The sequence below is a fragment of the Paenibacillus sp. SAFN-117 genome (assembly GCF_051966115.1).
Classification (GTDB): domain Bacteria; phylum Bacillota; class Bacilli; order Paenibacillales; family NBRC-103111; genus Paenibacillus_L; species Paenibacillus_L residui.
This window is the reverse complement of record NZ_JBQCLK010000014.1, coordinates 353-58,023: the sequence shown is the minus strand read 5'-3', so window position 1 is coordinate 58,023 and position 57,671 is coordinate 353. Positions and strand designations below refer to the sequence as shown.

At 50.2% G+C, this 57,671-nt stretch carries 48 protein-coding genes and 2 pseudogenes (1 of these 50 cut by a window edge); 11 read left to right on the top strand and 39 right to left on the bottom strand.

What is annotated here, in order from left to right; translation table 11 throughout:
- From ACTHRH_RS11225 to ACTHRH_RS11200, 6 genes are all read right to left on the bottom strand, one after another.
- A protein-coding gene (locus ACTHRH_RS11225) for a VWA domain-containing protein (RefSeq protein WP_440415568.1) crosses the window boundary here: on the bottom strand, positions 1-194 show its beginning. The gene continues 1,792 nt to the left of window position 1, outside the view; only the first 194 of its 1,986 coding nucleotides appear in the window; the start codon lies at positions 192-194; its stop codon lies off the left edge, out of view.
- Positions 184-1,122 carry an ATP-binding protein gene (locus ACTHRH_RS11220; RefSeq protein ID WP_213595444.1) on the bottom strand — a complete coding sequence of 313 codons (939 nt, stop codon included), beginning with the start codon at positions 1,120-1,122 and terminating at the stop codon, positions 184-186. The genes ACTHRH_RS11225 and ACTHRH_RS11220 overlap by 11 nt, the downstream gene beginning before the upstream one ends.
- A gap of 36 nt (positions 1,123-1,158) precedes the next feature.
- Entirely contained in the window at positions 1,159-1,986 is an 828-nt protein-coding gene (locus ACTHRH_RS11215) for an ABC transporter ATP-binding protein (RefSeq protein WP_213595442.1), read from the bottom strand.
- The gene (locus ACTHRH_RS11210) at positions 1,983-2,984 is read right to left on the bottom strand and encodes a FecCD family ABC transporter permease (RefSeq protein WP_341034373.1); all 1,002 of its coding nucleotides are present in this window, start codon (positions 2,982-2,984) and stop codon (positions 1,983-1,985) included. Before ACTHRH_RS11210 ends, ACTHRH_RS11215 begins: the two co-directional genes overlap by 4 nt.
- The gene (locus ACTHRH_RS11205) at positions 2,974-4,089 is read right to left on the bottom strand and encodes an ABC transporter substrate-binding protein (RefSeq protein ID WP_341034374.1); all 1,116 of its coding nucleotides are present in this window, start codon (positions 4,087-4,089) and stop codon (positions 2,974-2,976) included. Before ACTHRH_RS11205 ends, ACTHRH_RS11210 begins: the two co-directional genes overlap by 11 nt.
- Before the next feature lie 120 nt (positions 4,090-4,209).
- Positions 4,210-4,662, bottom strand: a complete 453-nt coding sequence (locus tag ACTHRH_RS11200; protein WP_074048690.1) for a site-specific integrase — start codon at positions 4,660-4,662, stop codon at positions 4,210-4,212.
- A gap of 77 nt (positions 4,663-4,739) precedes the next feature.
- On the opposite strand from ACTHRH_RS11200, the gene ACTHRH_RS11195 reads away from it, so the two are divergent.
- A complete protein-coding gene (locus ACTHRH_RS11195) occupies positions 4,740-5,105 on the top strand; it encodes a helix-turn-helix domain-containing protein (RefSeq protein ID WP_440415564.1) in 366 nt (121 codons plus the stop codon).
- Between the two features lie 132 nt (positions 5,106-5,237).
- On the opposite strand, the gene ACTHRH_RS11190 is transcribed toward ACTHRH_RS11195, so the two are convergent.
- From ACTHRH_RS11190 to ACTHRH_RS11170, 5 genes and pseudogenes are all read right to left on the bottom strand, one after another.
- Positions 5,238-5,720 (bottom strand): hypothetical protein, encoded by a 483-nt coding sequence (locus ACTHRH_RS11190; protein ID WP_095397593.1) that lies wholly within the window; start codon positions 5,718-5,720, stop codon positions 5,238-5,240.
- 131 nt (positions 5,721-5,851) lie between these two features.
- Positions 5,852-6,790, bottom strand: a complete 939-nt coding sequence (locus tag ACTHRH_RS11185; protein ID WP_213595439.1) for a VanZ family protein — start codon at positions 6,788-6,790, stop codon at positions 5,852-5,854.
- Between the two features lie 529 nt (positions 6,791-7,319).
- A pseudogene (locus ACTHRH_RS11180) lies at positions 7,320-7,608 on the bottom strand (transposase); the annotation flags it as partial.
- Between the two features lie 333 nt (positions 7,609-7,941).
- On the bottom strand, positions 7,942-11,136 hold the full coding sequence (locus ACTHRH_RS11175; RefSeq protein ID WP_283927157.1) for an FtsX-like permease family protein: 3,195 nt from the start codon (positions 11,134-11,136) through the stop codon (positions 7,942-7,944).
- The gene (locus tag ACTHRH_RS11170; protein ID WP_055109580.1) at positions 11,123-11,890 is read right to left on the bottom strand and encodes an ABC transporter ATP-binding protein; all 768 of its coding nucleotides are present in this window, start codon (positions 11,888-11,890) and stop codon (positions 11,123-11,125) included. Before ACTHRH_RS11170 ends, ACTHRH_RS11175 begins: the two co-directional genes overlap by 14 nt.
- Before the next feature lie 186 nt (positions 11,891-12,076).
- Here ACTHRH_RS11170 and ACTHRH_RS11165 point away from each other — a divergent pair, with 186 nt between their 5' ends.
- The 7 genes and pseudogenes from ACTHRH_RS11165 to ACTHRH_RS11135 form a co-directional block, all read left to right on the top strand.
- Positions 12,077-12,748 carry a response regulator transcription factor gene (locus ACTHRH_RS11165; protein WP_055110401.1) on the top strand — a complete coding sequence of 224 codons (672 nt, stop codon included), beginning with the start codon at positions 12,077-12,079 and terminating at the stop codon, positions 12,746-12,748.
- On the top strand, positions 12,745-13,770 hold the full coding sequence (locus tag ACTHRH_RS11160; RefSeq protein WP_440415561.1) for a sensor histidine kinase: 1,026 nt from the start codon (positions 12,745-12,747) through the stop codon (positions 13,768-13,770). The genes ACTHRH_RS11165 and ACTHRH_RS11160 overlap by 4 nt, the downstream gene beginning before the upstream one ends.
- A 1,686-nt stretch (positions 13,771-15,456) precedes the next feature.
- Positions 15,457-17,043: a restriction endonuclease subunit S gene (locus tag ACTHRH_RS11155; RefSeq protein WP_213595433.1), complete on the top strand. Its 1,587-nt coding sequence runs from the start codon at positions 15,457-15,459 to the stop codon at positions 17,041-17,043.
- Positions 17,044-17,059: 16 nt separating this feature from the next.
- Positions 17,060-18,583, top strand: a complete 1,524-nt coding sequence (locus tag ACTHRH_RS11150) for a type I restriction-modification system subunit M (RefSeq protein ID WP_440415559.1) — start codon at positions 17,060-17,062, stop codon at positions 18,581-18,583.
- Positions 18,573-19,874: a restriction endonuclease subunit S gene (locus ACTHRH_RS11145; RefSeq protein ID WP_440415557.1), complete on the top strand. Its 1,302-nt coding sequence runs from the start codon at positions 18,573-18,575 to the stop codon at positions 19,872-19,874. Before ACTHRH_RS11150 ends, ACTHRH_RS11145 begins: the two co-directional genes overlap by 11 nt.
- A gap of 17 nt (positions 19,875-19,891) precedes the next feature.
- Positions 19,892-23,029, top strand: a complete 3,138-nt coding sequence (locus tag ACTHRH_RS11140; RefSeq protein WP_440415555.1) for a type I restriction endonuclease subunit R — start codon at positions 19,892-19,894, stop codon at positions 23,027-23,029.
- Between the two features lie 66 nt (positions 23,030-23,095).
- Positions 23,096-23,413 (top strand): annotated as a pseudogene (locus ACTHRH_RS11135) (patatin-like phospholipase family protein); the annotation flags it as partial.
- On the opposite strand, the gene ACTHRH_RS11130 reads toward ACTHRH_RS11135, so the two are convergent.
- The 25 genes from ACTHRH_RS11130 to ACTHRH_RS11010 form a co-directional block, all read right to left on the bottom strand.
- Positions 23,395-24,195 carry a DUF3801 domain-containing protein gene (locus ACTHRH_RS11130; protein WP_440415553.1) on the bottom strand — a complete coding sequence of 267 codons (801 nt, stop codon included), beginning with the start codon at positions 24,193-24,195 and terminating at the stop codon, positions 23,395-23,397. The pseudogene ACTHRH_RS11135 and the gene ACTHRH_RS11130 overlap by 19 nt on opposite strands.
- Entirely contained in the window at positions 24,104-25,513 is a 1,410-nt protein-coding gene (locus ACTHRH_RS11125; protein WP_440415551.1) for a relaxase/mobilization nuclease domain-containing protein, read from the bottom strand. The genes ACTHRH_RS11130 and ACTHRH_RS11125 overlap by 92 nt, the downstream gene beginning before the upstream one ends.
- Before the next feature lie 13 nt (positions 25,514-25,526).
- Complete coding sequence (locus ACTHRH_RS11120) at positions 25,527-25,883, bottom strand: plasmid mobilization protein (RefSeq protein WP_440415549.1); 357 nt, start codon at positions 25,881-25,883, stop codon at positions 25,527-25,529.
- A 265-nt stretch (positions 25,884-26,148) separates the two neighbouring features.
- A complete protein-coding gene (locus ACTHRH_RS11115; RefSeq protein ID WP_007130979.1) occupies positions 26,149-26,466 on the bottom strand; it encodes a type II toxin-antitoxin system RelE/ParE family toxin in 318 nt (105 codons plus the stop codon).
- Positions 26,444-26,734: a type II toxin-antitoxin system Phd/YefM family antitoxin gene (locus ACTHRH_RS11110; protein WP_007130980.1), complete on the bottom strand. Its 291-nt coding sequence runs from the start codon at positions 26,732-26,734 to the stop codon at positions 26,444-26,446. The genes ACTHRH_RS11115 and ACTHRH_RS11110 overlap by 23 nt, the downstream gene beginning before the upstream one ends.
- 164 nt (positions 26,735-26,898) lie before the next feature.
- Positions 26,899-27,849, bottom strand: coding sequence for a DUF3991 domain-containing protein (locus ACTHRH_RS11105; protein ID WP_007130981.1), 951 nt, complete (start codon positions 27,847-27,849; stop codon positions 26,899-26,901).
- Between the two features lie 49 nt (positions 27,850-27,898).
- Positions 27,899-28,183 carry a hypothetical protein gene (locus tag ACTHRH_RS11100; protein ID WP_055109589.1) on the bottom strand — a complete coding sequence of 95 codons (285 nt, stop codon included), beginning with the start codon at positions 28,181-28,183 and terminating at the stop codon, positions 27,899-27,901.
- Positions 28,184-28,364: 181 nt separating this feature from the next.
- Positions 28,365-33,176 carry a DEAD/DEAH box helicase family protein gene (locus ACTHRH_RS11095; RefSeq protein WP_440415546.1) on the bottom strand — a complete coding sequence of 1,604 codons (4,812 nt, stop codon included), beginning with the start codon at positions 33,174-33,176 and terminating at the stop codon, positions 28,365-28,367.
- On the bottom strand, positions 33,173-34,150 hold the full coding sequence (locus ACTHRH_RS11090) for a hypothetical protein (RefSeq protein WP_440415544.1): 978 nt from the start codon (positions 34,148-34,150) through the stop codon (positions 33,173-33,175). Before ACTHRH_RS11090 ends, ACTHRH_RS11095 begins: the two co-directional genes overlap by 4 nt.
- Before the next feature lie 3 nt (positions 34,151-34,153).
- Positions 34,154-35,260: a copper amine oxidase N-terminal domain-containing protein gene (locus ACTHRH_RS11085; RefSeq protein WP_440415542.1), complete on the bottom strand. Its 1,107-nt coding sequence runs from the start codon at positions 35,258-35,260 to the stop codon at positions 34,154-34,156.
- Between the two features lie 87 nt (positions 35,261-35,347).
- Positions 35,348-36,325 carry a hypothetical protein gene (locus ACTHRH_RS11080; RefSeq protein ID WP_283927144.1) on the bottom strand — a complete coding sequence of 326 codons (978 nt, stop codon included), beginning with the start codon at positions 36,323-36,325 and terminating at the stop codon, positions 35,348-35,350.
- Positions 36,312-36,860 carry a hypothetical protein gene (locus ACTHRH_RS11075; protein ID WP_440415540.1) on the bottom strand — a complete coding sequence of 183 codons (549 nt, stop codon included), beginning with the start codon at positions 36,858-36,860 and terminating at the stop codon, positions 36,312-36,314. Before ACTHRH_RS11075 ends, ACTHRH_RS11080 begins: the two co-directional genes overlap by 14 nt.
- Positions 36,861-36,870: 10 nt before the next feature.
- On the bottom strand, positions 36,871-37,260 hold the full coding sequence (locus ACTHRH_RS11070) for a hypothetical protein (RefSeq protein WP_440415538.1): 390 nt from the start codon (positions 37,258-37,260) through the stop codon (positions 36,871-36,873).
- A gap of 72 nt (positions 37,261-37,332) precedes the next feature.
- Complete coding sequence (locus ACTHRH_RS11065) at positions 37,333-37,812, bottom strand: hypothetical protein (protein ID WP_007130992.1); 480 nt, start codon at positions 37,810-37,812, stop codon at positions 37,333-37,335.
- Positions 37,813-37,884: 72 nt separating this feature from the next.
- Entirely contained in the window at positions 37,885-39,948 is a 2,064-nt protein-coding gene (locus ACTHRH_RS11060) for a hypothetical protein (protein WP_440415536.1), read from the bottom strand.
- Positions 39,938-41,806 (bottom strand): pilus assembly protein CpaF, encoded by a 1,869-nt coding sequence (locus tag ACTHRH_RS11055; RefSeq protein ID WP_440415534.1) that lies wholly within the window; start codon positions 41,804-41,806, stop codon positions 39,938-39,940. The genes ACTHRH_RS11060 and ACTHRH_RS11055 overlap by 11 nt, the downstream gene beginning before the upstream one ends.
- On the bottom strand, positions 41,803-42,651 hold the full coding sequence (locus ACTHRH_RS11050) for a hypothetical protein (protein ID WP_283927141.1): 849 nt from the start codon (positions 42,649-42,651) through the stop codon (positions 41,803-41,805). The genes ACTHRH_RS11055 and ACTHRH_RS11050 overlap by 4 nt, the downstream gene beginning before the upstream one ends.
- A gap of 39 nt (positions 42,652-42,690) precedes the next feature.
- The gene (locus ACTHRH_RS11045) at positions 42,691-43,413 is read right to left on the bottom strand and encodes a hypothetical protein (RefSeq protein ID WP_440415532.1); all 723 of its coding nucleotides are present in this window, start codon (positions 43,411-43,413) and stop codon (positions 42,691-42,693) included.
- Positions 43,414-43,422: 9 nt separating this feature from the next.
- The gene (locus ACTHRH_RS11040; RefSeq protein ID WP_283927139.1) at positions 43,423-44,514 is read right to left on the bottom strand and encodes an SAF domain-containing protein; all 1,092 of its coding nucleotides are present in this window, start codon (positions 44,512-44,514) and stop codon (positions 43,423-43,425) included.
- Between the two features lie 31 nt (positions 44,515-44,545).
- On the bottom strand, positions 44,546-44,716 hold the full coding sequence (locus ACTHRH_RS11035) for a hypothetical protein (RefSeq protein ID WP_155609868.1): 171 nt from the start codon (positions 44,714-44,716) through the stop codon (positions 44,546-44,548).
- An 84-nt stretch (positions 44,717-44,800) separates the two neighbouring features.
- Positions 44,801-45,745: a ParB/RepB/Spo0J family partition protein gene (locus ACTHRH_RS11030; protein WP_379286648.1), complete on the bottom strand. Its 945-nt coding sequence runs from the start codon at positions 45,743-45,745 to the stop codon at positions 44,801-44,803.
- Positions 45,693-46,520, bottom strand: coding sequence for a ParA family protein (locus tag ACTHRH_RS11025; protein WP_341034387.1), 828 nt, complete (start codon positions 46,518-46,520; stop codon positions 45,693-45,695). Before ACTHRH_RS11025 ends, ACTHRH_RS11030 begins: the two co-directional genes overlap by 53 nt.
- Positions 46,521-46,788: 268 nt before the next feature.
- Entirely contained in the window at positions 46,789-48,387 is a 1,599-nt protein-coding gene (gene rlmD, locus ACTHRH_RS11020) for a 23S rRNA (uracil(1939)-C(5))-methyltransferase RlmD (protein WP_440415528.1), read from the bottom strand.
- 554 nt (positions 48,388-48,941) lie between these two features.
- Entirely contained in the window at positions 48,942-49,889 is a 948-nt protein-coding gene (locus ACTHRH_RS11015) for a diacylglycerol kinase (RefSeq protein WP_144940715.1), read from the bottom strand.
- A 384-nt stretch (positions 49,890-50,273) separates the two neighbouring features.
- On the bottom strand, positions 50,274-50,564 hold the full coding sequence (locus ACTHRH_RS11010) for a YerC/YecD family TrpR-related protein (RefSeq protein ID WP_144940717.1): 291 nt from the start codon (positions 50,562-50,564) through the stop codon (positions 50,274-50,276).
- A 393-nt stretch (positions 50,565-50,957) separates the two neighbouring features.
- On the opposite strand from ACTHRH_RS11010, the gene ACTHRH_RS11005 reads away from it, so the two are divergent.
- Positions 50,958-51,494 carry an aminotransferase gene (locus tag ACTHRH_RS11005; protein ID WP_144940719.1) on the top strand — a complete coding sequence of 179 codons (537 nt, stop codon included), beginning with the start codon at positions 50,958-50,960 and terminating at the stop codon, positions 51,492-51,494.
- A 118-nt stretch (positions 51,495-51,612) separates the two neighbouring features.
- Here the strand turns inward: ACTHRH_RS11005 and ACTHRH_RS11000 are convergent, their stop codons facing one another.
- Positions 51,613-52,710 carry a DUF3048 domain-containing protein gene (locus tag ACTHRH_RS11000; RefSeq protein WP_379285705.1) on the bottom strand — a complete coding sequence of 366 codons (1,098 nt, stop codon included), beginning with the start codon at positions 52,708-52,710 and terminating at the stop codon, positions 51,613-51,615.
- 148 nt (positions 52,711-52,858) lie between these two features.
- Here ACTHRH_RS11000 and ACTHRH_RS10995 point away from each other — a divergent pair, with 148 nt between their 5' ends.
- Positions 52,859-53,428: a hypothetical protein gene (locus tag ACTHRH_RS10995; RefSeq protein WP_144940723.1), complete on the top strand. Its 570-nt coding sequence runs from the start codon at positions 52,859-52,861 to the stop codon at positions 53,426-53,428.
- Between the two features lie 208 nt (positions 53,429-53,636).
- Here the strand turns inward: ACTHRH_RS10995 and ACTHRH_RS10990 are convergent, their stop codons facing one another.
- The gene (locus ACTHRH_RS10990; RefSeq protein WP_440415525.1) at positions 53,637-53,855 is read right to left on the bottom strand and encodes a hypothetical protein; all 219 of its coding nucleotides are present in this window, start codon (positions 53,853-53,855) and stop codon (positions 53,637-53,639) included.
- Positions 53,856-54,095: 240 nt separating this feature from the next.
- On the opposite strand from ACTHRH_RS10990, the gene ACTHRH_RS10985 reads away from it, so the two are divergent.
- Positions 54,096-55,133: a metallophosphoesterase family protein gene (locus ACTHRH_RS10985; protein WP_440415523.1), complete on the top strand. Its 1,038-nt coding sequence runs from the start codon at positions 54,096-54,098 to the stop codon at positions 55,131-55,133.
- 244 nt (positions 55,134-55,377) lie between these two features.
- Here the strand turns inward: ACTHRH_RS10985 and ACTHRH_RS10980 are convergent, their stop codons facing one another.
- On the bottom strand, positions 55,378-57,147 hold the full coding sequence (locus ACTHRH_RS10980; protein WP_440415521.1) for a Rieske (2Fe-2S) protein: 1,770 nt from the start codon (positions 57,145-57,147) through the stop codon (positions 55,378-55,380).
- Positions 57,148-57,671 lie beyond the last annotated feature (524 nt).

The following is a 57,671-nucleotide window of genomic DNA, read 5'->3' as shown; positions in this document are numbered from 1 at the left end:
GGAATGTTAATGACGTTAAGTTCCGGCAGAAGCTCTGTAACACCATGGATGAGCGTGGACTTCGCCGTTCCTGGTGGGCCTGCCAGCAGCACCCCCTTTAATCCCGGATTTACAGCATGAAGCAGCAGCGCCTTTTGCGCACGTTCTTGACCGACTACAGCACAGAACGGATACAAGTGAGGCTTAACTTGCATGGGTGACCTCGGACAGAAGGTCGCCGAGCAGCTCGCGTATCGTCTCGTGGTCATATGCTCCCTCTTCGAACGGCCGCTTGCGCATGCGATGCGGCATCACCATCATCGCCGCTTCTACCATATCGTCTGCCGCGATCTGCGTTCTTCCCTGGAATGCAGCCATCGCCATGGCGGTTTTCATTAACATGATATCCGCACGATGTCCGTCTACCTTCAGCCGAATGCCGACTGCGGCGGTCCATTTCAGTAACTCCTCGGACGGTTTGATCTGCTCGAGCAGCTGACGCGCTCGTTCTATCCGTTCCCGAAGCTCTAGTTGTTGCGGCTCATAACGTCTTCGGAATTCGTCTGGATCTGCTTCGAATGCTAGGCGCCGGCGAATGACCTCCATTCGGCTCTCCACATCTCGTTCCCCATTCACCTCTACTGAAAGCGCGAAGCGATCCAGCAGCTGCGGCCGCAGCTCCCCTTCCTCCGGGTTCATCGTACCGATCAAGATAAAGCGGCTCGGATGCGAGTAGGAGACGCCTTCTCGCTCAACGGTGTTCACCCCCATGGCTGCTGCGTCGAGCAGCGCATCGACGATCGCATCATCGAGTAGATTGATTTCATCCACGTACAAAATATGTCCATGCGCCTTCGCTAACAGTCCCGGCTCGAACTTTTTCTCTCCTTCTCGAATCGCATGCTCGATATCCAATGTGCCGACGACGCGATCCTCCGTAGCATGTACGGGCAAATTCACGACGCTCAGCTCCGGCATTAAGTCCGCGATTGCGCGTACGGCCGTCGATTTGGCTGTGCCTTTCTCCCCGCGGATCAAGATGCCGCCGAGCTTCCGATTGACAAGATTAAGCAGCAGCCCTTTGCGCATCAAGTTCTGTCCGACGATTGCCGCGAATGGATATACGTCTGCTTTCCCCTCCATGTTGATCCTCTCCTTTGTAAATGTTTTAGACATTCGTTATTTGACTGCTGCGATTGCGGGTTGAGCTGAGAAATCCACCGCTTCAAGCAGCCCTTCGATATGGCAATGCATGCGACCGCTTCGATCATCCCTTCCCACGCTCGCTCTTACACCAAATACATCGCGCAACATGCGATCGGTGATGACTTGCTCCGGCGACCCGCTGGCATACATTCCGCCTGCACGCATCACCAACAATTCATCGGAGCAAGCTGCAGCATGGTTGAGGTCATGCAGGACCATGACGATCGTGATGCCATATTTGCGATTTAAGTTATGGACTAGCTCCATAACCTCCCACTGGTGATTGACATCGAGATAGGTCGTCGGTTCATCTAATAAGATGAGCCCCGATTGCTGTGCCAAGGTCATGGCAATCCATACGCGTTGCCGTTCTCCGCCGGATAAGTTAGACAGCTTTCGCTCCGCAAAGGGAAGCGTTCCGGTCTGAGCCATGGCCCATTCGACAATCTCCTCGTCTTCCTTGCGCTTTGCGCCCCATACAGGCTGATGAGGAAAACGTCCGTAACTGACCAGCGAACGCACGGACACGTCCGGCAGAGATGCCTGACTTTGCTGAAGCATTGCCATATGTCGTGCTAACTGCCGACGGGGATAACTATCGAGCAGTCTGCCTTGCAGAAGCACCTTTCCTTGCGCAGGCTTTAATTGTCCGGCGCAAGTTTTGAGCAAAGTGCTTTTGCCGCTGCCATTCGGACCGATAATGCTGTAAATTTTTCCGGCCTCCACCTGCCAATTCAGCGAATCCAGCACCGTACGGTTGTGAAGCCTCACGGACACGTCTTCCAAGCGTAACAACGTCATCGCGCTTCCCTCCTTAGCAAATATAGAAAGAACGGCGCACCCAAAGCTCCCATCATAATGCCGACCGGCAGCTCCAAAGGAGCAAACATCAAGCGGGCGAGTGTATCGCAAAAGGTCACGACGGCCGCTCCAAGCAGCACGGATGCAGGAAGTAAGAACCGATAATCACTGCCGATCAGCAAGCGGGCTGAATGCGGAACGATCAGACCGACGAAGCCGAGCAGGCCGACGACGCTGACCGCGCTTGCGGCAAGCAAGGTAGCGAGCGCCGTCAGGAAGAAGCGAGCTGCTTCCACCGACAAGCCGAGGCCGCGTGCATTGGAATCACCAAGGGCAAGTATATTCAAATGTGAACTGCCAATGAACGCCAGGCTCATGCCAATGAGCGAATAAGGCAGAATGATTTCAAGCTCTGGCCAGCTTTTGGCGGACAAGCCGCCAACCATAAACACGAGGGCACCGTTCACCCGATCGCTAAAGAAAATTAACAATGCGGAGATGCCGGAGCCGAGAAAGGCGGACACGGCCACGCCTGCAAGTATGAGGCGCACCGGCTGTACACCGTCCTTCCAGGCAAGCAAATAAATGATGGCAGCAGCTCCGGAAGCGCCAAGAAAAGCGATTGGTGTCAGCATCGACCATAGATGAGGAAATAAAATGAGAACGATGATGCCGAATAATCCTGCTCCAGATGACACGCCGATGATGTGCGGATCTGCCAGCGAGTTCCGCATCACGCCTTGCAAGAGCGCACCGGACAGTGCCAGATTAGCTCCAACGAGCATGCCCACTAACGTTCGAGGCAGCCGAATGTTCCACACAATTTCCTTCATTGGACCGTCATAACCGTGAAAGACATATAACCAAATCTCTGACAACGAAATGCGGACTGCTCCGGTACCGATGCTGAATCCAGTAGCGAGGATTGCCGCAGCCGTCAAAGCGACAATGACAAGAATGCCTTTGGACATCGGAATACGGAAAGCATTAATGACCATTCTCATATGTATCCGGATAAACAAGCTTAGCCAAATATTCGACTGATTCACTTAATCGAAATCCCGGGTTTGAGAGAAACCGATCAGACGGCAAGATGACCATACGGTTTTCCTTCACAGCACGCAGCGATGTCCATGCAGGTTGGCTGGCCAGATCGGATTGAATTTTCTTCTCCCCATCTTCTCGCGCCCCGTGGATCAGAATAAAAACATAATCCGGATTTAGCTCGACGATTTTTTCCAGACTAAATGGTGCAGTCGACGGACTGTCGCTTGCTGCTTCCCATGTTTCCGCCAAATTGTTCATATGCAGCATAGTTGCGACCTCGATTCCGACGGTATCTTGCCGCTGCACAGAAAGGCTGTTAGGGGTCACGTTCAGCATGATGAAAGTTGGTGCATCACTGGCCGGTACCCGGGCAGTCCATTCACGAATTTCCTGATCCAAATCGGCAAGTGCTTCCCTAGCTTTGTTTTCCGTCCCAGAGAGCTGACCGAACAACACCGCTTTTTGTTGCAAATCTGCATATGTACTCAGATTGAACAGGGCGAACGGCACGTTACTCGCATCCAAAATCGCCGTTAACTCACGGTGAAACACCACAGAGCCGATCACGAGATCAGGCTTTAAAGCAAGTAGCTTCTCCGTATTGACGGTCGTCATTCCCCCGACTTCTTCGATTCGCTCCGCCTCATCCGGCACCGTTCCACCCGGTGATGTGGCGTGGGCAATGGCGTGACCGTCAACCGAATAAAGCAAATCCAATAGCTGCGGCGATAGGACGATGATGCGCTGTGGTTGCTCAGGCAGCCGAATCTCCCTTCCAGTGTCGTCTTCGAACGTGAGAAACGACTCCCTTTCCTCCGCATCATGAACAGATACAGGTCTAGACTCCGCTGACGGCGATAACTCCAATGCATCACGATTATTGTCGCTCGCAGGATTGGACGGCGCTGCACAACCGGATACGAACATAACTCCTGCTAGCAGTCCTCCGCTCCATTGGCGAAGTAAATTTTGCCGCTTGTATGCATGCATCACTTTGAACCTCCTGTCTTTTGATTCATACAACACTTCACTCAAAATGATGTTAATCGTAATCATTACGATTAACTCATGCATATTGTAACAGCGACTACTTTTATATGTCAACCACTTCGTAATGTTTACTATTAATTTTTTGAAAATCAAAAGGACTTGACGGTTACAAAGGTTCCACAAGGTTTAGGTGGGAGGATGGCAAATATGCTGTAACGCCACCTCTATCGATGCCCCACCCTTTAATGCGTAGCTTGCAAATACATGACGGAATGTATGGCTAGTAAAATCAATTAATTCGTTGTTCTTATCTCGGATATTATGCTGTTTAATCCATGGTCGCAAATGATTCTTATTCCAATTTGAATGCGAAGCCAATCCAACCGGGTAGCCTTTTTTGCTTCTATTTCTTGACAGGAACAAATATGGAAGCCCTGATTCCTTTTGTAACGGCACTGCATATTCTTTGATTTTATCCAATGCGTATACTACTAGTTGATTCGCTGGCTTTGAAACCTCTACTGGTTCGGGACTCAACTTTCCAGTTGAATAAATTAGCATCGTATCGCCGCCTACTTGCTTGATTGAGGCGCTATAAATAGTGATCAACTCACTAATACGCAGTCCCAATTGAGTCAATATATTTAACTTATAATGTTATGTATTTTTCCGATTGAAACACTTACCCTTAGGATAAGCAGGGAGGTTGTAAATCGATGTCTGATTTAAAAAAACTGATCGGTGAAAAAATTCGTAGCATACGTAATAAAAAAAATCTGACCTTACTTCAATTAAGCCAAATAACAGGGCAACAAACCTCATATTTAACCGAAGTTGAACTTGGAAAAAGAAATCTATCCATTGATTCATTGGAAAAAATCATGGACGCTCTTAACATAAAGCCAGGAAATCTTTTAGATTTTCGAGAAATCGATCCAGATTCTCAGGAATTTGAGACCAGAACTGTCCTTGAGGTCCACTATCAATTTCTATTAGGGAAGAAGAGCGAAGATGTAAAGATGATCCATAAGATAACAACGGAGATTTTCAAATCAATAGATGCCGCAGCGAGGTCTGAATAGCCATTTTTTATCGCCATTAACACAAAAAGAGCGTTTTCTTTTTTACACGGGATTTCGCTCTTGTATTTTCTTTAACTGTACCTGCCAATAATCGCTTCAATAATTTGTAAGTTTTAAGAGCTGACAGTATCCCTATGCAACGCTTAGCCATGTTTTAATTTGGTCTAATGTTGCCTCACTTTTGGCTTGGTTGTAAATATATTCAATCATGTCGTGCTTTTTCTGGATACGGTAGTGATGTAACCCATCGTTTAAACTTCCTTGGCTGTCATACTGGTAATATAACGTAGAAAACATGAGCAGGGTCAAGTAACGATCAATCGCCTGAGTAGATCGAACCTGGTAACGATCCATGGCCGGTTGTACTTTCGCAGTTCGAAAATACGTTTCAATGTCCCAACGTTTGCTGTAATAGCATAGAATCTCTTCATTGCTCAGTGAAATATCCGTGCTCAGAAAGGCCTTCATCAGCTTAGATTCAAAGCCATCTCCCTCTTTCCAACATAGGAGCAGGGCGGCATTTTCCAAGAGATTGAGCTTCCCTTCATAGCGATATACTCGGTAAGCGGAGGAGCCGATCGTTCTCCAGACCTTCAGCTCCTTTAAAATACCCAATTGGACAACCAACCAGCCTAGGTTATAACCAGGTTTCTGAAAATCCCGATCTCAAAAGTAAAAAAAGCGCTTGAAAACCCAAACGCTAGGTGTTATTCATGATAAAATGGCGGCGAAATCCCTTTAAGCACTTAGTTCCAGAAATACTGCATCCGCGTATACCCGACATCCCATGCTTTCATGTCGCCCTTAATCGTGATCTTCAGCTCATCCCCCGGCTCAAGCGGAATCTTGAATAGCGAAGGGAACAGATCAGGATGAGTACGCTGAAGTTCTCCAGAATTGCTCATGATCTCCCTGTCATCCCGAGTAACACTGATACTACCGGAATAATCCGTTGGTTCGGGGCATCCGTAATCGAAGGAGAAAATCGTCTGTCCCTCAGACTTGTACGTGAACGTTCTGGAATCTCCGCCTTCAGCGCCATATAGGTTATAGCGGAGCGGTATCTTCTGTCCGTTGATTTGAATACTGTCCGGTTTGTCTCCGGTGGATGAATTGCCCGAGTTATCCGCCCATTCAGTGATCGCCACAAACGGACCCTCTACTTTAGTTGTTATTTTGTCTACCGCCGCCCCTAATCCCCATAAAGCTATAAAAAGAACCATACCCGATATAGCCGTTGCCACCAGATTGCGCCCGAGGCTCCGGTAACGGAAACCAAGCTTGTACGCCCCAAAACCGAGGGCTGCTCCCATCGAATTCTGAAGAGCGTCGTTGATATCGAAGCTGCCCAGGAATGTAAGGGCCTGGATCGTTTCCAGCACAAGAATCGCGATGAAGAATAAGATGATGAACCGGACAAAGCTGACCCGGTATAGCCATGGAATCAATATACCGAAAGGAATAAACGCAATAGTGTTCCCGAAAGCCACCATACTCATTAGGTTGGGATGCAGGAGATCAGCTGGAGACGGCAAACTAATAAAGTTCTCCGGCATGAAAATAAAGGTGTAGCTGGAAATTTGCTCCGAAGCCTCTCCTCTGCCGAAAGCGAAGAACATAAAATAAAGTACAATAATGGTATAGACAATAGTTGCGGTTAGTAAAATTTTGCGTTGTTTGACCATGCTTAACTCCTCCACTCTATTTTTCCACTTGTCACTATAACCTACTTACCTGTTTCATGAACCCCCCACCCCTTAGCTTGATTAACTTTACTTGCCCAAATTCAGTTCTATGAAATGTAAAAAGAGACTCCCTTGACTCTCTGCGTAAAATAGAAATAACACCAATCACTCCACGCAGAGGAGAAGATGATTTGTCTCATACGTTTATCACAACAAAATCATTGGAACAATCGGTCGGAACAATGGAAACTTCCGCTCCCCTGCATGATACACGCCGCTCATGCTTACTTGATGCATTGACCGGTGATCCGACTTATAGACGTCCGCATTACACATAAGAGCTAAGCATCGCAGGACATGTAGATTCCAAGGCAATATCTTCACCCAGCGATTGGTTTCTGAAGTATTTGGCGAGTCATGAATGTGATAGGTCAGTCTTCCGCAAATCATGTTCCAGATTTATTGTGTTATTCGCTTTTGCTTCATCCAGCAGGGCGGCCATTAGCTTCTAGTATTCTTGGTAAGTCTGACCGACCTCTCGGCTTACTTTCAGCAAATTTTGAAGCAAGAAACGCCGGAATCCCCGGTTGTTCTTCATTTCACCGAATTACACTTTCCACCTCGATCATGCGCCGGACAGAAAGTTCACGACCTTCCTCGCTCTGGAGTTTTTCGCGTGCTTTAGCCTTTTAGCCAAGATAAGTCATTTCTCACTTTAATCTCGCGATTCCCTTGCGCTTTGCTGCAACGCTCCTTAAGTGGGCAACCTTCGAGTCTGCACATCGGTAGTAACGCACTTGTATTCCATACACGCTTTCATTTTATTGTATGCTCTCGCTCAGAAATGAAGCGCGCATGGGCTTGATGGCGGTAGGCGGCTCATTCAGATTACAAAGGTGCAAGGGAGTGGGGTATGGGTGGAGGAGTTTACGTCCGCCCTTTGAACGTCGTGTTGTACTCTTCTAACCTTTTCCAAGAACACAACGTTCAAGAGCGGCCAGAACTCGTTCCCCCTCCCGACAACTGCAAGATTATAAAAGAGGGATCTGTCCCTAGTCATTTATGACTTTGAGACAGCCCCTTAAAATTAGAGTAGTAACCCGTAGTGCTTGATTTTACAACTTTTCCTCTAGATGGTTCAGTTATGACCGTTATTCCAACACCTCCACATTCGCATAAGGAGATTTTGATGACTCTAACAGGGGCTGCGACACCCCTTTCAGATGCATGTCGAAAAACGCGGTAATGTAATCGCGTTGTGCCGCAAGCGCCTGTTCCGGCTCGACGATTCCAACACTCCCCTGGACGACTTGAGGAGAAAGGCTCAGCTTACTGCTTATTTGCGGCAGCAGATATTGTTGATCGGTGAACGTATAATGCGCCCCGTTCGGTATCGCTACATCTAGTTTCCACCCGCTCGACTCGTTCCAGAACGATGCCCTATCCTCCGCCGTGAGATGGGAATCCACCTCTCCCTCGTCGGTAAAACCAGCATTCATTAGTAAAAACGGGCGGTCAAGTCCATGCTGAGCAACCGGAAGCAGGTGGTTGGGTAAATAGCCCATCGAGCCATCCATATCGATACCGGCGCCGATTCGCTCATCTTCATACATCGCTTGGGCAGCCGTTGCGCCGCCAGCAGAATGACCAAAAATGCCGATTCTAGATAAGTCCAGTGCAAGGTCCAACCCTTCAGGCAGCTCACGTTTCGCATGATCCGGATTGTTCCCTTCCTTGAGCGCCTCCAGTCGATCCAGTACAAACCGGACATCATCAACCCTGACGCTCATCATTTTCAGTACCGTATCCGCCCCGAAATCAGGCAATTGCTCGGTCTCTATTCTCCCTTCGGGAAACTCGACGACCGTTGTCTCATATGTGTGGTCAATGGTCACAACGACATAGCCATTACTGGCCAATTCCTGAACGTTAATCGTACCTAGACTTCTCGGAACAGATCCGCCCGGAGAATATATGATGACAGGCCAGCCCTTCTCTCCGTGCTCTGCGGGTGCGTTCAGCGAAGCATGAACGCCGATGTTGGATAGATCGATTCGGCCGGGCTCTACTCCGATTGTCGGCATGACGGTTTCGTCGTAAAATGCAGCTGCGTTTGGCGGTATATATTTGGCTTTCTGGCCAACCTCCCGGGTGGCCGGGTACCAGATGCTGATCATAAGCTCCCGCTTTCGATCCTTTACCCAAGGATCGGCTCGGTCGATATCTGTCAAGTGGAGCTCCGTCACGCCCACTGGCATCTCGCCAGTCGGCTCAGGTAACGTGATGTGAATCCGTTCACCGGTATGCGGTTCGTCGTATTGTACTGGCGGTTCCGCCAAGATGAACAGGCTAACGGCCGCAACCATTACGGCTGCTGAGGCGAACATGGCGAACCTAACCTTACGAGCAGACTCCCCGTTGATAAACTTTATGATAGAATTTACTGTGATCATGTAATATGTCATATAGATCACCATAAACAATCCAACGCAAACCAATATTGGAAGCAGGAGATTTATACCACCCATTCCTCCGAAGAGCTTCCGCAGCCAGTTAAAGATAATCAAATAATGACCGAGGCCGACCAACAGCGGCAACAAGAAGATCAGTGCGTTCTGTTTCAGGATCGTAGCGGCGATTTCCTTGTGGCTCACGCCGATTTTTTTCAATATCTCATAGCGAGAACGATCGTTCGTCGCCTCCGTCAACTGTTTAAAGTATAGGATACTGCCCGTTGCGAGAAGGAACATCACACCCAAAAACCCTAGAATGAAAACATTGAAAGCTGCATTCTCGATGCCGAGGCGATACACGGAATAATAGGTCGACAGCTTCATTTCTGATGTCTGTATAGCTGCAAGCGCATCAGCGGTCGCCTTCGTATTCTTCTGGTCCTGAACGATGTAACCAACATATTGCTCGGTAGGAACTTGCGCTTCCAGCATGCGAAATGTATCGTCCGCAACGACGACCATAATATCCGGATAATGCCAATTGAGAACACGTTCAATCGTCATGCCTGCAAATGCTAAATTAACGTTCCCATTAGGCAAATCCAGGGTGATGGTTTCTCCTGCATAATCCGCCCATTCGTAATCGGTATACATGGGGCGAATCGCGATCACTTGATCTGATTCGTTCAGCGTTAACCGGTCAAGACTCAGTGCCTCCGCTACGCGATTATATTCGCTGGCCGATATCACTTTCACCGGATGCTCGGCTGCCTTGCGCTCACGATCAGACAAGATTTCGTCACTTGACGCTTCGCCGCTCAGATGGATGACCGGAATCGACATCTTGGCTTTCACGGGATGTGCATTGTCGCCACGTATGATCTCCTCGATCTTTTGATCGACTTCGTCATCCTGCGCTATATGCATGTAACTGAAAGGTGCCGTTACACGTGCCGTGTGCTCGTAAGCGTAGTAAGTGCTGAAACCGAAACTGAAGGCGCATAATGCGATAGCGGACAAGATGGAAATGACGCTTAGCGTACGTGCATTCCCTTTCATTCGGTACACCAGGTTGGAAATCATGATTAGGTTCATGCCCTTGTAATAATGGGACTTCCGCCTCTTGGCGTATTTCAGCAGGTAAATAACGAGCGATGAAAAAAGCAAGAAAGTTCCTGCGATGATGCCGACGGTCATGACGCCCAGGTTCGTAAAGATCTGTTCATTATTTTCAAAATTCCGAAGTCCAAATCCGTAGCCGACGATGAGCAACGCGACCGCGGCGGCAGCGGGAACGATCGACGCCCTCGGTTCCTGCTCCCCTTCCTGCTCTGCGCGGAACAATTCGATAAGCTTGAATCGATAGACCAATCGATAAGCTTGTATAGAAGTTATTGTAATTAGTATAAGAAATATAACCACAGTGGTAAGCACCGCAGGAAGGGAGAACGTGATTCCGACATCGACAGCTACTCCCAATAAGCGCATTAAAATCATGGCAAACAGCTTCGACAATAGCGTACCGGCCACAATGCCGAGAACCAGGACGCCGGCTCCAATTATCATATTTTCATAGAACAGCATCCGGCCGATTGTTTTTTTTGGAAAACCTAATAAAGCATATAGCCCGGCTTCTTTTTTTCGTTTGTGGGTAAAAAATTGGCCAGAGTACATCATAAAGACGGATACAAACAATACCAGGATGATTGATCCAACCATGAACACAGATTGCATGCTATCTGAAGATTCGACAGCCTCGACTACCTGCGTACTATATTGTAGTGAAGCAAAGACATAAAATATGGCGACGCTTGCGAACATGGAAAATAAATATATGAAATAGTTGCGAAGATTACCTTTTATATTTTTCTTGGCCAACTCAAATAACGTCATCCGTACGCCCTCCAAGCACCGTCAACACATCCAGTATCTTTTTAAAGAATGCTTGTCGCGGTGTCGTTCCTTTGACGATCTCGGCAAAAATGACACCGTCTTTTAGAAAGAGAACTCGACTGCAGTAGCTTGCCGCTAATGCATCATGAGTCACCATCAGAATGGTCGCATGCTCTTGTTCGTTCAGTTCATTTAGCGCCTCTAGCAGGCTGGCCGCAGCTCTAGAATCCAGCGCTCCCGTCGGTTCGTCGGCCAGAATCAGTCGCGGACGCGTCACAATGGCACGGCAGGCAGCAGTTCGCTGTTTCTGACCTCCGGAGATTTGGTAAGGGTATTTTTCTAGAATATGCTTGATGTTAAATCGTTCCGCAATGGCAGACACTCTGTTCTCCAATTCGTCGACCGATATACCGGACAACGCGAGGGGGAGCAGAATGTTTTCCTTGACCGTCAACGTATCCAGCAAATTATAGTCTTGAAAAATGAATCCTAGCTTGGATCGCCGAAAAGCCGATAACTGCGCCTCGTTCATTTGAAGAACGTTTTCCCCGTCGATCACGATGCTGCCGGAGGTCGGTTCATCGATGGTGGCGGCCATATGAAGCAGTGTTGTCTTCCCGGAGCCCGATGGCCCCATAATGCCGACAAATTCTCCTTCGCCTATGCACATATCGATCCCGTGAAGCACCGGCACGACGTTCCCTTTATTCCCATAACTTTTCGTTAACGCTTTTATTTCAATAACCGTTTCCACTGTATCTTTCCTCCCTGCTTTCCCTTTTTCAATTTCCATCGTACCATGCCGGTGACTAGTTATCCTTACGCTGAACTTACGTTTTTCTACTGGCGAGCTTACATTTTTGTCACGGTACTAGTTGCAGTAGTGTTAGCCGAATTAAGATATAATAGGATTAAGGATATGGAGGCGTATGGAATGAAGATGAAGATAATGATCGTAGAAGACGACCCGACTATTCGGGGGTTAATCGGCGAGACCGTCGGGAAGTGGGGATACGAATCCGTATTGTGTGACGAGTTCAACAGGATTCAAGACATGTTCCTTCAGACCGAACCGCACCTCGTGTTAATGGATATTAATTTACCCATATTCGATGGATATTATTGGTGCAGCCGAATTCGGGAATTGTCTAACGTGCCGATTATTTTTCTCTCCTCACGGGATTCGCCGATGGATATGGTTATGGCGATGAATATGGGCGGTGACGATTATATCCAGAAGCCGTTCTACGACGAAGTACTTATCGCTAAGATTAAAGCATTGTTGCGTAGAACTTACTCTTATGCCGAAACGCCAGTCAACATAATCGAGCACGAAGGCGTCCTGCTGAACCTAGGTGATCGGAAGCTTACTTCCGGCGATCGATCGATTGAACTGACAAAGAACGAATTCGTCATCGTACGGCTATTGTTGCAGAATAAGGGCCATATCGTAAGCCGGGACAAAATCATGCGCTGCCTATGGGAGGACGAAAGTTTCGTCGACGACAATACGCTGACCGTGAACATGACCCGAATCCGAAAGAAATTGGATGAGATTGGACGTTATGGGTTCATTACGACGATCAAGGGAGAAGGTTATATAATCAAATGAGCTTTCTACATTATTTGGACGATAAACGTTATTTTCTGATCTTCTTTGCTGGAATGCTATCCTTCGTTGCTTTGATGATGTTCGTAAGCACCGAGGGAACGTATCGTGTTGGAGACATAATGTATACTCTATCCGGATGCGTGTTGTTGGCCGCGGTATACGTGGTCGGAGGCTATTTGCGCTGGAGAACCCGCAACAGGATATTACATGACCTGGTAAACAACAGATGGGGCGAACTAACCGTAGCTTTGCCCGAACCTCTAACATATGAACAGCGTCAGTATACGGCACTGATCAAGAAGCTCTACAGCAATAAGCTTGAGGCCATCGGAAGGCTTCAAGACGAGAAAAAAGATTTTCATGATTTTATTGTTTCCTGGATTCATGAGGTCAAGCTGCCGATTACGGCATGTACCCTGCTGTTTAGAAATGCGTCAGGTAAGTCGGTAGAGGAGCTGATCCATGTATTCGAAGATGAATTGTTCAAAATCGACCATTATGTCGAGCAAGCCCTGTTTTACGCAAGAATTGATTCCTTTTCCAAGGATTACTTGATCGCGGAAGTCTCTCTAAACCGAATCGTGCGAAACAGTGTGAGAAAGTACGCAAAAATGTTTGTAGCCAAGCGAGTTCATTTTACAATGTGGGAAAAAGAGGAATGGGTGCATACCGATGCTAAGTGGCTCGGATATATCGTAGATCAGATCATGTCGAATGCCTTGAAATATGTCGGTGACAGCGGAAGCATCGTTTGCTCTTTCGAGGCAGATAACGAAGAGAAGAGGCTTTCCATAAGGGATACGGGTATTGGTATTAAAGCTGAAGATATTGGTCGTATTTTCGAGAAGGGGTTTACGGGCGCTAACGGAAGGCAACTTGCAAAATCGACAGGATTGGGGTTATATCTCGCTAACCGCATGGCCGTCAAACTCGGACACCGATTGTCCGTCCAATCGGAAGAGGGAAGCTATACGACACTTACGCTTCACTTCCCTAACTCGAACCATTTATATGAAATGTGATTTATACTTTCAACTGCCGTCACGCCTTCAGCTCGGTTAAGTATCACCAGGGATGGGGATTACCTGCCTTGGCGATTGCTGTTAGGGGTGTATCAATTACCTTGTTAGACAGGGGTTGCCAAGGAGTTATTTCTTGACCAGTATGACAATCTATCTTTCCTATAACATCTCCTTCATTTTTTCTTGGTACCCTGTATTCCTGACGGACTATTTAATTCTTTCTTCCTAACAATGACTAATCCATGATTGCTCATCCCCAAGATACTCCGCTCTCTACATGTTCTCATATGATATTTCAGCCATATCTCCTACTCGTCATCGTCCAGTCTATGAATGACCCATTAAGAGGGCGATACCATCTGTAGCAACATGGTCAATGATTTCTATTTCTTGTTCACCTAGTAACTGTTCGCTGGGCTGCTGGGAAAATGGCCGGCGAATGCCCAAAAACGGTGGAAACTTGTGAAAAAAGCCTGACTGCGACCAGGATATGCCCAAGAGGTATCGGATGAAATCAATCGTTGTATTTGACAAGGGGCAGTAATAAACCGAATTGCATCTGCTGAGGTGACTCCATTATGGCTGCATTGACACTGCGTATCTAGCCGTTTCCCGAGAATCTGGAAGTTGAGTTATTTTGGTTCGGATCCCCTTTCGCGGACTACAAAGGGAATTGGAGAATTCGAGTCGCATTTCGGAGGTAACCGGGGACTTGAAAGTTATATCCTACCCTTGGGGAACAGTCCCCCATTTGCGCATGGGACAAATCTACACCAACGGGATTTGATCAAATCAAGCCATTTGAAAGTATTGTACATAGAATAACAATAGCAGAATGAATCAAGATCTGATGAGCAATGGATTTAACTTGCCCAAGAGCTTGATTGACTTCCATATAAAATCCGGAGCTTGGGCTTCAACAGTTTGACGAGATGATTTATTGCTTTCCAGTGTTTCGAATTCATTCGAGCCGCAAGTCAAGATGTATTGGAGCCCCTCCTACGTTTATGCGATTCTCCAATTTTCCGTGAGTTACTGCTCGTCGAGAGGATGTGCGGCATTCCCATACCGGCAATGACGTGATCGTCACCTCCGGGAGCCTGTATGTCCAAACGGCTCCAGGCGATCCTGTGCGATCGTACAGGCGAATCATGGTATCACGACTAAGTTTGTTATCGAAATTGCCCGGCCGGATGATTGGTCCATTTCGACATTGCTCCTCCACCCAACCCAGCAGACTTCACTAATGACGGTTAAGCGTGACATTAAGTTGCTTCTTGAGGGGCTTGTTCAAAAAGGCGGCCACTGGGATCAGAACATTTTAAACCAATGAAACGGCTTCACTATCGATATGGTTGAGCATTATCAACGCGATTCAATTAGGGGTTGGGCGTATCGGATAACGGGAAAATATCAGACTGTCGAGAAAGTCCTTTTCGAATAGGCACGAGGAAATCAAAAGTAAAAACAAGGTGATCAGATCGGTTTAAATCGATTTTTCTTATAAAAGTTGAGTCCACCCACATCAAAATGCGTTATATAGAAAGCCGGATTCACATTCTACCGATTTTTCGACAGTCTGAAAACATCCGGCTATACATGTTTGAATTTATTTTTGGTATTGTAATACTCAATTCATTGATGGTATAATTTAGTTGGCTTTTGGCAGCGAAAGAAGGTGATGAATTGATTGAGTCGTTTTGGAATATCTGTCTGCTTCACGATATATCAACCCGTGATCAGTTGCTTCGCGAGGCCATTAGAGTGAAGCGGACGCAACAACTTCTGGAACAGCAACAGTTGGCCGAAACGGAGCTAATGACAGAACCTGAGAAGCTGTTTCAGTGGATGAAGGAACGCGCCTTAGACAAAGAATTAGGCCATTTTCCCGGCGATCGGGATTTATTTTATAAATTATACCATGCAGGCAAGGATATGGACTTGTTGGAATACGCCTTGCTCACCATCCAACAAGATCGTGTTACAGGGAGCATTGTCGTCCATCCAGGAATCGTCGAGCGGTTTGTCGATCAGTGTGAGCGACATGGCTACAAGAACATTCTGTTTGCAGAAGCTGAGAAGTATATCAAAGGACTCATCGAAACGAAATGTTACCATCGACCATGGACAATCACATTGTTAACGGAAAACTACATCATAGGCAGATTATTCAAAACGTATTTCGAGCCCTATTCCAATATCCGCATCGTTCAAGGGTCCATCTATCAGCCGTTGCCTGCAGAACATCAACTCGACGCGATCCTGGCGATGCCGAATTTCGGTATGAAAATGAACGATGACGAGGTTGCGGTTCGGGAATCCGAAGGCGCAGCGGCCAGCTATCTCCTTCCACTCTTGCAAGACGGCGGGAGATTGAGCGTGACCTTTCCTGCACGGATGCTGTTTCAATCCGGCGCGATCGCCAGCTGGCGGAAGCAAATGAATGATCAGGCGCCGGTGCAAACGATCCATTCGCTTCCGGACGGCTTGTTTCGTCCCTACACTTCCATCAAGACCTATCAGGTTGACTTCTGCAAAGCGCCTGTGGAAGAAGTGATCCTCGGGAGGCTCCATATGGAGAAGTCAAAGCTTGTGGGGGAACGGGAGATTGCCATCCATCCCGACCGGTTCCGAGAGCTGGATCATTGGCGAATTGAACTACTATTGGATGAAGATCAGGATACACTTCGTTCCTTCCAACAGGCGGCAACCCCGAAAGTGAAGCTGCGCGATGTGGCAGATATTTTTCGGGGAAAATCGATTCTTAAACAGGATCTAAAGCCCGGGAACATTAAGGTGCTGAATATATCCAATCTGGATGACGGCGAAGTGTTATTGGATCAGCTTGAAACGATTGACGAGGAAGAGCGGAAAGTGAAGCGTTACGAGATTCTCCCAGGCGACTTGGTTATGACGTGCCGCGGCACCGTGAACAAGCTGGCTGTGTTTCCGGAGACCCAAGGGGTAGTCATCGCCTCCTCGAATATGATCGTGATTCGATTCAAGTCGGTAATCAAGAGCCATTTTGCCAAAATGTTTCTGGAAAGCCCGGTCGGGACGGCTCTTATTCAAAGCTTCCAGCGGGGGACGACTGTAATGAATCTGAACCCGGCGGATGTGGCGGAATTGGAATTGCCGCTGATACCTGAAGACACACAGTTAGAATTAATAGAGCAATATATTCGTGAGAAGGAACGTTATAAAGAAGTCATTCGAGAAGCGGCGAACCGCTGGGAACAAGTGAAGAGCCAGTTATACGAGCAACTCTACTGAGGAGGAATTTAGGATCATGGCAACTGCGAACATTGGATTCGAGGAAAAATTATGGAGCATGGCCGATAAACTGCGCGGCAGTATGGATGCAGCGGAGTATAAGCATGTAGCTCTCGGTCTTCTATTTCTGAAATATGTGTCGGATGCATTTGAAGAAAAATATGAAGCATTGAAAAATGAACCGTATGCCGATCCGGAGGACCGGGACGAATACGTGGCAGAAAATATATTCTGGGTACCGAAAGAAGCGCGCTGGAGCCATATCAAGGATAACGCGAAGAAGCCGGAAATCGGGCAGATCATTGATAATGCGATGATTGCCATCGAGAAGGAAAATCCATCGCTGAAAGGCGTGCTGCCGAAAGATTACGCTAGGCCGGCGCTGGATAAAACTCGTCTTGGCGAAGTGATCGGTTTGTTCTCGTTCAAAGTCGGCGATGAAGAAAGCCGTTCGAAGGATGTACTGGGGCGGGTATATGAGTATTTCCTTAGCAAATTCGCCAGCGCGGAAGGCAAGAACGGTGGGGAATTCTATACCCCGAACAGCGTTGTTCGCCTGCTCGTTGAGATGATTCAGCCGTTCAAGGGCCGCGTATACGACCCCTGCTGTGGTTCCGGCGGCATGTTCGTGCAGAGTGAGAAGTTTGTAGAGGAACATCAGGGACGCATCGGCGATATCGCGGTGTATGGGCAAGAGTCGAATCCAACAACGTGGAAGTTGTGCAAAATGAACCTCGCTATTCGCGGCATCGACGGCAATCTTGGCGAGCATCACGCGGATACGTTCCACAATGATTTACATAAAAATCTGAAGGCCGATTACATCCTGGCCAATCCGCCATTCAATATCAGCGATTGGGGAGGCGAACGGCTGACAGAGGATGCACGCTGGACGTATGGGGTACCTCCCGCTGGGAATGCCAACTATGCGTGGATTCAGCATATCGTGAACAAGCTTGCGCCCAGCGGTGTTGCAGGCTTTGTACTTGCGAACGGCTCCATGTCGACAAGTACGACGGCGGAGTTTGAGATTCGCAGCAAGCTCGTTAACGCCGATCTGGTCGATTGCATCGTCACCTTGCCGGGGCAATTGTTCTATTCTACGCAAATTCCGGTTTGTCTTTGGTTTATTGCCAAAAATAAAGCGCCAAAGGGCCTTCGGGACCGCCGCGGCGAAATCCTGTTTATCGATGCACGCAAAATGGGTCATATGGTGGATCGGACGCATCGTGAGTTGAGTGCCGAAGATATTCACAAGATCGCCGATACGTACCATGCGTGGCGCGGACAGACGGAAGCTGGTACGTATGAAGATGTGAAAGGTTTCTGCAAAGCAGCGAAGCTTGCTGAGGTTCAGGAGCATGAATACATCCTGACGCCAGGACGTTATGTTGGCATTGAAGAAGTAGAAGAAGACAGCGAACCGTTCGAGGATAAAATGGTGCGGTTGACATCGGAGCTGGCAGAACAGTTCGCCAAGTCCCGGCAACTAGAGGATGAAATTCGCAAGCGGCTTGGGGGGATTGGGTTTGAGTTTTGAGTGGAGAGAAACAACATTGGGAGAGTCGTTGGATATCAATCCCTTCTACAGTATAAGAAAAGGAACTTTGGCTAAGAAGATTTCCATGGCTGATTTAGAACCTTTTACAAGGAAGATAACTAATTATGAGGTGGCTGAATTCAATGGAGGATCAAAGTTCAAAAATGGCGATACTCTCGTGGCAAGAATAACGCCTTGTTTAGAAAATGGAAAAACGGCATACGTAAATATATTGGAAAAGGATGAATTAGGTTTTGGTTCAACGGAATTTATAGTTTTACGGGGTAAAGAAGGAATATCTGATAACAAATATGTGTACTATCTTTCCATCTCTCCGGAGTTTAGAAATGTGGCGATAAAGTCAATGACCGGTACCTCTGGGCGGCAGAGAGCTCAAGTGGATGCCATCTCAAAGTGGCAGTTTCGATTACCACCAATTAAAGAGCAAAAAGAGATCTCGGCATTGTTATCCTCGCTTGATGACAAGATTGAGCTTAACAACGCTATTAACAAAAACCTTGAAAAAATGGCCCAAATTCTTTTTAAGCGGTGGTTTGTAGACTTCGAGTTTCCAAATGAAAACGGCGAACCATATAAGTCCAGCGGCGGCGAGTTTGAGGAAAGTGAATTGGGGCTCATTCCGAAGGGGTGGAAGGTAGGGAGAGCAACCGATATATTCGATGTGCAGAGTGGGGGTACACCGAAAACGAGTACATCTGAATATTGGAATGGTGAAATTCCCTTTTTTACTCCAAAAGATTGTTCGAACTCATTATATGTAATCGAAACAGAGAAAACCATCACTGAAGATGGGTTGAACAATTGCAACAGCAAGTTGTACAAAACTGATACTGTTTTTATTACCGCAAGGGGAACGGTTGGAAAAGTTGCACTCGCAGGTAGAGACATGGCAATGAACCAATCCTGCTATGCCCTTGTCGCCAAAAGCGGTTATACCCAGAAGTACGTCTTTCATCTGACTCAACAGCTAGTTAATGTATTGCGAAAAAATGCTAGTGGAGCCGTATTTGATGCAATAACAGTTTCAACTTTTCAAAATTTGAAAACTACTCTGCCAGATATTGAACTGGTAAGACATTTTGATGGGCTAGTCAATGGACTCTATTCATTGTTACTTGAAAAGGCAAATGAAACCCAAACTTTGCAGCAACTCCGCGACACCCTTCTCCCCAAACTGATGTCTGGCGAGATCCGTGTCCCTGTCGAGCGGGATAACAGCGCTACCGAGCTGCCAATGGTTGCGGAGAGCAGCGCAATTTATCAACCCTAACCCAAAGGAGGTGCAACATGGCCTACTATACGACGTCTTATACCGAAAGTGACTTAGAGCAGGCCGCGCTGGAATGGTTCGAAGAACTGAACTACGAGAAAGCATACGGCCCGGATATTTCTCCGGAAGGCGAGTATCCCGAACGACAGTTTTACCATGACGTCATCCTGAAAGACAGGTTGCGCGATTCGCTCATTCGTATCAACAAACATGTGCCGCGGGAAGCGATAGAGGAAGCGATCAAGGTCGTTGAAGTGCCGCGCAGTCCCAGCCTGCTGATCAATAACAAGGCGTTCCAGAAGATGATTACCGACGGGATAGACGTGCAGTATCAAGCGGCCAATGGCGAATATCCGACAGAGAAAGTATGGCTGTTCGACACCGACCCGGACCGGATCGGCAACAACGATTTTCTGGTCGTCAACCAGTTTACCGTTGTTGAAAATCAGGGAGAGAAGCGCCCGGATATCGTCGTGTTCGTAAACGGTTTGCCGATCGCCGTATTTGAATTGAAAAGCGCCTCCAACGAAGAAGTCGGGATCAGCGATGCCTATCATCAGGTGCAGACGTACAAAGGCGCGATACCGTCCCTGTTCACCTACAACTCGTTTCTGGTCATCAGCGACGGCGTGAATGCGCGGGTTGGCACGTTGACAGCCAATGAAGACCGGTTTATGATGTGGCGCACGATTGATGGCGATGACGTGGCGCCCTCCTCCCTGCCCCAGCTTGAAGTGCTTGTGAAAGGAATGTTCGAGAAAAGCCGACTGCTTGATATTATCAGGCATTTCGTGCTGTTTCAAACCGATGGGGAGCATCTGTTCAAAATATTGGCGGGATACCACCAATACCACGCCACCAACAAGGCGATTGCAAGTACGGAACGGGCGACGATGGACGAAGGAGACCGCAAAATCGGCGTTATCTGGCATACGCAAGGCTCCGGCAAAAGCTTGTCCATGGTTTTCTACGCGGGAAAACTTGTCCTGACGCTGAACAACCCGACGATCGTCGTGGTGACGGACCGGAACGATCTGGACGATCAGTTGTTCAGCACGTTCAGCAAGTCGAAGGACTTGCTCAGGCAAACGCCTCAGCAAGCGGAAAATCGGACTCATTTGCGTGAGCTTTTGTCAGTGGAGTCGGGCGGGATCATTTTCACAACGGTCCACAAGTTCACCCCCGATGAAAATGAAGACAAGTATCCTGTACTTACGGAACGCCGCAATGTGATTGTGATTGCGGACGAGGCGCATCGCAGCCAATACGGGTTTCAGGCGGATATGGTCGCCGGGGACGACGAAGCGGCCATTAAGTATGGCTATGCCAAGTATATGCGCGATGCGTTGCCGAACGCTTCTTATATTGGCTTTACCGGAACGCCGGTCGAACTGACAGACAAAAATACGCCTGCCGTTTTCGGTGACTACATCGATATTTACGATATGACCCGAGCCGTTGAAGACGGAACGACGGTCAGAATTTATTACGAAAGCCGCATTGCCCGCCTGGAGTTGTCGGAGGCGGAGCGCCCGGTCATTGACAGCGAGTATGAGGATATTACGGAGTACCAGGAGTACACGCAGCGGGAGCGTCTGAAGTCGCGTTGGGCCAGGCTTGAAGCGTTGGCCGGTGCAGAGAAACGGGTCAGGAAAGTCGCGCAGGATGTCGTCGAACATTTCGAGCAACGGCAGAAAGCCGGCTTCGGCAAAGCGATGATTGTTGTGATGTCGCGGCGGATCGCCATCGATATGTACAGAGCGATTGTTGCACTCCGGCCGGATTGGCACAGCGATGATGATAACGAAGGCAAAATCAAAATCGTCATGACCGGAAGTTCCAGCGATCCGGAGGAGTGGCAACCGTTTATCGGCAACAAGCGGCGACGCGAACATCTCGCGAAGCGGATGAAAGATGTGAACGATCCGCTTCAGATCGTCATTGTCCGTGATATGTGGCTGACCGGTTTTGACGTGCCGAGCATGAATACGATGTACATCGACAAGCCGATGAAAGGCCATAATCTGATGCAGGCGATCGCCCGCGTGAATCGGGTATTCCGCGACAAGCCGGGCGGTCTGATCGTCGATTATATCGGAATTGCAGACTTGCTGAAATCGGCGCTTCAACAATATACAGAAAATGACCGCAAAACCGCCGGCATCGACACGGACCAGGCCGTTGATTTTATGCTGGAAAGGTTGCAGCTCATCCGCGAATTGCTGCATGGGTATGACTACAGCAAATTTGCTTCCGAGAAGGCATCCGAACGGATGAAGGCCATTGTTGAGACGGTCGATTACGTACTTGGACTAGGTGAAGAGAGCAAGCGGAACTTCCTGAATTGGACAACGGAATTGGCGAGAGCCTTCTCGCTCTGCGCGACGACTCTCGCCGCGGAGGAAGTCAATGTCGAAATCAGTTTCTTCAAAGCGGTAAAATCTGGTATAATCAAGCTGATAACGGACGAAAACAAGAGAAAAACGACGAAAGAACTCGATGCCGAGTTGAATCAGCTCATCTCGAAATCTGTCGTATCCGATGAAGTCGTCGATATTCTGGAAGCTGTAGGCTTGCAGAAACCGAACATTGCGATACTATCGGATGAGTTCCTGGAACATGTGCGCGGATTGAAGCAGAAGAATCTGGCGGTGGAACTTCTCCGCAGGCTACTTCAGGGGAAAGTGAAGGCCGTTTCCCGAACCAGTATTGTGCAATCGAAGAAATTTTCCGAGATGCTGGAGGAAGCCATTCGGAAATACAACAATCGTACCATCGAAACGACACAGGTTATTGAAGAACTGATCCAGATGGCTAAAGAAATGAACGCAGCCGTCAAGCGCGGCGAAGATCTCGGTCTGATCAGGGAAGAACTGGCGTTCTATGATGCGCTCGCTTCGAATGAATCGGCCAAGGAACTGATGGGCGATCTCATGCTGAAGCAGATTGCGCATGAGCTGACCCAAGCGATCAAGAGCAACATCAAGGTCGACTGGACGCTTCGTGAGAATGTGCGGGCTCAGATGCGAATTACCGTCAAGCGGCTGTTGAAGAAATACGGTTACCCGCCGGATCTGGAAAAGATGGCCATTGATCTGGTGCTTCAGCAAGCTGAATTGATGGCACAGGCGGAGACGGAAGAGTTTAAATATTAACGGACATCAAAGGCGTAGGACATCAAGTTTGACTGTTTCTACGCCATTTTTTTGAGAGGTGAGAATGTGCCGGGATGTTATCGGATATTAGCTATAGACGGCGGAGGTATTAAAGGTCTTTATTCTGCTGTAATTCTAGAAGAGATTGAAAAAGTATACGGACCTGTGTATCAGAATTTCAATCTCATATGCGGCACATCAACTGGGGGAATTATTGCACTTGCATTGGCATCTGGCATGCCAGCGTCAGACATTGTGAGATTCTATAAAGAAAAAGGACCTTCTATATTTCCATATCAAAATCCATTCTATCGAAAGATTCATTATTTTAAACAAATATTGATCAAATCAAAGTATTCGAGCAATCAACTAAAATTGGCGCTCGAAGAAGTATTCCAGGATAAAAAAATAGAAGATTGCAAGACAAGTGTATTAATTCCAACAGTTAATGTTACCACAGGGACGGACACTCGCTCCGGCTCTTGACGAGAAGGTGGATCAGTATCCCTTGCGGTAACCTCGTTGCGCTCGAAGGTATTCTCGGACGGATGGGACGTTTCCGCCGGTTCCTTCTCCGCTGTTGAATGGTCGTCCTCCGATGGAGTCGGCTCCGGCAGTTCGGACTTTCCCATCAATTCATCCAACAAGTCGTCCGTATTCCTTTCTTCTGCGATTTCCTTCGACAGCTCTTGTTCCTGAACTTGCTCGTGACCTGGTTCATGTCCTTGTTCCACAGCAGGAGCTTCGGACATTCCATTGGATTTTTCAATTTCACTCTTAATTTTGGCGGTATCCACAGTGGCCAAGTGGAAACGCTCCACGATCCGATTGATTTTGGACGCATCCTCCGCCCGGACCATCACATCGCACATCCCGTCCACGTTCTTTTTGTCGCGCAAAGCACAGTACAACACGCCATACCGCTTGGCTTCCTTGCAGAAGGTTGCCAGGTCTTCGTTCTTGACCGCAAATACCTTTAATTCTTTCCCACTGCGCAGCAAACTCTCCAACCGGATGCTGCCCTTTGTTCGTTTTTGTCCTTGCAAGGCCGCAAACAAATATACCGCCAAATGCTTAGCGCCTTCGCCGGAAATCTTGGCCATGACTTCGATGCTTTTCAAGCTCATGTTGACAACCTGATTGGCGGCTTCCGTTTCGGTACTCATCGAAAATTTCCTCCTTTCGATCCTGTGCGCCACTTCTGTTTAACGTCTCTCGTAATTCTCCTGATCGCTCCAAAATGCCTTGAACCAGCTTCACCTCCTTTCGAAGCGAGGCAAGCCGTTTAGAACAAACAGCAATTTGCGTTTTGTATTGTTCTCGCTGGCCAGCATCCTTGCAGCGGCGAATTCGGTTGTACAACGACTTGCGCTTCAGGTGCAGGGATTGGATCTGTTCCTCCAACCTGTCACGGAAAGCGAGAAGCTCCTCTTGATGGGTGAGGCGATACTTGCATAGCAGCTTGGTTTGCTCCATCAATACCGACAAGTGTCTCAAATCCTCCCGAAGTCTAAAGGATGGCTTTTTGACAGGCTTTCGTTTTCTAGGAAGCACACCCATTTCAAACAAGTAGCGGATATATAAAGCTTGCAAGCCGCGCAATTTGCGACCAGACCGAACATGGCTCTTACACATGGCACGTCGTCTGCGGACATGGGATGGCCTTTCCCGTTCAGGTATTCGGTTTCGCAATATTCGCTGCTTGATCGCTTCCTCGGTATAGCCATCGCCTAGACTGCGCAAACGGACAAAGCGTGTCTTTCCAGGCGCCCGTATCGCCACATGTTTGACCGCCGTTTTAAGCTCATAGCCTTGCTTTTGTAAATGGGCAAAAAACTGTGTCATCGTCATGGAAGATGCGATAGCCTGATCGATGTCCTGCCGAATTAGCCCTCTCCATGTTGGCTTTCGCTCACGTTCCGCTTTCCATTCTCCATAATGCTTGGCTTTGCCCGATTCGGGATGCTCGATCACCGACAAGTGATGTTCCTGGCAAAGCCGGTCGGATGTCTGTCTCAGCAGGGCATAGGAAGCTTTGTTGTCGTAATACCGTTTCCCATCCACAAAGGAAACCGAGTTTAACACAAAGTGATTGTGCACATGCTGTTTATCCAAATGGGTCGATACGACGACTTCAAAGCGCTCCCCCCACAACTTCTGTGCCAGTTTAACACCGATGGTATGGGCGATTTGCGGCGTTGTCTCCCCCGGCGCAAACGCTTGATAGGCGTGAAAGGCCAAAATGCCGTCCGTCTTAAAAAACTGCCGCTTCGTCCGCTGCATCTGCTCATAAGCCGTTGACGGATCGCAGTTGACACCGCTGACATATAGTTGCTTCTCCGTCTTGGCATCCGCCTGTGTATATGCGAGTACCTGCTCCAAACCTCCGCCTTCGCTACGTTCTGCTGTCTTGTCGGGATTTGCGGCGTAATCCAGCACCCGCTTTAGCCTGTCGGTCACACCCCAGATTGCGGTCGTTGCCACGCGAAATTCCCCCCTACGGCGGATGCACATTTGGATTCACTGGTGGCCTTCGTTCCGGTTCGGTTACAGCCTGTTGAATCTGCTGGACTGCGCGGCGCAAGCGGTCGGCTTCCACCTGAAATGCAGCCCGTTCCAGATGTCCAGTCGTATGGGCCTTCACAGTGAGTTGATTCAGGTTATTCCCAATAGCGTTCAGTTCACGCATCATCGCGTAATATTCCAGCGGCGGTAGCGGTTTGGGAATATACCCATTGATCAATGCCCGAATGTACGCTTCCCGAGAAAGTCCCGTTTTTTTCACTTCTCTCATTAGTCGCTTATGTTCGCTTTCGTCTAAGCGAACCAGAAAAGAGATTGTTCGTTTCCTCATTTGCATCACCCCTTTCCGAACATGAGCTTCCGACAGAAAATTTCAACGCTGCGGATCAAATCGAGCATCAAACAATTGCATCGTGCGAACGGGGTCTTAGGGGCTGTGCCACTAACAAGCGAATTTGGATATCCAAATTCAGTGCTTGCTACAACACGAGACAGTCGTCTCGCGTTGCCTTCAAAAGCACCCGCCGGGAACAAGAGAGAACCCCAAAAACACAAAAGACGCCGATTCGCTCAGCGCCTTCCTTCGAACTTTTTTGTTATCTCACCAACCAGCGATAATCCTGACGGCAGTCTACAATGTAATCGACATACACGATTTCATCCTGAATTTGATATAACACCAGATACCATTTTTCCACGAACATCTTGTGATACTTGTTTGACGGGATAAATTCCGCTTCCAGAAAAGGATAGCGCTCCGGCATTCGCGCCAAGGAACGTATCGCTTGCAGTAATTCGTTTTTCGTTTTTCGCGCCGCATCCGGACTTTTCTCCGCAAGAAATCGCACATGAGTCGCCAGCATTTGGCGGGCGCGATCGGAGACGATGATCTTATAACGGGGCATCTTTTCCATGCTGCACCTCGTCAATAATGCCCTCCAGGTAAGCGTCCAGTTCATCCGGCGTCACGCCAACACGGCCCGCCAAACGATCTTCTTGCACAGCGAGCAGTTCTTCACGCAGCTTTAACATCTTCTCGCGACGGGAAAACGTATCAATGTCCATTACGACAAGATCGCCTTCACCGTTCTTGGTCAGATAAACCGGTTCCCCGGATGTTTTGCATAGATCGGCGATTTCATTATAGTTTTGCCGGATACTGGCGGAAGGTTTGATAATCATCTTGGTCACTCCTTGCATAGCTGTATATTGATTTTATTATACCTATTACATGCTATACAATCAATGCGGCTGCACTTATCCCCATCTATTCACATCTTATCCACATGCTGTGAAAATTTTCCGTAGCCCAGAAAGAAAAGACGCCAACCGTTCAGCGTCTACCGCTATCGGGATGGTTCACCGCGTCTTCTTCGGAATTCCATCAAATCGTTGTTTACATCCTTTCCGAACTTAGGCGGCTCATCGGATATGAGAAGGGCGGGGGAGAGGAGCCTCTGTATCGTGGCTGCCGCCAATCGCCCCGGCTCATCATTGTCCAGGTGCAGGACAAGTCGATTCACCTGGGGAAAGCACTGCAAGTAATGCGTTAGGGCAGACGGGGGAGTAGAGTCCTCCCCATTTGTCCTGGGCCTGTATATTCCGGCCAGCGACAGCTTATGCGCCTGCCGCCAATCCCGGCCAGCGAGATGTTCCAGCGTACAGTAGGATAAGAGATCAATAGCGCTCTCAAACAGATGCAGTTCCGTACAGTTTCCCGAGGCCGGAATGGAAAACGAATACCGCTTGTCGCTGCCAGCGGCTTCCCCCATATAACGAGTGCTTGTCGTACCGCGTATCGCCGCATAGCGCGGCGTTCCTTGCTGGTCGAAACCGACGAATACCGCGTTGTGATAGCGGCGGCTTTCATACAAACGCCCCGTTTCGAGACAGTAGTCGATCAACGTGCGATGGATACCACGTTTGCTGAGATAGGCCATGACGCGATGCGATGTACGATTCGGTTCAGGAAGTTCAAACCGCGCTGGAGATGAGCGTTGTTGCAAAGATTGCGAAAATGCAGGTGCGCTGCCTGGATGAACGCCTTCCATTTGCAGCACCGCATCGGGAAAAGACATGCCCCGCACTTTGATCAAATAGTCCAGCGCCGAGCGCCCGCCGATCCCCCTTGACCACCAGTACCATTTACCGTTGGAAATTTTCAAGCTGTCGTGTGTCCGGGTGGTGTAGACATTGCGGGAGCATCGGACCAGTTCTGCCGGCTCGTACATTTGCAAATATGTGAGCAGGTCCAGTCTTTTGGCACGTTCGATCTGTTCCTTGTTTACATAGCTCATTGCCGCAGCTCCTTTTGGAAATCCAGGCAGCGTCCGATGGGGTTATGGTTCATCGTGCCTTCCCCCTCTTTTTGGGGTACGTATAAGCTCTGCCTTCCTTCAACTTCGTAACGCCTTTCTTGTTCATGAATGCGTCTAAATCGCCTTCATGAACTTGACTGGTCACCCCGTTTGAGTCGCGGATGTAATCATACGTGTCGCCAAATCCGTTTTTCTCTTTGGATATCAACTCCAACGATGGCACGGTTTCTCCCTCCTTGATCAAGCTGGTTCCGTAACCAAAAGGCGGCAAAATCGGACAAAAGCATCCGCCGCTTGGGCTGGCATACAACATGTTCATTCCTCCGGAAACGAGAAAAGGACCCCAAAACCGGAGTCCCATTCGTCATGAAATTGATAATTTTAACAAGTGAGCGATCTTCGACCTGTGAAATGCTCGCACCGATACCATGTTCTTCTCCGTAATGGTCAGCATGAAGTTCCCTTTCAGGGGGAGGAACGACGGTGTCAGGCCGTTATCGCCCACGGCCCACCACTCGCCGTTCGGGCGCTTCCGGTTCTTCGTCCGGAACGCTGTCCACGGCTTCATTCTCCCGCTTATCCATATTAAGCAGGGCATTCAGTTCCGCGAGTCGCGCCGATTTCGTTAGCAGCTCCTGTTCTTTCTCGAAAGGAGCTTCGACTTGTTCCTTCGCTGTTTCCATCTGCTGGAGCAGCGTGGAGAGTTGCTGGCGGCTATGTTCCAGTTTGGCTGGCAAATCCGCCAACATATTGTTCAACCGGGTGATGTTGCCGCCTGCATCCATCCCTAGCGAGACGGTATGGCCCAATGCGCCGCGCAGGGTCGCCTTGTATTCTTTATGGAAGCTGTCAAAGGATAACCATAGGGAAAAACCGAGATAACTGCCCGCCTCCTGCGGCTCGGATGAAGTCATTCCCTTGCACGCCTCCAGCAAGGCCGCGCCTGCTGCCGCTCTCTCCGTGTAGGTAAAATCCTTAATGACCATACCTGGGAACTTGGATTCATCCGTTCCCTCCGGCATAGCCGATTTGGAACGCAGATATAGAGCGACATCCTGTTCATACCCGGCAATTCGATCTTCTGTAGATTTGACTTGTTGCGGCAATACTTTCAGCAACCGATCCTCCAATGCGTAGCGTTGGCTCAAGTGATTAGCCTTGAGCAGCTTAAGCTTGGAAACCTGGATATCCAGGTCCATCTTCTCTTTGATATACGGATTACCGGTTGCCAGCGCCTTGACTTCGGCATAAGAAAGGGCTGCTTCATCGATATCCTCAGCAGAACGTACCGGCGATTTACTGGTCATGATTTGCGAGATAAAGCGCTGCTTATTCTCCAGCGTCTGATACAAATAAGCGTCGAACGTGTTCTCCGTCACATACCGAAAAATGTGTACCTCGCTATTCTCATTGCCTTGCCGGATAATGCGTCCGCTTCGCTGCTCCAGGTCGCGCGGGCGCCAAGGGCAATCGAGATCATGAAGCGCAATCAGCTTCGTTTGCACATTGGTGCCCGCTCCCATTTTAAATGTCGATCCAAGCAGTATACGAATCTGGCCAGTCCGCACCTTGGCGAACAGTTCCTTTTTCTTCACCTCGGTGTTGGCATCGTGAATGTACGCAATCTCCTCGGTAGGCACCCCTTTCTCTGTCAGCTTGCGTCGCAGTTCGTCATACACATTGAACGTTCCGTCTTGCTTTGGGATGGATAGATCGCAAAACACCAGTTGGGCTAGCCGCTTTTCCTCGTGTTCCTTCCATAGCCGAAACACATTGTCCGCACAAACGCTCACTTTACTGCCTTCGTCATCGGGCAACATCGGATTGGCCAGCCGTTGATCCAGTGCCAGCTTACGCCCATCATTCGTAATCTTGAGCATATTGTCTTCGTGCGGCTCTACTTCCTTGGCTCGCACCCGCTCAGCACGGTGGGCGAGATCCGCGACCATTTCCCGCTGGAAGTCGCTTGGCGGCACGGCAACATTGTGGAAATGGGCTTTCGGTACGGGAAGCTGGAGCATGTCCGCCGTCTGGATGTCAGCCACTTCCTTGAACATATTCATCAGTTCCGGCAAATTGTAAAAACGGGCAAACCGGGTTTTCGCCCGATAGCCCGTTCCTTCCGGTGCCAGTTCAATCGCCGTGACCGTCTCGCCAAACGTCGAAGCCCAGGAATCAAAATGTTGCAATCCTTGCTTTCGCAGCCGCTCATATTGCAAGTAGCGCTGCATCGTATACATTTCCGTAATGGAATTGGAGATCGGCGTACCCGTCGCAAAGATGATACCCCGGCCTCCGGTCAGTTCGTCCAGATAGCGGCATTTGGCAAACATGTCCGACGACTTCTGCGCTTCGGTTTGCGACAGTCCGGCCACATTGCGCATTTTCGTGTAAAGAAACAGGTTTTTGAACGAATCGGCCTCGTCCACGAATAGCCGATCCACTCCCAGCTCCTCGAAGGTGACCACATCATCCTTGCGGCTGGTATCGTTCAGCTTTGCCAGCTTGGTTTGCAGCGTCTTCCTCGTCTTCTCCAGTTGCTTGATCGCGTACCGTTCGCCCTTGGCCTCCTTCAGCTCGCGAATGCCGCTTGTGATCTCGTAAATTTGTTCCTCCAGTTGTTGACGTTGGCGCTCCATCGATATGGGAATTTTCTCAAACTGCGAATGTCCGATGATGATCGCGTCATAGTCGCCGGTGGCAATCCGCGCGCAAAACTTCTTCCGGTTCTTTGTTTCAAAGTCCTTCTTGGTCGCTACCAGAATATTGGCCGATGGATAGAGCTGCAAAAACTCCGCTGCCCACTGCTCCGTCAAATGATTAGGAACAACGAACATGCTTTTGCTGCATAAGCCAAGATGCTTGCTTTCCATGGCCGCAGCGGTCATGGCAAACGTTTTGCCTGCGCCTACACAATGAGCAAAAAGGGAATTGCCTCCATACAGCGCCCGGGCAACCGCATTGACTTGATGTTGGCGCAGCCGGATTTCCGGATTCATTCCCGTAAACCGAATATGACTGCCATCGTACTCGCGCGGGCGGATCGCATTGAAACGATCATTGTACAAACGCGTTAATCGTTCCCGCCTCTGCGGGTCTTTCCAAATCCAATCGCGGAACGCTTCTTTCAGCATCTCCTGCTTTTGTTGGGCAATTGCGGTCTCTTGCTTGTTCAAAACGCGCTTTTCCACGCCATTCTCCAGCACGGTATCGAAAATGCGCACATCTCGCAAATTTAAGGTATCTTCCAAAATCTTATACGCATTCACACGATTCGTTCCGAAGGTCACGTTGGCTTTAATGTTGTTGCTGCGGTCATTGCTTTTCCCTCGGACATTCCAGGCAGCTGTATATTCGGAATACAAGACGTCGATAGACTGCCGGAACATGTATGGCGTGTCCACCAGTTCGAATATAAACTCCCGGATCACTTCCGGAGGAAGCCACGTCGCTCCTAACCGCACATCAATCTCGGAAGCATCCAAATCTTTCGGCTGCACCGCTTCTAATGCTTTGACATTTTCGCCATACCGCTCTGCATCCACTTCGGCGGCACGCCGTGCAATCAGAAGTTTGTCACGAACGTTGCCAGACAAATAAGCGTCCGCCGTTTCAAAAACCGGCTGTCCTTTCTCATCCAGTCTTTCCGGGTTGGGGAAGATCACGCCGCGCAACTCCTGAACAAGCTGTTCCGTTGTCATGCCGGTCAATTCTTGCATATAGGGGAGATCGACACGTGCTTTTTCTCCAATGGAGACGCCCAGCGCTTCCTCTGCCGTTTCCACATGCCGAACGGTCGTGCGCTGCCGAATCGTACGCTTCGTGAACATATCGGCTTTGCGTAGCAGCTTCCCTTCCTCGTCGAGCACTTCCAATGAACAAAGTAAAAAATAGGCGCTATCGTCGGCGAATGCCAGGCTGTTGGCGCGGCTGTTGATCAGACCGTATTGGGCGGTAAAACGATCATACTGCGCATTCAATTTCCGCTGCTGTTCCCGGATCTCTTCGTCGCTATAATCTTCCGTCTGGTATTCGATCAGTTCGCGCACCGTATCCCGCAATCGGATCATACCTTTGATTCGCCCGGCGGCCGTGGCCGACGTGTCCACTCGGTGCATCCGGCTGTTTTCGCGGTAATACAGTTGGCCGTCCACAAGGGTATAACTGAAATTGCGCACGGTCGGATCGGCCGGGAGGGACGTGTCTTCTTCATCCGGCATTACTTCCCTCTCAAACTCCACCCAATCGGCATGGATATTGGTCAGTGCTTCTCCCAGCAGTTCGCTTAAATTAGCATCCGGGTACGGGTTGCAAGTCGTCTCCTGTCTATTGCCATACATCCGGTCATCAAACGCCATCGTCCCAAGCACCATGTCAGGATGCGCAGCAAAGTACGCATTGATCGGCACGCCTTCGGCTGTCTCTGCCAAGCCAATCCATTCCACACTTTGTTCGGTGACAGTCACCATTCGGTCGCGCTTCTGCAGAAACAAAATATCCGCCGTCACTTCCGTTCCGGCGTTGGACTGAAAAGCGTTGTTCGGCAAACGAACCGCGCCCAGCAATTCTGCCCGTTCCGCAATATACTTGCGGACAGCCGGGTTCTGTTTATCCATCGTTCCTTTGGACGTAATAAAGGCAATAATGCCGCCCGGACGCACTTTGTCCAATGTTTTCGCAAAGAAATAATCGTGAATGAGAAACTTGTGCTTGTCATAGCGTGTATCCGCCACACCATACCCGCCGAAAGGAACATTCCCTATGGCCAAATCAAAAAAACTGTCCGGCAAAGCGGTTTCCTCATACCCGCTGATCGCAATCGTCGCCTGCGGGTAAAGCTGCTTGGCGATGCGACCTGTGATGCTGTCCAGTTCTACACCAAATAGCTGCGAGTCTTGAAACGACTCCGGAACTAACCCGAAGAAATTGCCGATCCCGCAGGACGGCTCTAAAATATTGCCGTTGCGAAAGCCCATCCTTTCCAGACAACCATAGATTGCTTTAATGACAACTGGAGACGTATAGTGAGCGTTCAGCGTTGATGCGCGAGCGGACGCATACTCATCCGGTTCCAGCAACGATTGCAGTTCGGCATATTCGGCCGTCCATTGCGCGTTCGCTTCGTCAAATACTTGTGGGATTCCGCCCCATCCGACATAGCGGGCGAGAACGACCTGTTCATCCGCAGTTGCCTGGCGGCCTTCTAGCTCCAATTGTTTGAGCAAGCGAATCGCGGCTACATTAAAACCATACTTAACCTTGGCTCCGCCATGCCCTAACTGGTCATCGGTGATACGGTAATTCACCGCAGTCGTTTGCGGTTCACTTCATCTCCGGTCGCATGTTCGCCTTTATCCACCTCTTTCAGAACTTGGCCGCCTTCTGTCATATAAATCGCCTTCACCGTATTTTTCTCAGAGTATTCGGCGATTAGATTCGTTCCGCCAAGCGCGACCGTAAAGCTGCGAATGCGCACTTTTTCGTTCGTTTCCGGGTTTTCCTGCACCCATGTTTTTCGTGACGGGTCTTGCTTCGGTGATATATAGGAGCGAGCGATGGTATACGTTTTTCCATTGTCTTCGATCACCGCCGGAAATTCATGAATGATCGTTTCCCCGATCTCGAACTTTCCTTTTTCAAATGTCACATCCGGTCGGTCAATCACCCGTCCGTCTACTGTTTTAGCGATAACGTCCACTGGGAATTCCGCACTGCGGTAAGGAATATGCAAACCAAAGTAGTCATCCAGATCGTCTGGAAATCTCCAGCCTTCCGCTTGATTGATCCCGGACAACGTATAAAACGGACCTTTCCGCACCGAGCCGTCCGCATTGACCGATACCATCACAGCATAAAAGTAAAGATCGTCATTGTTCTGAATGCCCTCCATCCCTGCTTGCCAGAGACGCTGCGTCACGATTTCTTCGGGGATTTCGTAGTATGATGTCAACGGTTGCCCCGGTACAGGAGGATCGGGATGCTGACCGATTTGTCGTACTTCCTGATTCATAAATAGCGCATGCGGCCTGCTGCGCGGGTCAGCGCATTGTTTGGGTGATGTTGTGCTGCAAACTTGCTCCCGGGTCACCACCCAGCCCACCGTCCGATAGCGAATCGAAGTGCTCGCCGCCGTGCTGGTGATTTCGAATTGAATCTTGCCGTCACGGATAATCACTTGCGGGAGAGCTGCCGCCGCTTGTTGAACGACGAAAAACGGCATAAAAAAAGTGCATGCCAGCAGCATGCACAGTACTCGTTGATAAAGTTTTCTATTGTCCACCGATCATTCCACCTTTGAAATCGTGTGGTTGAAAAACAAGCTGGCCGTTGGCGAGACTTTCAACGTGCTTCCCCAATTGCCGCCGACATTGGTGACCATTTTGATGTCGGCGTACCCTTCATACCACACATTCTTCTCAAAATCTGCTTCCTGCGGAAACCAGTTATCATAAATCAACCGTTTATGATGTTTAAACGAGAGGAATTGAACCCGAAACTTGACGCGAATATAATCCGCTCCAAACCCGTCATAAAAAATCATGGACGGCTCCGGTTCCAGGTAGCCCATAATATGAATTTGATTTTCTTTCACCCAATCCACATATTCACGAATGTATCTCAATTCCGCATTGGAGTTTTGCATCTTCGTTGCAAACATGGCCTGCGCCCACGTATCATCAATCGTGCGGTAATCTACATTTAACAACAAAGCGCCAAACGTTTTTAAGTGTCCCATCCAGATGTCCACGTTCTGCTTGTTGTATTCGGGGATGGTCGCGTACAGTTCGGAAGACACTTTGCTTTCTGAAGGACGGGAGTGGGGGTACGCCATCTCGTACATCTCATTGGGAACATCGGCCAAAATGTAGGGATAGTCCGCCGCATTTTTCGGAAGATCCGTCGTGCGGAGCAAGCGACCCCATTTATCCGTGTCGCTCTCAGAGATGTCCTTCGTGTGAATTGTCACCGTTGACGTACTGCCATCCCATTCCACCTCTGCGCCCAGCACCTCGCTGACAAAGCGCAACGGCACATACGTCCGGCCGTCCTTGGTTACCACTTGCGTATCTAAAGCGACCTCTTGTCCATTGACAAGCGCAATATTTGAACCGATTTGAAGTCGAATATGCTGGCCGTCCCGTTCAATCGGCACCGATTGGCTCTGAGCTTCCCAGCCAACCTTGGCACCGAGCGACTCTGCGACAAAGCGAACCGGCACTAATGTCCGCTGGTTCTCATCAACATAAGCTTGGGCATCGGGAAACCATATTTTCTTGCCGTCCAGCACCACGCTTACAAACGTAGGAGGAAGACTGGCAGCACTTGCCGTAGCCCCGAACAAGCTGATAACCAGGACGGCAATCGTCATGGCCATAAACCATTTCTTCACTCATTTCACCTCTTATTCAAGTAATCCTGACTGGACTGGTTGTACTGTTACTACTAGCATAATGTGCATGAGTCAGACTGTCCACCCTTAGAAAGAGGAACAAGAAAGCGGCATATATCCCTGTTGCGCCGCCGTTTTTTCGCTTGCGAACGTTTCTTCTATCGGATAGGAGTACGGACAGCTTCTGCGATAATATACTTTCATATTGTCTTTCATCGCTCCTACAATCTCCGTTTGCTTCATTACGCGGCTGCCGCCCAGTGCGTAGTTGTTATATTCCTTGCGTCCCATCGGAATTCCCTGCATAAAAGCCACAACGCCTACATCGGCAATCGTGTTGTGCCATTCCTCTAGCGGGATGGACGGCAGTGTAAACGTATAGGAAAGACCATTTCGCAGGGCGACCTCGTTATGCTTGTTGATCCGATAGGACAGCTCATCCTGTATTGCGCCCACGATGGTGCTGAGCCGCACTTCATGAAATAACGCCGCATCTCGTAACAACGGAATGTTGGCCTCCGCCTGAATGTCCCTACGAAAACCCTCATGCCAACTGCGAGTTGCCGCAGCATACACCAGCACTTGTTCATCCAACGTAAAGGAATAGCTGTTGCCGCTTGAATCGGTATACGCATACGGCCGTTTGGTTCCCCAAGCCGGTGCCATGACCGTTTGGCCGTTACGATCTGTCCATTCATCCTCGGCATAAACATAAAACCCATCGTATCCAATGACAACAATCACCGGAATGTAACGGTTCAAAACCCCTTGCGCAACCGGATCGCCGGATATGCCGAAATTGGTGTACAACGTCCGGTAAAACGCCGTGAGCGCTTCCTCCGTGTTGACCGCCACTCGCTTGACCGACTCGTAGCGTGACTCATGCTGCTGATCTGCATTGATGATGAGTGCTTGTGCCGCCGCATCCACCGCTGCATCCATGGCAGCGTCATAACGCAGTTCGAGCAGCATCGTTTGACGCATCAGTTCTACGTCAATCTGATTGATTGTGGCAAACGGGAAAAAGATCAGCACACCAACGACAGCCCATTCAATCCACTTCATTGCGTACCACCCCGCCATAAGGAATGAATATTTTATCGTTCGGGCTGACGGTGCTGTTCAGAAAATCCAACAAGACCGTGCCGGGCGTACGGCTCACATTTTTGACCGTGACGGTGAACGTATCGCCCACCCGCAGTTTGTACCTTCTTGACGGGTCGTCTCTGGGGGCAGAGCTACCGGGAAACAGCACCGGCAAGATCTGAGCGTTGTAAAATGCATCGTAATGCACTTTATACGTACCCTGGAACGTTTCTGGCCTGGTCGGATCGTCATATACCGGCACATATTTCTTGCTTTCATGTTCCATCTGCACATTGAAATCAAGGCCCGTCGCCTCAATAGTTTGTCTGAAATCGGTATACATGGCCGGTGAAATATATCCTTTGTCACGTACCGCATCCACAAATGCGGTTGTCGCCCGCAGGACGACTAATTCTGAAATATCATCCTGCTGCTGGAACGCTGTGTAAATCGGGTAGATGTAAAGCAGCAGTACGGCAAGCAGTATCGCAAACACCTTAATATAACTGTTCATGGCATTCTCCTCAACGTGTGACGACTACCAGGCGCAACAGCCGCCCGTCCGTGTCACGTTCGTGCAAGACGCTGTATCGGCCATGGAGTTGGATTCTGTCTGAAAACCATTGCTCCCGGTTCACCGGTGATGCGTATCGGACGCCATCCACCACGATTTCCGCATCTCCTTCTTCCAACCGCGCGATGGCCTGAAACACTTCGGTTCCCGACATCATGCCATCACCGGACAAGGGAGACAACGTTTGCCGGATGGTCCGGTCCTGCGTCATACCGGCGAGATAGGCCGAATCGGCAAGCGTCGCGCCGTTTTGAAACAGCCATAGCCCGTTAACCACGGCGATCAAAAACAGGAGACAGGATGCACTCATCTCCAACATCGTTCGCGTCGCGTAATCCAATGGCTTCCTCCTTTCAGCAAAAGGGGGCGCCAGCTAGACGGACGCCCCTTGGCTTCATTTCATTTTCGCACCTTATTGTTGCCGGAACACGATCCCGCGAATGACATTGCTGCGATCCAGCACCAATTGCGCCTGAAACTTTCCGCTCGGATTAACATAGTTCACATTGGCTTCATCGACGGTATGCTCCAGACGTCCAGGCGCATCGCCAACGACCGATCCATACGTAATGCTGTCCATCGGAACGCCAATGTTGATGACTTTGCCATACCACTGCCCGGTCGGGTTTTTCCCGGTGATTATTTGGATGCCAAACTGTTCCTGATCCGAAAACTTGCGCAGTGCATTGACGACTTGACTGCCCGAAAGTGTCGTGTTGTCATACACTGTAAAGGCCGTCTGCGATAATTCCGTTTGGATATTGCTAAAATTGCTTTGAGCTGCTTTTGTTGAATCTTGCGCGGAAATAAACAACACGACAGCGAGGGTAATGAGCGCAATTGCGAGGAAAATGCCCGCCGCCATTACCAGCGCCTTTTGTGCATTGGACATGGTCGATCTCTCCTTTAAATGTAGAAATAAAAAACGGTCCTTTCCAACATGGAAAGCACCACTAAAGTTGAATCATTGAATGCGTTGCAATTGCTCGTAGTACACCGACATTTGGTTCAAGCTGACAACAATAAGCGGAATGACCAGATAACCGAAAATAAGCGCCATCATTGGTGTAAACCCGATCATTCTGCCCCAGCCCGCCTTGTGCTCAATCAATCGTTCGTACTCCTGCTTGCGTTCTTCCTGTGCATACACGGACTCGGACTCCAAATCATCGAACGCTTTTCGAATCGGCAGCGTGCTTGCCGCCAGTTCCAGCTTTTCCACCTTGCGCACGAATGGCTGAAAAGGCGCATCCTCCTTGAGCTGCGCCAGCGCCTGTTCAGCGCCTTGATCAAAATGGAGCAGGCATGTTTGCAGCGGCTCTTCGAACACGCGGGCGAACTGCTCCATCCAGATTAGCAAATGCTCTACCGACATGCGGTCCATATCGGCCAGCATCGCAATGACCGCCTGCAATTGATCCACTTCATGCTTCATTTCCATTTGCCGCATCTTGCGCTGGAACAGGCGAATGCCGACCGGCGCCCAGTAGCCGACCCAGCCCGCCAAAACGGTCAATAGCGCTTGCCACCATTTGACGTATTGCCTGTCGAGTTTCTCCAACTTGCCTATAATGCGCTGTGCATCCGCGCGAAGCGCTTCATCCGAACGTTCTCCTCCGGTCTCCTTTCGCAACAGCTCCAAGAGCGACTCCTCTGTAGGCCTCACCCCCTTTACTTGTTCGATGATTCTCCGATCCAGCGCGGCTGCTTCCAGCGCTCTTTCCTGCTCCTCAGGCGTCGCTTGACCAAACAACGTATTGGCATACACCGGCGCATATAGCACTTGATGCCGATCCGTAAAATGCAAAGCTATGAATAGCCCCATTGCTGCAAGAAAAGCCATGCTTCCCGCCACGATTCGCTGGACATAAAACCATTCCAACCGTAGAGGAGAAGCCGTTTCTTTCAGTAGCTTCACCATCCGTTCCGCTTCCCTTGAGCCAGGAGCAGGACCCAATCGGTGAACGAGCCAACGCATCCAGCCCCAGCCGTGCGCCCATTTCTCCCATCTCTTTCGGTTGGTGATTTTCGGCGAGGTCTCCAAGCTCTGAATATGACGAAGCAGAACATAGGAGAGCCAAACGACCCCCATCAAGGCGAGCTTTATGCTCCAACCCATCACACTGCTGTAAAAGGCGTCCATCGCCGAAAAATAATAGCTGGCCCATGCTTCAATCGGACGGGTAAACAAGAGCGGAAGCAGGGCAATAACGGACAGCCCATGCAGCAAAAAACCAAGGCGTTCCCGGCGCAACAATTCAAAGTTCAATTCACCGGCCAATTTTCCCAATGCCTTCAAATACAATGATCCGCTATCCGTTTGTTTGTCTCCGTATTCCTTCACCAGATACGACAATCCGGCCAAACCTTTCAAATAACGGTTCGGAGCCGTTTCCAAGTATTGTTCCAGTCGTTCTTCCGCGTGGCTGTCGGTCAACACTTCAACGATTTCCTGGCCGTGCAAAGTCATTTCATACGGCGCTTCATCCGTCGCTTCGTAAATCGCTTCTTCTACCATTCCGTGTCGGTGATAATGATGACGGACATCCCCGAAAAACTGGCGTAGCTGACGCAACAATCGCATTTCCAACCGTTGTACGAATACGTCTGTTAACATGCCGTGGCAAACCCAACCGCCAATCATCAGCATGACAAGTGTAAATACATCGCGCACCCAAAGCGTGATCGGCACAGCCGCTGCAAGCAACATGCCCCAGAGCCAAAGCGCCGTCCGCATCGTCTCCAGACGCAGCTTCCACTCATCGCCCAGGTGGAGAATGACCAAACGACGACGAATGAAGTGTAAGTAGGTACGCAAGAGCGGTACACGAGAGCAGAGGGTATAGAGTTGTTGCATGCCGTTGTGCAATGCCTGCTTGTTGCTCGTTTTGGCAGGTTGGCGCAAGGCTTCATACTTTCGTGCTGCCCCGGCTTCCCCATAGCGGGACAAAAATTGAAACGCTAAGACCGCCCCAAGAAACAACAGCGTCGCTCCGCCAAGCAGCAGGGAAAGCCACTCAAGATTCATCGCCATCCCCCCAATTACACAAAAACGCCTCGAAAGCTGCCTGGTCCGGACCGGCAAGCCGCTCTGTAATATCTTTGCGGCTTTGTTCGGACAACGGATGAACCGCAACATAACGGCCGTCCCGATATTCAATGACATTTCGCGCTTCATACAGTTTCCGATCCGTGGAGCGATGGAAGTAGTCCGTCACCGTCTCCATAAACGCATCCATCTTCTCATCCAGCGTCTTTTTCTCGCGAAAGTCTGTCCGGTAAGGCATTTCCTGTGCAAGCGGTACGCATTCCGTGATGCGCTCGATATAGCGGCGACCGTCCGCATCCCGTTTTAAATGAATATCAAAGTTGATGACGCTGACCACTTGCTGTTCTGCCACCTGTTCATTGGTAAACACGCCGGTTTTGAGCAATGAATTGCGCAAGGACAACACCAAATCGCGAAACGTTTTGGCGTGGTGGGTAAACAACGTAAAAAGTGAAGCCACTTGCGCCATTTGGATCATCCAGGCCGCTACCGGGTCGGTCGCCACCTCACCCAAAATGTTGACCGAGCCGTCCGTTTTTTTCTGTATATCCAGCCCGGCCTGACCGGAGATCGTTTCAGTTTCCCGAAGGCTGAGAATATTACGATTAGGATAAATTTTGCGCAGTTGCAGTTCAAAGCTCATCTCTTGAACGCGAATCGGGAGCAGGGCGGATATATGACGCACCATGGCCATAAGCAGCGTCGTTTTCCCGCTGCCTTGCGCGCCAGTTATCGCCGTAATGCGCTCTCCCATCACAAGATAGCGAATCAGAGCAATCGGCAGTTCCGCATGTTCATCGCGAATCAGCTGTTCCAAAGTGGCATTTTGCACATCAAATTTGCGCACAAAAAAAGCCCACGACTCGGCAAATCGGGGGCGCAGCACCACGACACGAGAACCGTCGGCCATTTCATTCACCTTGTATCCGGTCGTTTCGGACAACTGGCCGGGAAAATTATGCTTGTAGATGTTTTGGCATACACGCCGCAGTTCCAGTTCCGATCCAAAGGAGAGGAAACTAAGGTGAATGGATTTCCCTTCATAAAAAACCCACACACTGTCATGCGCCCGCGGCACCTCACCGAGTTGAACATCCCCTTCCCAATCCCATGTTTCTTCCCATACGGAAGGCGGCAAACCGGAAACTCCGCCGGACACGCCGTCAATGCGCATATCGCGCAGTTCGTCCACGACACTAAAGCCTTTGTAGTGCTGGTAAATGCGCTGCACCACGATTTGCAGTTTATCCTCTTCCGATAGCTGGACGTCCTCTTGTTCATAAATCTCGCCGATCTCCTCAGACGTAATACGGTAAGACAGCTCCTGTTCTTCATGGGCATCCGGCTTGGGCCGATCCAGATCATAGCGGCGTATGAGTTCACTAAGCGCATGATAGCCGTGACGTTTTTTGTATACATGAAGCAAGATGTCAAACCGATCCTGATGCGACAACGATTCAGGGCAATCAAACGGGATCAACCGGTTCAGATGTTCATGATCCAACGTATAGTGCTGTGCAAGCAAATCGGTTATATATTGCTTGACATACATTTTGTCACGCAGATCACCAGACGTGCATCCGCGCAGCGCTTTTTTCATCTCGGCCCGCTTGTTTTTCCGTCGCCGGTACTCTTCTTCTGATAGACCGTAATCCGTCAGATTGGCGCTTATCACGTCATGCAGTGCTCTTTTGACGTATTCTTCCATCGCCTTCAACGTGTACACCGGCGCTTCCTGCTGGCGTTCCGGCAAGGTTCGGCTCATGCGCAAATACAGGAACAATACGCCTATTAAGACAATGCCTCCGATCAACAGACCATGTAACACGCCCATCATATCGTGGTCTCCTTCCCGCCGAAAAAGGCATTGTGCAAGCCCGTTTGTTCAATCAACGCAAGTGCCAACGCTCGCACGTCTCGCATGAACAGATAGTTTTCATGTTCCCGCGGCACTTGCCGATTGCGATACATGTAAGAAATCGCCTGCCCGTTTTGTCCATCATCCAACCACCGTGTATTGTAACTGACCGAACATGTTTGTAAACGCCGTCCATAAGGACGCAACAAATTTTTATGGGTCAAAGATGAGTACCGATCATATTTTCCGAATACGAGCACATGCTTTTTAGTTGCGAGCATCGCTTGAAGTTCATCCATCCGAAAAAAACGATGGACAGCCAACCGATTTTGCGGGAGGCACACCACCAGCACATCCGCCAGCCGCAGTAAACCGTTGGTCCATTCCGATGAATTTCCGCTGCCGCCATCCACAAACACAAGATCATACATCCGTTTCGCCATGCTTAGCAGCGATTCCATCCAAGGCGTGGCCATGTCAATAAAACGATCATCCGGCTTGCTTGAACCCGGCAGCAAGTCGAGCCTGTCCTTTAACAAAGGCAGCGTGTAATCCCGAATCATGTTGGGGTGCAATTTTCGGTTTTGCAGCAGTCGCAATAACGCATCTACCCCCATATTGACTGAGACATCCATGTCCATCTCCCGAGAGGCATGCGTTTGATAAAAGCATTGCTTCAAGGCGATATCGTGACTTTCACAATGACCCAGCAGCAACATATGTGCCGAATACTCCAGTCCCATGACCGAGGCAGTCGCTGCCAGATTGCTCGTTGTCCCGGTTCCCGATACCGGACTCCAAAACACGATTGTATGTCCCGTCACCGTGTCCCCTCCTTTTCTCAATCATTTTGATCAGCTTGATTAGCGACGGAAGGCAGCGCGTTCTTGGCGAAGTCGCTTCCATGCCCTGCGAACGGTTTTGTCGTCCCAATCAAACAACTGTTGTGCCATCTCCCATATCGTGCGACGATACGTTCCCGATAGTCCCTTCACATCGATGCGGCCATGATGCTGGTTTTCCAGCTCGACGGATACATCATGCTCATCCAGCGGAAAACGAAAAACCGCTTCCTCCCAGCGAATGGTCTGCTGAGCAAAGGCGGAATCGAGATACGCCTCGGTGACAGTCAGAGGAACAACGGATAGCATCATCTTGTAAAACGATACCGGTTGATTCTGTGCTTCATGCAAGCATAACCGCTGCATCAATTCGACATTTCGCTGCATGGTCAATCGGTTGAAATTGCTGCACCAGATCCGCTTGTCGTAATGGGGCAACTCCCGCCCTTTGACCATTTCGGTATGGTCGGTGTCCAGCAGCATCACATCGTAATCCATGCCATTTGCTTTCTGATACAAGTATCGTTCCATCTGCGAATACAAGATAAACCCACAGGCCACGTCCACACCTTCAAACTCGTAGAGCGGGGCGCGTAATTCTTCCTGCGGCAAATATCCCTGTGTCGTTTGTGCGAGAGTGGAGTCCACCACCAGCACCTTGTAATCCATTGCGGCCAGGAGTTTGCCAAGCAATAACAGCACATGGCTTTTATCCGGCGCTCCTAAAAATACAATCTTTTTCATGGTTTCTCCTTATTGATTGAAGATTTCGGAATAATCCGGGGCCGTTTCTGACTCTGGCTCGGATGCAGGCGGTGGATCGGGCAACGTCGCTTCGGGCGATTCTTCTTCTACCACGACCGGAAGGGAAGAAGGCGGCTGTTCATCTTCTCCTTGCACCGACTCTTGGTCATCCTGCTCCGGGAAACTAAGGGGCTGCGGCATTTGCTGAGCGGCATTGCTTTGCTGTGTTGCGGCCCGTTCATTCATGAGTTGTTGCTGCACGGTGACATTGCCGTACATCACCCGCATTTTGTCCGCTTCGCTCATTTCATTCAGGTTGCTTTCCAACCTTTCGCGTTGCTGACGAGCCAGCTCAGTAGAAACCTGCTCAACCAGGTTTGGGTTTTGCTCCAATAAATCCAACACCATCGGATTGGCCGGATAAGTCGCCGTCGCTGCCTCTTGCAGTCCCGGTTCGATATAGGGCACCGCGTATAATCTTGCGCCTTGCAGATAAGCATCGATGATCGCGCTTGATGTGAGCAGCAGGTCGGTTTCATTCATCTCCAGCCAAATGACGGTTCCCTCGCGATCAAGCACCTGCTTTTTGGCAAGCACAACGAAATCTTCGCCAGTCGGGAAGTTGATCCTCACATCGATATACTGTGCTTTTCCCAGATGCGACGGAAGCTGAATGATTTGAAACTCTTGTGTCCGCACATCCTTGGCAATCGGGTTGCCCTCATACAGCACAGAAGCAAGAAGCGGCATTCCCGGGCGAAGTTCAACTTTGGCGTGTTTACCGACCGCCTCTTCCTCCTTAGCGATCATTTCGGGCGAAACCAATGCGGTCGGCAGGGTCATCGCCGTGACGTCTTCCGGTTCGATCTGCTCACCGGCCGGAATGGTTCGAGCCACAGTCCATACCGTTTGCAGCGATTCTTCTTTAGTCGCTGTTAACTGTTCTATTTGCCTCTCATAATGGGCGATCACTTCCTGATGTTCCTGCTGTTGTTCAGCTTGTCTCATCAAGTGAAAAATGACAGCCGACACGAGCAAAAGAATGCCGAACAAAATGGCAGCGATCACCAGCATCTTGCGATGACGATAGATCCAAGACATGCTCACGACTCCTTTCTATACCAAATGAATTTCAACTTTCTTCCTTCTCATTGCTTTTATGTTTTGCTCGACTTCTTTTTCTTCGTTCCTCTTTAGCTGTGTTGGAACGCTCCGATTCATCTTTCGGTTCTCTGCGGTCAAAACCGGGCCTTTCTTTCATTAATCGTTCGTATTTCCGCCATTTACCTTCCGTAAAGAGCATCTCCGTCACCTCCTTGTAGGCACAAAAAAACTCCCTTGCAATGGAGAGTAAGGAATGGCTATTTTTTGTTCATGTTGCTTAAGATTATCTTCCATGTTCGCGCTGCCGCTTGCGATACCAGCTTTCCAACAGTTGGACAATAAGGTCCTCCTTTTGTTTTTCAGTGAAATTCTTAGGGAAAAAGCGATCAATGCGCTCCCGCTGAATGTGCATTTTTTCCCTCTGATTGGGCTTTTCCTCCGTCAAAATCGAGAAGATAACATCCATATTGAGCCGTCCGCCCTGACTCAGTTTCTTCATACGCAGCGCTTGTGACAAAGAAGGCGTACAGTCTTCGGACTGTATCGTTTCATAAAGGTCTTGCTGCTCTTTTTCGGCCAAGTAAGACAACTCGACAGCCGGATTAAACGCGATCCGTTTTTCATCTACCATTTCAAGAATGGAAGGGATCAAATGAGTCAAGCGAATGTATCTAAATATTTGATTTTTGCTTTCTCCCATTTGTTCTGCTAATATCTCGCTAGATTTCTTTCCTTCAAACTTGTTCCCAACTTGGGAACAAGTTAAGTCAGTACGTTGCCCCTGACGATTCATCGCCTCCAGCTTCATCTTATAAGCAAACGCCTTCTCGCTAGGAGCGATATGTTCCCGTTGCAGGTTGCTGTCCACCATAATAATGGTCGCTTGATCGTCGTCCAGTTCACGGACAATGCAAGGCATCGTTTCCATACCCGCCAGCTCGCTCGCCTTTTTCCGCCGATGTCCGGCGACCATCTCATACCCGCCATTTGCCTTCGGACGTACTAGTCCAGGAACCAATACGCCGTATTGTTTTACGCTGTCCGCCATTTCCAGCATCGCTTCATCCGCCTTTACTTTGAATGGATGATCGGGGAAATCGCTGATCTCGGACAACGGGATGTCCATCACTTTTTCCCGCTGTGCATCGGCGCGGCTCTCATCGGTCGAAAATAAATCATCGACTGTGGTCAGCTTGATACTGGCGCGTCTGTCGTCTTGCCTTGCCAATACCCTGCACCTCCTTTGTAAAAGACGTATATGCTTGGGCTACTTGGCCGCTCGGATCATGATTATAAATGCTCTTCCCCTTGGCGCTCGCTTCCGCCGCACGGATGGAAAGCGGAATTTCCGATTGAAACACACGCAGCTTGTCTCCATAATCACGCCGAAGAACAAAGGAAATATCCTTGGCAAAGTTGGTCCGGTTGTCTACCATCGTCAGCAGCACGCCATCTACCAGTAGCTTCGGGTTGATTTGGCGGCGAACGCGGGAAATGGTTTGCAAAAGCTGCGTCATTCCTTTCGCCGGTAAATAATGCGCCTGAACCGGAATGATGACGCTATCAGCGGCCGCCAGTGCATTGATGGTCAACATGCCCAAGCTGGGCATACAGTCAATAAGGACATAATCATAGTCCTTTTTCACCTTGTCTATATAGGAGCGCAAGATCGTTTCCCTGCTCATTGTATTGACAAGCGAGACTTCAACAGCAGACAATTCGATGTTACCGGGCATTAGGTCAATCCCTTCGGGATGGTGCAAAATGCCTTTTTGGGGCGGATACGATTCTTCCAACATATTTTTAACGAGCAGTGTAGCCAAAGAAATTGACAAATTATCCGGTTCGCGGTAACCCAACGCATCTGTCAAATTGCCTTGTGCATCCGCATCCACTAGAAGAACCTTTTTACCTTCAGTCGCCAAGCCAATACCCAAATTAACAGCCGTAGTCGTTTTGCCGACACCGCCTTTCTGATTGGCAAGAGCAATCACCTTCGTCATTCGCTGTTCCTCCTTTCATGAAAAATGCCGGCTGCCTGAGAGGGACAACCGGCTCTTTGAAGAAATATCTATATAAAAAGAGAACGCCCCGATAAGGACGCTCTCTTGGATATTCTTGTTTTCAATTAAAAATCACTAGGTGTATCTATCCATTCCAAGTCGAGAACAATAGAAACCTCGATTTTATCGTTTAACACCTTATTCCTGTAGTCCTTTCCATTAGTCGTAAACGAAGCATACTTTGCAGAATACTGATAATTCAGCACTTCTACGTATCGTCTCGACATATTCCTATTACACACTCCACATGAACCGTATGCGGAAACATATCCACCGGCTGAGCCTCTAACGTGCGGTAGCCTCCATCCTCCAGCACCCGCAGGTCGCGGGCGAGCGTCGCCGGATTGCACGAGACGTAGACGATGCGCTCAGGCCGCATCGCCACCATCGTCTCGAGCAGCGCGGCGTCGCAGCCCTTGCGGGGTGGGTCGACGACGATGACGTCGGGGACGATGCCCTCCTGCTTCCACGCAGGAATGACCTCCTCCGCCTTGCCTGCGGCAAAGGTGACGTTATGGAGGTCATTCAGCGCGGCATTGCGGCGGGCATCGGCTACCGCGTCTTCGACGATCTCCACCCCGTAGACCTGCTTGGCATGACGGGCCAGGAACAACGAGATCGTGCCTATTCCGCAATAGGCATCGATCACCGTTTCCTTCCCCGTCAAGCCGGCATACTCAAGGGCCTGGCGGTACAGCACCTCCGTCTGTACCGGATTGACCTGGTAGAACGACCTCGGCGAGATGGCGAATTTCACATCCCCGATCGTATCGTGGATGACCTCCTCGCCCCACAGCACCTTCGTTCGTTCTCCGAAGATGACGTTCGTCCTCGCCGTATTCACGTTGTGGCATATGCTCTTGACGCCGGGGATGGCTTCGCGAATAGCGCGAACCCACTGCTCGACCGAAGGAATTCGGGTCCCGTTCGTGACGAGGATGACCATCAATTCTCCGGTCGCGAAGCCGTATTTGACCACGACATGGCGGAGCAAGCCCGTATGCGTGGCCTCATTATAAGCGGAGATCCCCAGCGAGCGGGCAATCTCCTTCACCCGGGCCACTACCTCGTCGCTGCGCTCATGCTGGATCAGGCATTGGTCCATATCGATAATCCGATGGCTGCCCTGGGCATAGAAGCCCCCGATCAGGCCGCCCTCCATTTCGCCGAAAGGAACCTGGACCTTATTCCGATACCGCCAGGGGTTCTTCATTCCCATAGTTGGATGAACGATGATCCCGGCGTGGCCAGCCCCAAACCGCTCTGAGACGCCATGGATCCCATCCGGCCCATTTTTCCCCTCGGCTCCATTCTTCTCTTCCGCTATTAGGGCGATATCCCCTTCCCGCTCGCCGCTGGTTCTTCCGTCATCCTTCCGCACCTCCAGCTTGCCGATCCGCTCCAGACTGTCGATCACGATCTGGCGTTTATGCTGAAGCTGGGCCTCGTAGCTCAGATGCTGAAGCTGGCAGCCGCCGCATTGGCTGTAGATCGGGCAGGGAGCTTGCACACGTTCGGGGCTCGCCTGCTCGATTCGAAGCAGCTTGGCGTAGCCGTACTGCTTCTTCACCTTCAATACCCGGACCAAGGCCCGCTCGCCCGGCAGGGCTCCAGGCACAAAAAGGGTAAAGCCCCGATAACGGCCCACCCCTTCACCTTCGTGTCCCAGCCCGGCAATATCCAGTATTACTTCGTCGTTCTTCTGTACGGGAATGCCGTCTGCCGCCGGATTTTCAGTTTTAGGATTCGCTCCCTCTTTGGCCGGTCGGCCGGAAGGACGTGTCCGATTGCTTCTTTTCCTTGTCATAGAGTTAAACCCGGTTCCTTTTCTTTATTTTGAAGATGGCCATATTCTAACGAACACTGCGCACCTTATTTCATACAAAATAGCGATTTTAAAAAGCTAACGAATCCCAGCAATCTTATTCTATACTCCATACCCGTTTTACACCGGATTCTGACCTATTAAGGACTCTGTAGTTCGTTAAATTTTGCAAATGTTGGATTCAAAGAGAAATAACGTATCCTGGATTCGTTAACCGATAGCCCCAGGGCAATTCGTATCCCTGACCTTACTACGATGAATAAGCAGCGCATCCCCGTTAGGCAATATCCATGCTGCGAACCTGTGTCTCGATATCAACCGGCCAGGTTCCCCTACAATGGGTGCGCCTCCTTGAAGCGAACGCCAACGGGGCTATTTAGATAACTCGAACGAGGATGTTCAGACCCAACTCACCGTACGTTTGACATCGTCAACCAGCATACCATTTTTTCACCCGACACCATACATGAGAAGCTACCAGACACTCGCAAGAAGATGTTCGACAGTACCTACCCGATCCGCTGCACAACAAACCTTTAACTATCTATTTTCCCCAACCTGGGAAAGCTATGCTTGACCCGGTAAGTTGAGCTGCCGGATTCATCCACGATGATGTTCAGATGGGAAGGAAGCACCGAGATGGTGCATGGGAGCGTTCCGCCCAGCTCCCCGTCCAGATTGACCTGAACGTAATCGGGTGAAGTGATTTCGATCTTCCGCGTTGAGGTGTGGATGATGTGCGGATCATTAAGATGCTCACCGCGCAGTGCCAATGTAACGATGCGGATGAATTCGGCCAGATTGCATTTTTTCAATATAAAAACATCCAGCAGCCCATCATCCAGACTGGCTTCGGGAGCCAGCTTCTCGAATCCCCCGACGGAGTTGCTGTTCGTGACCAGGAACATCATCACCTGCTCATGAACCTCCATCTCGTCCGTCTTGACGTGCATTTCAATCGGCCGCAGGCGGGGGAGCTTCTCGATCCCCTTAATATAATAGGCAAGCTGTCCGATCATCGTCTTTAGCTTGCTGGGCACCTCATAGGTCAGCTCCGTCAGAGAACCTCCTCCGGCAATATTGATAAAATACCGCTGGTTCGCTTTCCCTACATCGATCAGGCGCGTATGCTGGCGGATAATAAGATCACAGGCCGCCTCCCAATTGCGTGGAATGGACAAAGCCCGGGCAAAATCATTCGTCGTTCCAAGAGGCAGAATGCCCAGCGCCGGACGGTGCTCCTTCTCTGCCAGGCCATTGATTACTTCATAGAGCGTTCCGTCTCCTCCGGCCGCGATAACGATATCGAATCCGCGTTCAACGGCTTCCGCCGCTGCGAGCGTAGCATCCCCTTCTCCGATGGTCGCGTGGGTAGAGGTTTCCAAGCCTCCGCGTTCCAGCCGCTGCAGAATATCCGGCAGCTTCTTCTTCATTTCCTCCCGACCCGAAGATGGATTGTATATCAACCTTGCACGTTTGGCCATTCACTAATCACCTGTTTATCCATATTCTGTCCAATGTTGACCGGGAACCTATCCTCCAATGCACTGCTTAGCCCGGATAAGGCTCCCTAATACGATATTCTATAATCCCCGGCGGAATAACCCGAACATCGGATTGTTATCCGCATGGAGCTTTTTTTCTATTGGAAAGGGCGTACGATACGGTATTCTAAAACATCATCCCGCACATCAATCTGTTCTTACGATCATTTGACTATAGTATGTTCCATAATCTCTATTTCTCTCCAGTTTTTGACGCCTCGAAGTCTCTTCCCTGAAAGCAGAATATGAAAAATCCCACTCTGACAGGGAGAGAAGGATTTTGTCCGATGGCGCGGCGCAAAGGGTTGCACCCGCTATGAAAGTTTATCTTCCCAGCCGTTCCAAGGTCATCTTGTAGCCGTCATTCCCGTAGTTCAGACATCTCTTCACCCGGGAGATGGTCGCTGTGCTGGCGCCGGTTTCAGCCTCGATTTGATTATAAGTATACCCTTTACGAAGCATGCGGGCTACTTCCAAACGCTGGGACATAGACTGAACCTCGTTCACCGTACATAAATCATCGAAAAAAACGTAGCATTCTTCCATATCCTTCAAAGTCAAAATCGCCTCAAACAATTGGTCGATCGCTTTGTCGTTCAGCTTTTTCAACTGCATGATCTTCCCTCGTTTCTGCTGATTTGCTTTACTTCATATCTTTCGACATCAAGAGCCGAATCCCTGCTTTAAGTTTTCAGAACAGCATAAATGTTAAGCGTTAGAGTGTTAAAATGCTTCGGCACTATAAACCTCATGCTCCGCCTTCAAACTGCTTTACGGTACATGAGGGTTAGCCGGATTTGCCCAAGCCACGGATTCCAGCATCGAGTAAAAAGCCCGATAGCCGGGACATCCGTCCAATCCAATCATTTGCCTAACACATAGATTATAAACAAGATGACCCCAAAAAAGGAAGTGCTGCTTGAATAACAGATCGTTTCTTCCTGATTTTGGGGACCCCCACTGACATCTCATCAAGTGAGGAGATTATATAAAAGGGTTGTGAATCCAGTGAACTCTAACCATCAGGCCAAGTCCAGCCATGCTTACCCGGTCCTATATCGGCAGCCGGGGATTGATCAGGCCCAGGTGCGCAATTGGATCGATTCCCCACAGTTTCCCGGTTATTACCAGAACCCGGGCTTCCCTGGTTATCAGGGCTTCCCGGGAATGCCCGGATTTGGAGCGAATCCTGCCGGTGCGGGAGGGGGTCAGGGCGGTACGGGCAGTGGAGGCAGCGGCTTCAACTTCAATCAGGTAAAATCCTTCATCGATCGCATGGGAGGAATCGACGGAATTGTATCGACCGTGACCAAAGTGCATAAGGTCGTCCAGAGCATTCAGCAAATGGCTCCGATGCTCAAGCTGCTTATGGGAACCTTCGGTTCCAAGGCCGCTACGGCCGAAGCCGACAGCAAGGCCGTCCCCACCCGAAGACGCCGATCGCGAAGAGGCGGGAGTCCGGGGAGACGTTCGGCATACGGAGGCTATTCCCGCCGGCGGCCGACAGGAGGCAGAGCGCGGGTCAGCAGACGCCCCTACCGATAAGTTCTGCGGCTCTTACGTCAGCGTCTTAACGGTCCGCTCTTCCCGGGGCGGGCCGTTCGCGTTACCCGCTCTTTCCGTCCGCTCCCCGGCATTTCTCCAAGAAACAACCGAACCTTAATTATTGGCCGGAGTTGTTCGTAGCACTGCCTTTGTCTCCTGACTCAATTTCCACCTTCGAATCGACCGGAACGACCTGAATCCACGTTTGTCCGGGGAGCAGCGGAAGCTCCCGTTTGTCCTCATACACACGGATCGTACCGTCCTTCCGTTCCCAGGTCACATCGCGTTTCACGCCTCCCTGAATGAGCATTCCTTTACCGGGCCCATCGATGTCTACGCTGCGCCGGCCTTCATTGTCCAACACCCGGTGCTTCGTCTCGGCTATGATGATATTGGAGGCCGTCAGCTGCACCTTGGAATCTTTGTCCAGATGAGGTTCTCCCGCCATGCTTCGTTTATAGACTCCGGCCTCGGCGTCATATTCATAAGATACGTAATAACCGTGTATATAGTTCACCTTCACACGCTCGGCCTTATCCCCGGATACCTTCTCGTCCTCCTTCAAGAAAGGATACTTGAAAGCTTTCCATTCCTGCCGGAACTTCTTCTTCTCGCTTCCTTCGCGGATTTTGTCCACACTGGTATATAAATTGTGCGGCGCCGAACGTTCTTTATCCCGCCAATAGTATGCGTCATCCCCATACACCTGGTCAAAATGCGCCAGCTTCCGCGAATTGATATAATTAATCGCATCTTGGCTCCATCCGGCGTGAACGATCAAAGCATCCAATCCCTCTCCCAGTTGGGCATAGTATGGGCGAATACTGCGCACGGGACCGATCACCTTCGGATTTTGGCTGTGATAGACAGCCGCGAAGCGGGTAATTTCACCCTCGGCAAGAATTTCGAACACGACATCCGCTTGATCGAGCCCGGTCTGCGGCCGCGCTTGCGGAGAGTTCTCTATCATGACCATAAGCGGCCTGTCTTCGACCTGCTCATTCGTCCCTTTACCTGTCAACGGGAAGTGATACTTGTAGGCCGGAGCCTGGCTCGGAGTCGGAGTGACGACGGGTGACGGCGACGGATCGGGTACGGGTGCCGTTTGCGGCTGACCCGAACAGCCGGCGACGGTCAGGGCGAGACAAGTCACCCCCAATATTCCTTTGTATCGTCCTGTTATTCGTGATTTCTTGGATTGACTGAACGGTTTCAATGGTCCATCTCCTCTCTTTCTTTCTACTCTATCGACTGATGTACGGCAAGATATTATAACTGTTCACAAAACGTTTAGAAGTACAGTTGGTGGTTTCCTATCCGATCTGTTAAAATGGGCTTGCAGTTACTAGGAGGAGAGGAACGACATGAAGCTGAAAGCGACGTTGATTTTATTGGCGCTTTTTGCCGGTACGACCCTTATCGTTTTTCTGTTAATGTACGGAACCGGGAACCCCAATTTACGGCAGAATACGGCCAGGGACTTGCCCTCTCACGATGCAGCCCGAGCCTATGTGCTTGATCATAAATTACTCGCGTCCGTAGATCAAATCCAGGCGCTCTATCCGGGAGGCCCGGCATTCCTGATGCTGTCAGGCAGAGATGATAACGGACAGGTTAAATATGTATGGGTCGCAGGTCCGGACGAATCTATCGAAGTCTATGGAACCGCTCTGGAGAGCGAAGGAGTGCCCGAAACCGATATAGCGGAAGCCCTTAAGAAGAAAGGGATCGAAACCGACCAAATTGCCGAAATCTACGCCGTTCCCCGTGACTATACTTCCAAGAAAATCGTATGGTACGTTCGGGAGAAGGGTGAGAAAAGACATATGCTTTGGTATGAATACGAGACCGGCGAATTATACTGGGAAGCCTACGGCGAACCTACCGCCTGGGAAAGGGACAAAGCATTCCAATCATTCAGAAAAGACGGCTGAACCGCTTGATGGTTCAGCGTTTTTTTTATTTGGGCATTCCCTCGATCATGATCTTACGGCAGCGTTCGAAAAAAATTCCGCTCGATCATGGGTCAACCGCTGTTTGCGATAGGAATCTCACTCGATGGGTTCATTTGGGCCTCGTTTCGAACGGACATCGCTTGGCTCGCGATCGTACGGATACTTCAGATGGGCTCTTCAAACGGGTTCACCCGACTGCTCGGGAGCCCCCCTTCCGTCCGAATTCATCCCGCTGTTCCCGCTGGAACATCCCCTCAATCCGGTTCACCCGACCGCTCGGCGAGCACCCCTTCCGTCCGAATCCATCCCGCTGTTCCCGCTGGAACATCCCCTCAATCCGGTTCACCCGACCGCTTGGCGAGCACCCCTTCCGTCCGAATTCATCCCGTTGTTCCCGCTGGAACATCCCCTGAATCCGGTTCGATTGAGTATCCCGCCGCCGATCGTAATTTAATTCTAGACGGCTTGTCTGGATTCCTTCCTTTTTTCTGACAGAATCCGAAACTTTATGCCCGTTTCAACAGAAGCAGCTCCATTTTCTCCAACCTATCGACAATAAACGATCCCATATTGGGTTTGTAACAGAACAAAGTGTATAATAGAACGGAAAGAATTCCCTTTCGTGAATGCTGCTTGGAGGTGAATCATGTCCAGACGATATTTCTTGAAACTGCTTGCGTCCGTATTTATCGCGTCTCTTGGCGGAATTTGGTCTTTCTTGCGATGGCTGTTCGGGAGGGATTCTATCGCGGAGAGTCAACCGGATGCGGACAAGGTAACCGCCGCCGGGGAGGAGAGTGAGCCGGAAGGAAAAGGAAAGCTGCTGGCATCCCTGTTTCTTCTTAGCGATCTGCATATAAGTCTCTATGACACTACGACTACGGACAAGCTTAAGGCTGCGCTGGATGATGTGACCCAGTTGGATCCTGAAGCGAATGCGCTTGTTCTTGGCGGAGATCTGACCGATTATGGCCGGGAGGGCGAGTATCAGCAGCTCTGGTCGATTCTGGAACAATACTCCTTGCCGACAATGCATGCCAATATGGGAAATCATGATTATTATGATATATGGATCAATGAGAAAGGCGGCTTTGCCACTGACACGATGCCGAACGGCAAGACCGACGCCCAATCCAGGGAACGATTTCAGCGGTATATGAATTACGATAAACCATACACGGATGAATGGATCAACGGCGTTCACCTGATCATGCTGTCGCAGGAGGCTTACCTTGAGGAAAGAGAAGATGTAGGAGAAGGAGCCTGGTACTCGGATGAGCAGTTAAACTGGCTGCGGGCCAAAATGGCCGAGCATACCAACGGAGAACCGGCCCTGATCATGATCCATCAGCCGCTGCCTGCCCTGGGCTCCGATGGAGGAACCCACCGGCTCATTCGGGCCAATGAGTTTCGCGACATTCTGAAGCCCTACCGCAATGTATTCGTCTTCTCGGGGCATACCCACCGGGATTTTTATACAGATAATCACTATACGACTCAGGACAATATCCATTGGTTTTCCAATTCGGCGGTCGGACGGCTTCGCCCCTCTGCCCCCTCGGATAACAGTCATGCCCAAGGAATGTACATTCAAGTCTATGAGAAGGAAATTCACGTCCGCGGCCGCGAATTCACCACCCGTCAATGGATCGATGTTGCGGAGTGGCGGGTTCCTATCGAGTAACCACCTATGGAGGGATCGCTCTCATGGAATGGCCTCGCCCATCGGGTAATCGTTCTTATGGAGTAATCTCAACACAATGGAGAATCACTCCCATGAAGTAATTTCACCGCCACGGAGTAATCGTTCCCATAGAGTGGCCTCGCCCATCGGGTTATCGTTCCAAAGCAGGGGCCTTTCCCCCCACCCCATTCCAAAAAATGTCCGATAGGAAGGAGTGCTCTCCTCCCTTCGGACATTTTATCGTCTAAGCCTTAACCGCTTCCTCGCCCTCTTCTTCCTCGAACAACCGGTCGCCGCGATGAAGCCGCCAAGCGATCTGCGCCACGTGCGGCAGCTCCCTTGCTGTCGGCGCATGTGCGGCCAGATAGCGCGTGATAGCCAGCACCATAGTCTCCTGTGCCCGCTTGGCCAATGGCCCGGACAGTTCCGACCAGAGGTCGTATTCCCGGATGCCGGCCTCGAGCACTTGATAGGAGTGGAACTCGGCATCCTCCCGCAGCAAGGAATGTCCAAGCGTGTTGAACAACGCCTGCACGTCTCCTCCCCGGCTCATATAATGCGCCGCCCAATCCGCCGCTTCCGCCACCTGCTGACGCTGGTTCATCAGCTCCAGCAGCTCGGCCGGATCGGTGGTATGGCCGCGTTTGGCCGCCTGCTCCGGTTTCGGCTTCGGGGCGGTCGGAATGTTCAGGAAGCGGTCCAGGTAGATGCTGACCGCCGAATAATAGATCGCCCGAATGGTGGGGACGCCGGCTCCTCTCCGCAGGCTTTCGTGAACCGCATGAGCATGCGTGAAGGTGTGCAGCACCGCAATCCAATCGCCGAAGTCATTCTGCGTGTGGAAGCGGACGATCCGCTCCGCGGCTGCCAAAGCAACCAGACGGGCGATGCATACCGGAGACGCCCCGTTATGCAGCGCATCGGTAATGGCCGCGATCGTCTTCAACGGCTCCTCACCTAGAAGCAGCTCCAACATGGCCTCTTCATCGAGGGGCGCCTCTTCTCCGCCGACCCTTCCGTCAAGCTCGGGCAGCCTCTCGAACGCTTCCCGCAGGGGAGCGACCAGATTGACCGGCTGCTGCCAGTTATTTCTTTCCTCGCTTCTCGTCGGATTGGCCAGCAGCGGAACGAGGGAAGCAAGCACCTGCTCCTTCATCCCCTCTTCCAGCCTCTCCAGCATTTCGAAGGCTTTATTATGGAAGTCAAACGTATGCCCGCCATCCAGATAGAAGTGATCCGTGGCGGCGGCCAGCATCATGTCGGCCAGCTCGCCGTTCTCCGCCCCCTGACGGATGGCGGTCAGCAGAACCCGCTCCGCTCCCTGTGTGTCCCGCACCTCTACACATTGACGGTACCAGGAGGTCAGGCGGGACATCGAAGCATTCGTTTCCAGAAGCGATTCCAATACAAAACGCGGAGGTCTTCCCGCACAATCGGCGGCTACCCGACGCAGACCGTGGAACAAGGCGAGAAACCGCCCATAGCGGTCCAGCTTCGGCAGCACATTGACCATGGCGGCCAGAATGGTCAGTCCCGAGCCCCAGCCTCCCGAGCGGTACACCGTCCCGTATTCGATTCCGACCCGCGCGATTTTCTCTTCCGGCACACCGGCTTCGAGCAGGGCAATGACCGATTTGGCGATCACCAGAGACAAGTTTTGCTCCAGCCCTTCCTGCAGCCTTTTGAAATGCTTATCCGCCCCTCCTTGATTCCTCGGCTTCGGGTTAACCCATACCTCCCCTTCCTCCAGCCTAACCTCGTGGGTCGGCACATCATCCGCCCATGGGTCCAAAGTGCCTCCGCTGCAAATATCGAACCGGGCATGATGCCAATGACAAGTCAATATACCGTCGCACAAGCTTCCCATATGCAGGGGAAAACCCATGTGAGGACAACGATTGTCCACCGCATACACCCGATCCTCATGAACAAAAACGGCGATTCCTCCCTTAATCACCTTAGCGCCTTGTCGCTTCAGTTCCTCCAATGATCCGGCATGAGTCCATTGGTCCATTTCCAATCCCTCCCAATTCATTATACATACATTCTAAACTAATATGTATAGAAAATACAAGAACAATTTGCGACTGTTTGCCCTCCCTCAAGCCGGACGTTATCTAGAGCCGCGAAGGCGGGACGCCATTGCCTCTATCGAATCAGTAATGGTATAGTAAAAGCCCGGAACAACACTTCGTTAAATTTGTTCCGACCAACATGACAACACTGACGAAAAAAGACAAAGACCCGCACTTTCGCTCGTCTTCGAGGCAACTCTGGCTTTACGCGTACAGCGCCTGCAAAAAGACCTGCAAAAGTGCACGTCTTCAGAGCGATTTTAGCTAAAATCGGCAAAAGACCAGCAATTGTGCAGGTAAATTTTGCGATTTCGGCGATTTTCCGTTTTTGGCTGGGAAAGACATGCACTTTTGCTCGTCTTCGAGGCAACTCCGGCTTTACGCGTCAGCGCCTGCAAAAAGACCTGCAAAAGTGCACGTCTTCAGAGCGATTTTAGCTAAAATCGGCAAAAGACCAGCAATT

Excerpts from the sequence above, each read along its gene's own strand:
- ACTHRH_RS11205 (WP_341034374.1), bottom strand. The coding sequence starts at position 4,089 with ATGATTACGATTAACATCATTTTGAGTGAAGTGTTGTATGAATCAAAA.
- ACTHRH_RS10985 (WP_440415523.1), top strand. The coding sequence starts at position 54,096 with ATGTCCAGACGATATTTCTTGAAACTGCTTGCGTCCGTATTTATCGCG.
- ACTHRH_RS11010 (WP_144940717.1), bottom strand. The coding sequence starts at position 50,564 with ATGCAGTTGAAAAAGCTGAACGACAAAGCGATCGACCAATTGTTTGAG.
- ACTHRH_RS11075 (WP_440415540.1), bottom strand. The coding sequence starts at position 36,860 with ATGAACAGTTATATTAAGGTGTTTGCGATACTGCTTGCCGTACTGCTG.
- ACTHRH_RS10995 (WP_144940723.1), top strand. The coding sequence starts at position 52,859 with ATGAAGCTGAAAGCGACGTTGATTTTATTGGCGCTTTTTGCCGGTACG.
- ACTHRH_RS11055 (WP_440415534.1), bottom strand. The coding sequence starts at position 41,806 with ATGATGGGCGTGTTACATGGTCTGTTGATCGGAGGCATTGTCTTAATA.
- ACTHRH_RS11150 (WP_440415559.1), top strand. The coding sequence starts at position 17,060 with ATGGCAACTGCGAACATTGGATTCGAGGAAAAATTATGGAGCATGGCC.
- ACTHRH_RS11175 (WP_283927157.1), bottom strand. The coding sequence starts at position 11,136 with ATGACGTTATTTGAGTTGGCCAAGAAAAATATAAAAGGTAATCTTCGC.
- ACTHRH_RS11045 (WP_440415532.1), bottom strand. The coding sequence starts at position 43,413 with ATGAAAAAGATTGTATTTTTAGGAGCGCCGGATAAAAGCCATGTGCTG.
- ACTHRH_RS11040 (WP_283927139.1), bottom strand. The coding sequence starts at position 44,514 with ATGTCTTGGATCTATCGTCATCGCAAGATGCTGGTGATCGCTGCCATT.
- ACTHRH_RS11160 (WP_440415561.1), top strand. The coding sequence starts at position 12,745 with ATGAGCTTTCTACATTATTTGGACGATAAACGTTATTTTCTGATCTTC.
- ACTHRH_RS11220 (WP_213595444.1), bottom strand. The coding sequence starts at position 1,122 with ATGGAGGGGAAAGCAGACGTATATCCATTCGCGGCAATCGTCGGACAG.
- ACTHRH_RS11110 (WP_007130980.1), bottom strand. The coding sequence starts at position 26,734 with ATGATTATCAAACCTTCCGCCAGTATCCGGCAAAACTATAATGAAATC.
- ACTHRH_RS11035 (WP_155609868.1), bottom strand. The coding sequence starts at position 44,716 with ATGCTCTTTACGGAAGGTAAATGGCGGAAATACGAACGATTAATGAAA.
- ACTHRH_RS11130 (WP_440415553.1), bottom strand. The coding sequence starts at position 24,195 with ATGAGTACCGAAACGGAAGCCGCCAATCAGGTTGTCAACATGAGCTTG.
- ACTHRH_RS11015 (WP_144940715.1), bottom strand. The coding sequence starts at position 49,889 with ATGGCCAAACGTGCAAGGTTGATATACAATCCATCTTCGGGTCGGGAG.
- ACTHRH_RS11025 (WP_341034387.1), bottom strand. The coding sequence starts at position 46,520 with ATGACGAAGGTGATTGCTCTTGCCAATCAGAAAGGCGGTGTCGGCAAA.
- ACTHRH_RS11165 (WP_055110401.1), top strand. The coding sequence starts at position 12,077 with ATGAAGATAATGATCGTAGAAGACGACCCGACTATTCGGGGGTTAATC.
- ACTHRH_RS11120 (WP_440415549.1), bottom strand. The coding sequence starts at position 25,883 with ATGAGGAAACGAACAATCTCTTTTCTGGTTCGCTTAGACGAAAGCGAA.
- ACTHRH_RS11215 (WP_213595442.1), bottom strand. The coding sequence starts at position 1,986 with ATGACGTTGTTACGCTTGGAAGACGTGTCCGTGAGGCTTCACAACCGT.
- ACTHRH_RS11080 (WP_283927144.1), bottom strand. The coding sequence starts at position 36,325 with ATGAAGTGGATTGAATGGGCTGTCGTTGGTGTGCTGATCTTTTTCCCG.
- ACTHRH_RS11195 (WP_440415564.1), top strand. The coding sequence starts at position 4,740 with ATGTCTGATTTAAAAAAACTGATCGGTGAAAAAATTCGTAGCATACGT.
- ACTHRH_RS11210 (WP_341034373.1), bottom strand. The coding sequence starts at position 2,984 with ATGGTCATTAATGCTTTCCGTATTCCGATGTCCAAAGGCATTCTTGTC.
- ACTHRH_RS10980 (WP_440415521.1), bottom strand. The coding sequence starts at position 57,147 with ATGGACCAATGGACTCATGCCGGATCATTGGAGGAACTGAAGCGACAA.
- ACTHRH_RS11060 (WP_440415536.1), bottom strand. The coding sequence starts at position 39,948 with ATGAATCTTGAGTGGCTTTCCCTGCTGCTTGGCGGAGCGACGCTGTTG.
- ACTHRH_RS11140 (WP_440415555.1), top strand. The coding sequence starts at position 19,892 with ATGGCCTACTATACGACGTCTTATACCGAAAGTGACTTAGAGCAGGCC.
- rlmD (WP_440415528.1), bottom strand. The coding sequence starts at position 48,387 with ATGACAAGGAAAAGAAGCAATCGGACACGTCCTTCCGGCCGACCGGCC.
- ACTHRH_RS11185 (WP_213595439.1), bottom strand. The coding sequence starts at position 6,790 with ATGGTCAAACAACGCAAAATTTTACTAACCGCAACTATTGTCTATACC.
- ACTHRH_RS11100 (WP_055109589.1), bottom strand. The coding sequence starts at position 28,183 with ATGTTGTATGCCAGCCCAAGCGGCGGATGCTTTTGTCCGATTTTGCCG.
- ACTHRH_RS11105 (WP_007130981.1), bottom strand. The coding sequence starts at position 27,849 with ATGAGCTATGTAAACAAGGAACAGATCGAACGTGCCAAAAGACTGGAC.
- ACTHRH_RS10990 (WP_440415525.1), bottom strand. The coding sequence starts at position 53,855 with ATGTTCCAGCGGGAACAACGGGATGAATTCGGACGGAAGGGGTGCTCG.
- ACTHRH_RS11065 (WP_007130992.1), bottom strand. The coding sequence starts at position 37,812 with ATGTCCAATGCACAAAAGGCGCTGGTAATGGCGGCGGGCATTTTCCTC.
- ACTHRH_RS11115 (WP_007130979.1), bottom strand. The coding sequence starts at position 26,466 with ATGGAAAAGATGCCCCGTTATAAGATCATCGTCTCCGATCGCGCCCGC.